Source organism: Streptomyces sp. URMC 129 (assembly GCF_051386415.1).
Lineage (GTDB): Bacteria > Actinomycetota > Actinomycetes > Streptomycetales > Streptomycetaceae > Streptomyces.
Map to the genome: position 1 here is coordinate 1 of NZ_JBPQTQ010000006.1, position 57671 is coordinate 57671.

The 57671-nt window shown below is 67.2% G+C and carries 40 protein-coding genes and 6 pseudogenes (1 of these 46 running past the window's edge); 17 read left to right on the plus strand and 29 right to left on the minus strand.

The window, feature by feature from the left end; genetic code table 11:
- The 7 genes and pseudogenes from ACSNOC_RS02520 to ACSNOC_RS02550 form a co-directional block, all read right to left on the minus strand.
- Window positions 1–1361: pseudogene (locus ACSNOC_RS02520) on the minus strand (hypothetical protein); the annotation flags it as partial.
- A complete protein-coding gene (locus tag ACSNOC_RS02525) occupies window positions 1358–5428 on the minus strand; it encodes a DUF6603 domain-containing protein (protein WP_436745535.1) in 4071 nt (1356 codons plus the stop codon). The pseudogene ACSNOC_RS02520 and the gene ACSNOC_RS02525, both read right to left, overlap by 4 nt.
- Window positions 5429–5874: 446 nt before the next feature.
- On the minus strand, window positions 5875–7179 hold the full coding sequence (locus tag ACSNOC_RS02530) for a hypothetical protein (protein ID WP_436745536.1): 1305 nt from the start codon (window positions 7177–7179) through the stop codon (window positions 5875–5877).
- Window positions 7180–8090: 911 nt separating this feature from the next.
- The gene (locus ACSNOC_RS02535) at window positions 8091–8372 is read right to left on the minus strand and encodes a hypothetical protein (protein WP_436745537.1); all 282 of its coding nucleotides are present in this window, start codon (window positions 8370–8372) and stop codon (window positions 8091–8093) included.
- A 202-nt stretch (window positions 8373–8574) separates the two neighbouring features.
- The gene (locus ACSNOC_RS02540; RefSeq protein WP_436745538.1) at window positions 8575–9576 is read right to left on the minus strand and encodes a DUF2637 domain-containing protein; all 1002 of its coding nucleotides are present in this window, start codon (window positions 9574–9576) and stop codon (window positions 8575–8577) included.
- 921 nt (window positions 9577–10497) lie between these two features.
- Window positions 10498–10950 carry a hypothetical protein gene (locus ACSNOC_RS02545; protein WP_436745539.1) on the minus strand — a complete coding sequence of 151 codons (453 nt, stop codon included), beginning with the start codon at window positions 10948–10950 and terminating at the stop codon, window positions 10498–10500.
- A 6-nt stretch (window positions 10951–10956) separates the two neighbouring features.
- A complete protein-coding gene (locus tag ACSNOC_RS02550) occupies window positions 10957–11646 on the minus strand; it encodes a DJ-1/PfpI family protein (protein ID WP_436745578.1) in 690 nt (229 codons plus the stop codon).
- An 870-nt stretch (window positions 11647–12516) separates the two neighbouring features.
- On the opposite strand from ACSNOC_RS02550, the pseudogene ACSNOC_RS02555 reads away from it, so the two are divergent.
- Window positions 12517–12774, plus strand: a pseudogene (locus tag ACSNOC_RS02555) (type II toxin-antitoxin system VapC family toxin); the annotation flags it as partial.
- A gap of 76 nt (window positions 12775–12850) precedes the next feature.
- Here ACSNOC_RS02555 and ACSNOC_RS02560 read toward each other — a convergent pair.
- Both ACSNOC_RS02560 and ACSNOC_RS02565 read right to left on the minus strand, forming a co-directional pair.
- On the minus strand, window positions 12851–14299 hold the full coding sequence (locus tag ACSNOC_RS02560) for an argonaute/piwi family protein (protein ID WP_436745540.1): 1449 nt from the start codon (window positions 14297–14299) through the stop codon (window positions 12851–12853).
- Window positions 14296–15621: a hypothetical protein gene (locus tag ACSNOC_RS02565; RefSeq protein WP_436745541.1), complete on the minus strand. Its 1326-nt coding sequence runs from the start codon at window positions 15619–15621 to the stop codon at window positions 14296–14298. Before ACSNOC_RS02565 ends, ACSNOC_RS02560 begins: the two co-directional genes overlap by 4 nt.
- A 1266-nt stretch (window positions 15622–16887) precedes the next feature.
- Between ACSNOC_RS02565 and ACSNOC_RS02570 the strand changes: the two genes are divergently transcribed.
- Window positions 16888–17406, plus strand: coding sequence for a hypothetical protein (locus tag ACSNOC_RS02570; protein WP_436745542.1), 519 nt, complete (start codon window positions 16888–16890; stop codon window positions 17404–17406).
- A gap of 279 nt (window positions 17407–17685) precedes the next feature.
- Here the strand turns inward: ACSNOC_RS02570 and ACSNOC_RS02575 are convergent, their stop codons facing one another.
- Complete coding sequence (locus tag ACSNOC_RS02575) at window positions 17686–18954, minus strand: IS256 family transposase (RefSeq protein ID WP_436745579.1); 1269 nt, start codon at window positions 18952–18954, stop codon at window positions 17686–17688.
- A gap of 240 nt (window positions 18955–19194) precedes the next feature.
- On the opposite strand from ACSNOC_RS02575, the gene ltrA reads away from it, so the two are divergent.
- From ltrA to ACSNOC_RS02595, 4 genes and pseudogenes are all read left to right on the plus strand, one after another.
- Window positions 19195–20718, plus strand: a complete 1524-nt coding sequence (ltrA, locus tag ACSNOC_RS02580) for a group II intron reverse transcriptase/maturase (RefSeq protein WP_436745543.1) — start codon at window positions 19195–19197, stop codon at window positions 20716–20718.
- A 96-nt stretch (window positions 20719–20814) separates the two neighbouring features.
- Window positions 20815–21038, plus strand: a pseudogene (locus ACSNOC_RS02585) (transposase); the annotation flags it as partial.
- A 225-nt stretch (window positions 21039–21263) separates the two neighbouring features.
- Window positions 21264–21968, plus strand: coding sequence for a Clp protease N-terminal domain-containing protein (locus ACSNOC_RS02590; protein WP_436745544.1), 705 nt, complete (start codon window positions 21264–21266; stop codon window positions 21966–21968).
- 180 nt (window positions 21969–22148) lie between these two features.
- Window positions 22149–22748, plus strand: coding sequence for a hypothetical protein (locus ACSNOC_RS02595; RefSeq protein ID WP_436745545.1), 600 nt, complete (start codon window positions 22149–22151; stop codon window positions 22746–22748).
- A 100-nt stretch (window positions 22749–22848) separates the two neighbouring features.
- Here the strand turns inward: ACSNOC_RS02595 and ACSNOC_RS02600 are convergent.
- Both ACSNOC_RS02600 and ACSNOC_RS02605 read right to left on the minus strand, forming a co-directional pair.
- Window positions 22849–23643, minus strand: a pseudogene (locus ACSNOC_RS02600) (IS5 family transposase).
- On the minus strand, window positions 23630–24091 hold the full coding sequence (locus tag ACSNOC_RS02605; RefSeq protein WP_436745581.1) for a hypothetical protein: 462 nt from the start codon (window positions 24089–24091) through the stop codon (window positions 23630–23632). The pseudogene ACSNOC_RS02600 and the gene ACSNOC_RS02605 overlap by 14 nt, the downstream one beginning before the upstream one ends.
- A 110-nt stretch (window positions 24092–24201) precedes the next feature.
- Here ACSNOC_RS02605 and ACSNOC_RS02610 point away from each other — a divergent pair, with 110 nt between their 5' ends.
- Entirely contained in the window at window positions 24202–24333 is a 132-nt protein-coding gene (locus ACSNOC_RS02610) for a hypothetical protein (protein ID WP_436745546.1), read from the plus strand.
- A gap of 489 nt (window positions 24334–24822) precedes the next feature.
- Here the strand turns inward: ACSNOC_RS02610 and ACSNOC_RS02615 are convergent.
- Window positions 24823–24957, minus strand: a pseudogene (locus ACSNOC_RS02615) (IS630 family transposase); the annotation flags it as partial.
- Between the two features lie 91 nt (window positions 24958–25048).
- On the opposite strand from ACSNOC_RS02615, the gene ACSNOC_RS02620 reads away from it, so the two are divergent.
- The 3 genes from ACSNOC_RS02620 to ACSNOC_RS02630 are packed head-to-tail and all read left to right on the plus strand — an operon-like array spanning window position 25049 to window position 29219.
- Window positions 25049–25513, plus strand: coding sequence for a MarR family winged helix-turn-helix transcriptional regulator (locus tag ACSNOC_RS02620; protein WP_436745547.1), 465 nt, complete (start codon window positions 25049–25051; stop codon window positions 25511–25513).
- Complete coding sequence (locus ACSNOC_RS02625; protein ID WP_436745548.1) at window positions 25510–27303, plus strand: ABC transporter ATP-binding protein; 1794 nt, start codon at window positions 25510–25512, stop codon at window positions 27301–27303. The genes ACSNOC_RS02620 and ACSNOC_RS02625 overlap by 4 nt, the downstream gene beginning before the upstream one ends.
- Complete coding sequence (locus ACSNOC_RS02630; RefSeq protein ID WP_436745549.1) at window positions 27300–29219, plus strand: ABC transporter ATP-binding protein; 1920 nt, start codon at window positions 27300–27302, stop codon at window positions 29217–29219. Before ACSNOC_RS02625 ends, ACSNOC_RS02630 begins: the two co-directional genes overlap by 4 nt.
- 87 nt (window positions 29220–29306) lie before the next feature.
- Here the strand turns inward: ACSNOC_RS02630 and fabV are convergent, their stop codons facing one another.
- Together fabV and ACSNOC_RS02640 are read right to left on the minus strand one after the other, a co-directional pair.
- On the minus strand, window positions 29307–30503 hold the full coding sequence (gene fabV / locus ACSNOC_RS02635) for an enoyl-[acyl-carrier-protein] reductase FabV (protein WP_436745550.1): 1197 nt from the start codon (window positions 30501–30503) through the stop codon (window positions 29307–29309).
- An 80-nt stretch (window positions 30504–30583) separates the two neighbouring features.
- On the minus strand, window positions 30584–38587 hold the full coding sequence (locus ACSNOC_RS02640) for a type I polyketide synthase (RefSeq protein ID WP_436745551.1): 8004 nt from the start codon (window positions 38585–38587) through the stop codon (window positions 30584–30586).
- A 216-nt stretch (window positions 38588–38803) separates the two neighbouring features.
- Here ACSNOC_RS02640 and ACSNOC_RS02645 point away from each other — a divergent pair, with 216 nt between their 5' ends.
- The gene (locus ACSNOC_RS02645; RefSeq protein WP_436745552.1) at window positions 38804–39598 is read left to right on the plus strand and encodes an AfsR/SARP family transcriptional regulator; all 795 of its coding nucleotides are present in this window, start codon (window positions 38804–38806) and stop codon (window positions 39596–39598) included.
- A gap of 68 nt (window positions 39599–39666) precedes the next feature.
- On the opposite strand, the gene ACSNOC_RS02650 is transcribed toward ACSNOC_RS02645, so the two are convergent.
- The 7 genes from ACSNOC_RS02650 to ACSNOC_RS02680 form a co-directional block, all read right to left on the minus strand.
- Window positions 39667–40416: an SDR family oxidoreductase gene (locus ACSNOC_RS02650; protein ID WP_436745553.1), complete on the minus strand. Its 750-nt coding sequence runs from the start codon at window positions 40414–40416 to the stop codon at window positions 39667–39669.
- Between the two features lie 39 nt (window positions 40417–40455).
- Window positions 40456–41181: a response regulator gene (locus tag ACSNOC_RS02655; protein ID WP_436745554.1), complete on the minus strand. Its 726-nt coding sequence runs from the start codon at window positions 41179–41181 to the stop codon at window positions 40456–40458.
- Between the two features lie 470 nt (window positions 41182–41651).
- Window positions 41652–41810 carry a hypothetical protein gene (locus ACSNOC_RS02660; RefSeq protein ID WP_436745555.1) on the minus strand — a complete coding sequence of 53 codons (159 nt, stop codon included), beginning with the start codon at window positions 41808–41810 and terminating at the stop codon, window positions 41652–41654.
- A gap of 140 nt (window positions 41811–41950) precedes the next feature.
- Window positions 41951–42277: a hypothetical protein gene (locus ACSNOC_RS02665; protein ID WP_436745556.1), complete on the minus strand. Its 327-nt coding sequence runs from the start codon at window positions 42275–42277 to the stop codon at window positions 41951–41953.
- 18 nt (window positions 42278–42295) lie between these two features.
- Complete coding sequence (locus ACSNOC_RS02670; RefSeq protein ID WP_436745557.1) at window positions 42296–42466, minus strand: hypothetical protein; 171 nt, start codon at window positions 42464–42466, stop codon at window positions 42296–42298.
- A 596-nt stretch (window positions 42467–43062) separates the two neighbouring features.
- Entirely contained in the window at window positions 43063–43872 is an 810-nt protein-coding gene (locus ACSNOC_RS02675; RefSeq protein ID WP_436745558.1) for a methyltransferase domain-containing protein, read from the minus strand.
- Window positions 43873–43939: 67 nt separating this feature from the next.
- The gene (locus ACSNOC_RS02680; protein ID WP_436745559.1) at window positions 43940–44203 is read right to left on the minus strand and encodes a phosphopantetheine-binding protein; all 264 of its coding nucleotides are present in this window, start codon (window positions 44201–44203) and stop codon (window positions 43940–43942) included.
- A gap of 175 nt (window positions 44204–44378) precedes the next feature.
- Between ACSNOC_RS02680 and ACSNOC_RS02685 the strand changes: the two genes are divergently transcribed.
- Window positions 44379–45386 (plus strand): ketoacyl-ACP synthase III family protein, encoded by a 1008-nt coding sequence (locus ACSNOC_RS02685; RefSeq protein WP_436745560.1) that lies wholly within the window; start codon window positions 44379–44381, stop codon window positions 45384–45386.
- A gap of 79 nt (window positions 45387–45465) precedes the next feature.
- Window positions 45466–45762, plus strand: coding sequence for a hypothetical protein (locus ACSNOC_RS02690; RefSeq protein ID WP_436745561.1), 297 nt, complete (start codon window positions 45466–45468; stop codon window positions 45760–45762).
- A gap of 226 nt (window positions 45763–45988) precedes the next feature.
- On the opposite strand, the gene ACSNOC_RS02695 is transcribed toward ACSNOC_RS02690, so the two are convergent.
- The 4 genes from ACSNOC_RS02695 to ACSNOC_RS02710 all read right to left on the minus strand — a co-directional run bounded on the left by ACSNOC_RS02695 (window position 45989) and on the right by ACSNOC_RS02710 (window position 50811).
- Complete coding sequence (locus tag ACSNOC_RS02695) at window positions 45989–47239, minus strand: ketosynthase chain-length factor (RefSeq protein WP_436745562.1); 1251 nt, start codon at window positions 47237–47239, stop codon at window positions 45989–45991.
- Window positions 47239–48498 carry a beta-ketoacyl-[acyl-carrier-protein] synthase family protein gene (locus tag ACSNOC_RS02700; protein WP_436745580.1) on the minus strand — a complete coding sequence of 420 codons (1260 nt, stop codon included), beginning with the start codon at window positions 48496–48498 and terminating at the stop codon, window positions 47239–47241. Before ACSNOC_RS02700 ends, ACSNOC_RS02695 begins: the two co-directional genes overlap by 1 nt.
- A 52-nt stretch (window positions 48499–48550) precedes the next feature.
- Window positions 48551–49768 (minus strand): cytochrome P450 family protein, encoded by a 1218-nt coding sequence (locus tag ACSNOC_RS02705; RefSeq protein WP_436745563.1) that lies wholly within the window; start codon window positions 49766–49768, stop codon window positions 48551–48553.
- Between the two features lie 206 nt (window positions 49769–49974).
- Window positions 49975–50811, minus strand: coding sequence for a helix-turn-helix domain-containing protein (locus tag ACSNOC_RS02710; RefSeq protein WP_436745564.1), 837 nt, complete (start codon window positions 50809–50811; stop codon window positions 49975–49977).
- 28 nt (window positions 50812–50839) lie between these two features.
- On the opposite strand from ACSNOC_RS02710, the pseudogene ACSNOC_RS02715 reads away from it, so the two are divergent.
- A pseudogene (locus ACSNOC_RS02715) lies at window positions 50840–51775 on the plus strand (helix-turn-helix domain-containing protein).
- On the opposite strand, the gene ACSNOC_RS02720 reads toward ACSNOC_RS02715, so the two are convergent.
- A complete protein-coding gene (locus ACSNOC_RS02720; protein ID WP_436745565.1) occupies window positions 51763–53217 on the minus strand; it encodes an FAD-dependent oxidoreductase in 1455 nt (484 codons plus the stop codon). The pseudogene ACSNOC_RS02715 and the gene ACSNOC_RS02720 sit on opposite strands and share 13 nt — an antisense overlap.
- 466 nt (window positions 53218–53683) lie before the next feature.
- Here ACSNOC_RS02720 and ACSNOC_RS02725 point away from each other — a divergent pair, with 466 nt between their 5' ends.
- Window positions 53684–54421, plus strand: coding sequence for a TetR/AcrR family transcriptional regulator (locus ACSNOC_RS02725; protein ID WP_436745566.1), 738 nt, complete (start codon window positions 53684–53686; stop codon window positions 54419–54421).
- A gap of 42 nt (window positions 54422–54463) precedes the next feature.
- Here the strand turns inward: ACSNOC_RS02725 and ACSNOC_RS02730 are convergent, their stop codons facing one another.
- Window positions 54464–55468: a methyltransferase gene (locus ACSNOC_RS02730; protein ID WP_436745567.1), complete on the minus strand. Its 1005-nt coding sequence runs from the start codon at window positions 55466–55468 to the stop codon at window positions 54464–54466.
- Window positions 55469–55516: 48 nt separating this feature from the next.
- A complete protein-coding gene (locus ACSNOC_RS02735) occupies window positions 55517–56458 on the minus strand; it encodes an aromatase/cyclase (protein WP_436745568.1) in 942 nt (313 codons plus the stop codon).
- A gap of 255 nt (window positions 56459–56713) precedes the next feature.
- Here ACSNOC_RS02735 and ACSNOC_RS02740 point away from each other — a divergent pair, with 255 nt between their 5' ends.
- Both ACSNOC_RS02740 and ACSNOC_RS02745 read left to right on the plus strand, forming a co-directional pair.
- The gene (locus ACSNOC_RS02740) at window positions 56714–57391 is read left to right on the plus strand and encodes a TcmI family type II polyketide cyclase (protein WP_436745569.1); all 678 of its coding nucleotides are present in this window, start codon (window positions 56714–56716) and stop codon (window positions 57389–57391) included.
- Window positions 57388–57671, plus strand: partial view of a cytochrome P450 gene (locus tag ACSNOC_RS02745; protein WP_436745570.1) — the 5' portion only. Its footprint extends 919 nt past the window's final position; the window shows 284 of its 1203 coding nt (coding positions 1–284); it begins with the start codon at window positions 57388–57390; its stop codon lies beyond the right edge, outside the window. The genes ACSNOC_RS02740 and ACSNOC_RS02745 overlap by 4 nt, the downstream gene beginning before the upstream one ends.

Below are 57671 nucleotides of genomic sequence, written 5' to 3' on the forward strand. Positions count from 1 at the left end.
CCGCCCGCCCGCCCCGTACCGGCTCCGGGGGCGGCCCGCAGCTCGCGGTCGATGGCCTCGCGGACCTTGCCGCGCAGCCGCAGCAGCGCGCCGCACATCTCCCGGTCGGCCATCGCCAGCTGCCGGCCGGCGGCGAACGCGCAGGCCAGGCTCACATCCGTGATCCCGAACTGGGGCAGGTGCAACACCCCCTGCGCGGCACAGCGCCAGGACGCACGCTCCCCCGCAGGGGAAGCCAGCGAGGGTGCGACGGGGATGAGCGGACCGCGGTACCAGGCGAACGTCGACCGCCCGGCCTCCGTGCGCATCGACACCGGCAGGTAGCCGGCGGCCAGCCGGGCAGCGACCTCGGTCTGCTCAGGCCCGGCCAGGCGCCGCGCGGCGGGCGGCACACGCAGCAGCAGACCGGCGCCGCCCTCACCTTGCTGGTCGACGAAGCGGCGGGTCAGCGAGGCGAAACCCGCAGACAGGCTCGGCAGGCACTCGAAAGTCCAGCAGTACAGCGACACCAGCCGCATCTTCGTGCTCTCGTCATCGCCGGAGGGCTGCGGTGGCGCGGTGTGGTCGGCATCAGGCAGATGGCCCATCCAGCCTTCGAGGGACACCAGATGTGCCACATAACGGCCGCCTGCCGCGGCAGGGATGCGGTTGCCCAGGACGACCGCGTAGTCCCCTACCTTGATCTCGTCCCGGCTCAGCGTCGCCTGCTGGAACTCCTCGTTGACCCGGCGCAGGTGTGTGAGGTACTCAAGTTCCGCTTTCGCTGGGGCGATGCGCCGGAAGCAGGCACGGGTGACGGCGATGGTGCGGCACACGCGCGCGGCCTCGTCGGCCGGGACGGGCTCGCCGGGGTCCAGGGCGGGAAGCAGCACCTCTTCGTCGTCGGGATGCCGCTGCTCGGGGTCCGACAGCTGGATCACGGTGCGCTGCTCGGTGTGCCCCATGCAGTCCGGGTCACCGACCACCTCTTTCTCGCCGAAGACCAGGACCGCCATCCACGGGGTCCGCGTGCCGCCGTCGGAGCGGAACTGCTTGCCTTCGCGCTCCCACGGCAGGGTCGGGCGGGTGAGGGTGATGTGCGGCAGCACATGCCCGTAGGCCCCTGTCTCCCCTGCGGGGGGGTAGGCGCCGTGCACCCACTCAGGCTCCACCGCGAAGCGGGGCGCCCGCACCTCGATCTCCTGCCGCACCTCACGGCCCGGCCCGGGGAGGTAGTCGTTGAGCGGGTCGACATCCGTGCCGGTGGCCGCCTGGCAGGCGGTGAGGGTGTAGGTCCCCGCCGCCAGCGTGGGCACCAGATCGTCGATGAACGCCACGTTCAGGTCCGGGGCCGGGGGCGCGGCGTACTCGGGGTGGATCATCCAAGGCTCCCGGACGTCAGGGCGGGAATCTGCTCATCGATCAAGGGCGACGGAGGCGGGGCGGCGAGAGCAAAGGCCACGGGGGCGCCCGTGAGCCGGACGGTGACAGGCAGCAGGACCGGCTGCGGTTCGGCGATATCCAGCACAGCCAGTTCTTTGGCCCCTTCCCGCGCCACGAACAGCCGCGTGCTGTCCGGCGAGACGGCCAGCACGGTCGGCCGCGGCCCGACCCACACCGGGTCGGCGGTTTCCGACACGTCCTTGTCGGTTACCTCGAACACCGACACGGTGCCCGGGACGGAATTGGCCACACACAGGCGTTTCCCATCCGGGGTGGCGGCGAGAGCTCGTGGCTCGGTGCCGGTCCGCACAGCGCGGAGGGACGCCAGCTGTTTTTTCAAGGGGACCGCGGTGACGGTGCTGCACCCGTCGTTGATCGCGTACAGCCACCGCCCGGCAGGGTCTGCGGCGAGCACGGTAGGGCCGGGCCCGGCGTCAAGGTACCTCTGGTCGCTGTGCACATTGTTGGCGTCGAATACCCTCACGTTGCCCCTCACAGTCTTGAAAGGCAGGCTGACGTACACATGCGAGCTCCGAGGCGACGCCGCCATCCCGCCCGGAGCAAAGCCAGCGAGGCCCACCGAACTGAGGGTGCATTGCTTCAGGTGAATGATGAAGAGCTGATCGGACTCCTCGAAGACCACTCCGGCCCGCATGCCGTCAGCGAAAAGTGCAGCTGCCAGCAGCGGCTTCTGGGTAAGGTAAAACCGCTTATCACCTTCGAGCAAGGCACGGACAGCTTTGGGTGGATTACCCGCGATGTCGAAGATCTGCAAGCGGTAATCCTTGCTGTGTTTATCCATTCTGCCCGCTGTGCAGGCTCGCGTCCCGTCCTTGCTGGCCACGAGGAACGGCCGCTCCTCACCGGTGTCCGAGGCTGCGTGGACGGTGAGGCTGTACGGGTCGATGGGGGTGATCCTGCTTCCGCTCACCGCATATAGGCGCGGGCCTGTGACGGTGGGCTGCTTCGGGCCGACGGTGCGGTGTGGGACCGTGGGGTCTCCGGCCACCAGCGGGTCGTGCGGGTGCAGCCGGTCGTTGGTGCGGGGGCTGACCTCCAGGTACTCCATCGCGGTGAACAGGCGGTCCCTGGCCCATACGACCGCGTCGCCGGTCAGGTCCGGGGCCGTGATGCCCGGCGCGTTCTCCTCCGCCGGCGCGCCACCGCTGCTCACGGACGGAGCGAAGGGCAGCGCTCCGTCCGGTTCGAGGTCGTCGTGCGACAGAGTCCCCGCCTTGATCTCGCCGGGGGAGCCGCCCTGCTGCGGCAGCGGGCGGCGCAGGTCGATGCCGACGAGCTGGTTGCCGACCCACTGGTCGCTGTCCGCGGTCAGCTTGCCCTCGTAGGGGGACCACAGCGCTGCCGGCAGGTACGTCTCCGTCAACGGCAGTCGGCCGGCGTCCTCGCTCACCCACCCGCTCAGGTCCTGCACGGCATCCTCGTCATCGAGCAGGGTGAGGACGAGTTCGCAGGACAGGTTCTTGCCCTTGCCCCGGCGGGGCCGCACATTGACCGTGCTGCCCTGGAAGGCGGTGTGGGTGCCGTCGGGCTTGCCCAGCTTCAGCTGTGTGAGGGGCACGGCAGTGCGCGCAGCGAAGGAGAAGGCGTCCGGTCCGACCACCCAAGGCTTCGCCCCACCCGGCCCCGCCGAAGGGACCAGGCCTTCCAGGGCCAGCAGGCGCACCGCGTTGGCCCGGTCGGGCAGCTGCCGCAGGACCTCCGCCCAGTCGGCCGCCTGGTCGGCCTGCGGGCGGCCCTGGCCGAAAGCGATCGTGAACCGGACGAACGACAGGTGCACGGTGACCGTGCCAGCCGTCGGCGGGCCCCACAGGCGCAGCGTGGCGCCCACCTCGACGCGGATCGTGGTGCGTACCAGCCACAGGTTGAGCACGTAGCGGATGCCGATGCTGATGCCGACATCGGCGTCGAACCGGAAGGGGGCCCACTCGATGAGCAGGTCGGCGTGCGCGGTCAGCCAGGCGTGCAGGCTGCCCGAGCGGTAGTTCACCGCCAGCGCCCCGCCGGCCATGACCGCCCCCGGGGTCAAGGCGAGATAGACCCCGCCCTCGATCGTCAACCCGGTGGTGACCGGCCAGACCAGGCCCAGCCGGGGCACCTGCGGATAGTTCCACGCGGGCGCGTACTTCGGGTGGTAGCCGCCCAGGGTGAGCACGAAGTCCCCGGCGTTGTCCCCCGTGGTCCACAGGTAGAACGCGAAGCCGCCGGTGAGCACGCAGTCCTCGTGCACCAGGTAAGAGCCGGTGCCCAGCTGCGCGGACACCTTCACCACGCCTTCGCCGGCCCGGTACCGCGCCGACAGCCCCAGCCGGACCCGCGCGTACGGCTTGACCCCCGGCACTGCGTTCTTGCGGGGGAAACTCGCCTCCGCGGTACCCAGCACCGCCAGCGCGAAGTCGCCGCCCACCTCCAGCACCACCAGCGCCTGGCACTGCAGGAACTCGAACAGCTCGAAACCGAGCCCTGCCGCGAACCACATCTGGCCCGCCGCCGGCCGCACCCACGAGCCCTTGCCGGGGCTCATCAGCTCCTTGAGCACCGCGAGCGGGTCGGAGTCCGGCGGGAAGTCGTCCGCGTCCTTCAGGAACGGGAAGTCCAGCACCTGATCACCTTCGGGCACGCGCACCGTGGTGTTGTAGCCGAACCCGGCCATGATCGCGCTGACGGCGAACGGCGGCGCCCCGAACTTGCCGCTGAGCTTGCCGAAGACGAACATCGACGGCTCGGGCAGATCCGTGCTCTTGGCATAGGCGCCGAGGGCGATCAGCCCGTAACGCTGCAGAGCGACGACGAGAGCACCCTTGATCAGTACCTCGTAGTCCTCGTCCGGCCGGTTGACCAGCGCCCCCGCGATGACCAGCGGCGGCCGGGAATACCCGGCGGCCAGCCCGTCCAGGCGGAACCGCACATCCGTCGGATCGCTCGGCGGCACCCCCACCCCCAGGCCATCCACCGCCAGCAGCAACCCCGCCATGCCCAGCGACGCCTCGAACAGCACCCACACCACACCCCCGGCGTAGGCCACCCCGATCCGGCTCAGCTGCAAAGGGCCGACCTGCCGCTCCACCGAGACCCACGCCACCAGCGGCGCCCCACCCCCGGAATCCGCCGTGTGCGGACCGGTGAGCCGCCGAGGCCTGCGCGCAGCGCGGACCGCCACCGTGGTCGCGGCCTGCTGCCCCGGCAGCAAAACATCGACGGAGAAACCCACACCGGCGGGCACCCCTTCGGCCGGCAGCAGGGCCAGCGAGGCGTCTGCCGCCGCCAGCGCCCGGTTCAGCACCGCCGTGCGCTCCGCGGTGAGCTCCTTGGAGCCGATCAGCACACTCAGACCCCGCGCACCCGCATCCAAACCGGCGGGGATCTTCCCCTTCAGCAACGGCACACCGGACAAGGACGCGTTCAGCCCAAGGCTGACCCGCACCGCCCAGTCACGCTCACGACTGCCGGGCCGACGGGCAGACACCACCACCAGTGACCCGGCGTCCTCCTTGCCGCCAGCGGCAAGCACGAACGACTTCCGCACCGAGGAATAGGCGATCGTGGCCGCATTGACAGTACCCAGGGCACCCAGGTCGGCCAAGACCTCATCTTCTACGCCGAGTAGCATCGCCAGATCCGCCAGCGTCACACCCGCAGAGTCGCTCCAAGTGGCGACGAACTCCGCATGCTCCGCCCTGCCGATGGTGAAGGCCAGTTCCCGGTCGGTCCCCGGGCCCTGGGGCAAACGGAGCGTCAATGTGCCTGTATATGTCTGGGTATACCCGGGAGGCGTGGACCGCTGGGCCATGCCGACACAGATACTCAACCGGGCTGTGGCGCCACCGCTCAGCGGGAGCGCTCCCGCCGCTTTCAGGTTGAATTCCTTGGTCTCGAAGGAGAAAGCAACCTGGAGACGCTCGACGATGACATCCCGAAGCACCGGCGGGCCATCGATCCCGAACGCGGTGAACAGAGCAACCGGATCATCATTCAGGGCATCGCTCATGGGCTCCTGCAAACCGTGCGGTGTCACGGCACTCAACGTCACACTCCCTGTGTTCAACGCGATCAGCGGCAACAAGGACGGCCACACAGGCCAGGGCCACATGCAACCAGGGCCGTCAGCCGCGCACCGAGCCCCGCACCGGTCGAGCCGATGACACAGGTTGATTCCACCCAGGCTTAGCCGGCCTGTCAATCGGATACCGCCATCTGTCGCACAAATTCACACCTGCGAGTATCCGCTGGGCCCCGGTCGCGGAATCCCGCGAAACCAAAGAATCCGGGCAGGGCAGCCCTGCGGTATCGCCGTAATCGCCCGGCACGGCCCGGAACGCGCATAGGTCACAGGAATTTCCGTCACTGCCATCTGAGGGGCGACGGCGTCCAGCATGCCCTGCTCAGGGTCTCGCACCTCCACAACCTTATGGTCACCGGCCGAGAGGAAGGCGGTCAGCGAGTCGGGCCCGCGCCAGTTCCGTCTCCTGTGAAGACTGGGAGTGCCTGCACGCCGCTGCCCTCGGTTCCCCACGACAAGGACAGGGACCACCGGCCCTGCATGGACTTCGAGAAGTGGCCGTCCAGCCACATCTCGGCCCCCTCCCCCCCGACGGGAAAGCCGACCAAAGCATTCAATGAAAAACCATAAATCGTCTCCTTCCCGCTCTTCAGTCTCGTGCAGGTGAACTGGAGAACCGACCGGACCTTTATTCCACTCAGATCGAGCACGGGAGCCACAATCAGCTTCACGTGCTGCCGGCCAGGGCTGGTCGTCACTTCAACGACCAGTTTGTCGATCTGTACGTCCGACAGATCGGCCGGGAAATCGCCGCCAAAGCCCTTCGTCCAGTCGACGACAGCATCGAGCGAAATTCCTTGCGCGGTCCCCCGCTCGCTGTATCTCCGTTCCTTGTCGGCGCGGTCAACGACGTCGAGGGAGATTTCCGTCCCGCCGATGACGATTCTCCTCATCGGCTGGTCGTCGTTGACCGCGGCTTCTCCCGCGCGGCCGACTTCCGATCCTGCCTGCCACACCATGGGCATCGCGAGCTGCGTGTCGATCTGAGCACCGGCCGGCGGCGGCGGAGCGGGGTAGTAGATCCACGCATTCGGCGTCCACGGCCAGCAGGCATGCCGCCCGGCGGCCGTCTGCTGCACTCTCAACATTCCGCGCACCGCGTCGGATACGGTCGGAGGTGCCGCAAGAGGTGCGTTGAACAGATCAATAATGACGAATGCCTGATGGCGGACATGGAATTCCCGTGCACTCAGCGGCGGAGCGATTACCGTCCACCGACTGCCGTACTCGAACCCATCTCCCGGGTCGTCCCTTCTTGCTTCGGGAACGGGTCCGAGGAAGATGTTGGCAGGTAGCCAGCAAAGAATTTCGACGAGACGGTCGAAATGAGGTGGTTCAGGCGCATTCGGGTTGGGGTCGTGCGTATAAGTAGGCCATGCAGTGGCAAGATTCCTGAAATTCTGTTCCTCCGCCGAGGTCCAGGTCAGATTCGGCAGGTACGCTTGCAGGTTGGCGCCGATGGTCTCCACTAGTTCGTCCGTGATACTTTTGCTGTTATCAATGACCCAATCCCAGAAGAATTTGAACTTGCTCCAGGGGATGACGTGGTGACGGCTCATCTGCGGCGGATTTTGTTGAGGTGGCCAGTTGGGGATACCTGCGGCCGGCGGGAGGGGGGGATTCGCCGGGGTGATGGCGTGGGGGCGATCCGTGGGAAGTGTGAGTTTGAACGGCGGCATGGCATTCTCATTCCTGTGCAATCTCGAGCCTATCCAGCCCGTACGGCAGGCGAAATCGATCTCCGGGGCAACGTCAAGGCCAGTACTGAGGCGGCATGACACCACTTCGTCAACACGCTATGTTCGCTGGCACCGCATGGCAGGGACTGCGCACTGCACGTCACCGGGCAGGTCCACCAAAAACCCCGGAAAGAGTGAGTCCTTACCACCAGTGGCACGCCATCGCTCGACCAGCTGGAAGGCGAGCCTCTCAGCCGGCCACGCGTGCGGGCGGCTGGAGTACGTCGGCTCCGCCCTGCTCGTGATGGATCGGGTGACCCGGGACAACAGTGGCGCGGCCACGGCCTGGATGCCGCCCTCGTGGTGGAGGCCGTTCACCGTCTCCTGCCCGGCTGCCGGGCGGTCGCATGTTCACCGGGCGTCACGCCGGGCACGCGCACGTCGACGATGCCGCCGGTGTCCGCGCCATTGGTGCGTTTCTCCTTCTTGGTCACCGTGCGATGGCCGACACGCAGGTGCGGGCCGGCCACGCCGACCAGCCGCGTGCGGACGACACCTTCCAGCAGCGTCGCGGTCAGGCGCTCCTCTTCACCGCGCCCAGGCGCACAACGGAGCCGTCCAGCGCCGACAGGGTGAGAGTGTCCCCCCGTTATCTTCTTCGCGGTCCTGCAAGAGGGCCGCTGGCCCCCGGGCCCGGCATGACTGTTGCCCCCTGTCGAAGGGAGTGCCGTCCGCCGTTCCACCGCTGGCACCAGTCGAAGGCGGTGGGATCTCGGCCAAATCGTGGAACGGAAGGGTGCCTTGCACGGTAGTCATCAGCCGCGAGGCCGTCGCCCTGGTAGCGTCGTCAGCCGAGCGGCAACACGCGGCAACCGTCCGCAGAACCTCCGTCTACCCGGGTGAGGGCGGCGTCAGACTCGATGCTCGCCACGTTCGGCCGCCGTGAGGGAAGCCGCTTCCGCAGTGCACACCTCCACGACCGGGCCGGTCAGCCGCCCGACGGCCCAGGAGACCCGCAGCCCGGCGTCCAGCAAGTCACCGCGGGTGGCCACCAGCCGGGCCTCGCCTCGCGGGCAGCGGACCGCCGCCTCGCCCGGCGTGACCACGGTCAGCCGCCCGGCGCGGGAAGTGATCAACCCGGAGCGCTCGCCCAGCGTGGTTAGCGCCCGCAGGTGCTCGGGCTTCACAACCACTGGCCGCCAAGCCTCCGCCGCGTTCGCGCGCTCTACAGTCACACTGTTCCCGTCCCAACGGTCCATCGCATCGAGTCAGTGCCCGTGGCGCGTACTCACCGACGCCCCCTCCGCCGACCCCCGATTCCGGCCCGGGAGGCACTACGACGATCGGCGGGGCACGGCGGCGGGTTCGAGGTGAATCCCGCCGACCGGACCCGGCCTATCCTCTCCCGGCCGACACCGAGTCACCGGCTCGCCGCTGGCCGACCTCCTGCCCGGGTCTCCCCATCTCGGCGTCATCGGCCTCCCGGCGTACGGCATCGACCAGCGCTCGGTACCTCTTCGCCCCGACACCGAGCCGCTTGCGCAGCGTCTCCGCGGAGATCGGCCGCTGATGCTCCCGCCGATGACGAGCGTCTTCCACCCGGGCCCGTTCCAGAAGATCACCGTTCAGAGACGGGAGCCGTCGCTGCCGAGCGCGAGGACCGCCCATCACCCTCCGCTGCTGACCAGCAGGCGACGCAGGCGGGCCGGCCGGTCCTTCGCTCGCAGCAGCTTTCGGACCTGCGCTCCTGAAGTCCGGCCCGCCACCGCGCAGGGGCTGAGGCGCCGCTGGCTCAGACAGCGACACCGGCCTCGTCGCCGAAGCGACAGGAGGTTCCGCTGGAGGCTGGTGAACCGGCCGCGGGTCGGTCTCCTGGAACTCCCCGACACCACGCCCCCGAAGTCGGTTTTCCTCGCGGGCATCGTCTCCGGCGGCCTGGTCAACTGCGCGGCGAGGAACGAGCAGTTCGACAGAGAGCAGGAGGGCGACCGGAGGCCAGCCAGCGACCAGGACGGAGCGCCAGTCGAGTGTCGGCGCGGCGGCGATGTTGGCGGCGAGCGAGACGGCGATGCCCAGCAGGAAGGCCAGCCACATCGCTCCCCGCGTCCGGCGGGCCGGATGTCGGCTCGGGCTGAGCAGCCCCATCGTGGCGAGCAGCAGCAGGCCATCCACCGACAGCGGCCACAACGTCGCGCTGGTCTCGTCCGCGCCACCCTGGAGAGCGAAGTCCCGCTGGTGCACATACGAGGCATACGCGGCCACCGCCGCCACCACCGCCGCGCAACCACGCCGCACCCATGCGTCCGCGCCCGATTCCGCGGCTGAACGGGGGACGGCACGGTACGCGGGCCCTTCCACAGGCTGTGAATCCCGCGCTCGGCGCTCCTCGGCGGACATACCGTCACGCATCGGGCCCCCCGGATCCCCTGCGGCGGCGCGGCAGGGTCATCGTCGCGGAAACGACCAGCTCACGGGGCGTTCCGATGTCGTGCATGCTGTCGGAATCCCGTTGGCGACTCCGACCCGCGAAGCGGGCCTCGCAGCCCACCAACTGGGCAGCGCAGGCCGACTTCTCCGGCCGTTCACCCACCAGCGTCCTGCGCTCGAACACGGACGGGATGCCCAGGTCGAGTACCGGCGCCCGCCCGACTGTCGGGCTCTGCTGCGGCGAAGAGGGAGCGGCCATCATCGCCCGCCTTTGGCGACAAAAGGCTCAAAGCGCCCCTCGATAACCAGGCGGCCCGCGAGAACGTGCTGGTCAGCGGTGCGACCATCTGTGTGGTGCCCTGCCGGGGGCACCATCCTGCGCAGCCTGGAGGTATCGGCACCTTCCGGGCACAGTGGTCCGATGTCGTTGGCCGGAACAGCCGTGCGTACCGCCGTCCTCTTGCCCCCTCCCCTCGTCAGCCTGAGTGCTTGCCTTTCGCGGATCTCACCCATCCCCCCCACAGCAAACCGTGTCTGCCTGCTCAGCGCGTGGGCGTAGTGGTCGTGTCGGTCCGCCGGAAGACTCCCCCGGCCCCGCCAGGGCCGCAGAGTCCCTCTCCGCGGAAGGGGCACTGGCAGCGTTGCGCGAAACGCTCCAGCCCCTGATCGCGCAGATCGCGGCCATCGGCGACCAGCTCACCCCCGGCAACCGCAGGACAACGCGAGACACGCCCGGCTTGAGATCCGCGGTCCGGATGCAGGGTGCGCGCCGCATGCGCGCACCGAGCACGATGAACCATGAACAGTCAGGCCCAGCAGGTGTGCCGCATTCCCATCACCTCCTGCAGCAGAGGCGACCCGGCCGCTAAGCGCGCCCGTCAGGCCGAGGTCTCAAGAGAGGGAACGCGACGGCCGAGGTCCGATGGCCAATACGGCCGCCAGGACATGCAGGGACACGAGGAGTTTCGTCATGGTCAGTGGTCCGCGGCCGCTGGGACGGCGCGGCGTTCGGCCGGTGACCTTCGAGGCCGGAAGACGTCCGGCCTTGGACGTGCCGGTCAGCGTGTCGCCGTCGAGCGTGACCGCGAAGGCCAGGTTGAGTCGTAGGGGCTTGGTGACGGCCTGCTTCCAGGCGAGCCGGTCACCCTCCAGGGTGATGTCGCTGAGCGCGACGCTCTCTGCAGCCCCGCGGGCTGTCCCGGCCAGGACACCGTCCTGCCGGGCGAATTCGACCACGGCTTCGATCGTGCCGATCGGGGTGGAGATGGACAGGTCCCAGACGCCTTCTGCGGCCACGGTGTTGTTCTTCCTTGCGAGTGTGGTGTGGTGGGTGGTGCGCGGCATGCGGGGTCACAGGCCGACGGGTGCGGGGCCCTGGTGGCACCAGACGGTGCCGCGGCGCTCATGGGCGAAGAGTTCTTCGACGGCGTGGGCGATCTGGGGGCCCACCATGCGCTCCAGCAGGTACAGGCCCAGGTCGAGGCCGGAGGTGACACCGGCCCCGGTGATGAGGTCACCGTCATCGACGATGCGAGCCTTGACCGCGTGGACGCCGGTGGCGTCGAGCATGTCCAGGCCCAGGTGGTGGGTGGTGGCGTAGCGGCCCTCCAGCAGGCCGGCCATGGCCAGGACGAGCGAGCCGCCGCACACCGCGCTGAGCGTCACCTCGGGGTTGTCCATCGCCGCCTTCAGCAGCGCGGGGAGCTCGGTCGTCAGGGTGCGGCCCAGCAGGACCGGGATGAGTTCGTCCTGTCGCCATTCCCCCGCCCCCGCGTTGTGGTCGGGGACCTCGCCCGGTTCTCCCACGCGGCCCGAGGCGCCGGGGACCAGGATCAAGCCCGCGCGTGCGGCATCCAGGGCGGCAGTGGCGCGCAGGACCAGGCCCCCGGTACCGCTGACCACCTCACGCGGCCCCTCGGCAGACACCAGTTCCACGCTCACGGCGCCGCCGGAAGCGGTGCCCCCGGCGTACAGCACTTCATAGGGGGCGATGACATCGAGCGGATCGAAGCCGTCGAACAGGATGATCTGGGCATGCATGGAGAAGTTCCTTCGCGGGTGGGTCGTCATCCGGCCCGTGCCGGGGGTCGCTCCCGACGCTAACCGGCCGCCGCCCCACCCCACAGTGGCATTAATGACACTCTCCAACGGGATAGCGCCACGAAGGTCGGCAAGGGCCCTGAACTGCCAGAACCACAGAAATGGCGGCACCGAGACCAGGAACGGAAGCCGACGCAGCGCGCCGGCGGGGCGTCCGGCGGTGGCGGCCCGGCAGGCGAGCCGGCCGAGGTTGTTGGCGATGATGGCGGTGTCGTCGCAGGCGCGGGCCGGGCGCAGGGCGAGGAGGTGGTAGCGCTGGGCGGAGCCGGGGAGATCGCCGTCGAAGGCGGCCCAGCCCGCGAGCTGGGCCAGGCTGGGTGAAGCCGAGGCCATCGCGCAGGCGTTTCCTGTAGGTGATGGCGAGGGAGCCAACCTCGCCGACGAGGCCGAGCAGGGGCACCACGACGGGATCCACTCCCTGGCGCGGGCTCCTGGAGGGTCTTGACCACGGCTGGTAGCGGCTGAGGTCCACACCGTTCGCCGACTACGAGGAACGCTTTCCCACGGCGGGGCCGCTGCTGACGAAGAACGCCAGCCTCGACTTGGCGGCGGCCCGTCCTGCGGCCGGAGACGTGGGGGTCCAAGCCTGCTGTAGCCAAGGGCTGGAGGGGCGCCGTCTCGAAATCGCCGTGCAGGCGCAGCAGTACATAGTTGTACCCGACCAGGCAGTCGGTGTACGGCAGGGCGTGGGACAGCAAGCGGGCGAAAACGTCGCAGGCCGCCCGGACGTCCACCTTGTCGAGGTCGAGCCAGCCGAAAGCCGTTTGCACCAGGCGACGGGATCGGCTCCCGTCTCCACGGCCGCCCTCGGTGGTCCCCCCTCGCATCGACCGACCGGACCTGGAGTGGACACTGTCCCGCCTGGTCGTCGAACCGGTCACCGATCCCATCGCCTGCCATGCCGCCGCTCTCCTGGCCGACGTCGGCCTGCGCGGCCACAAGTACGCCATCGACGCCATGCTCAGCGTCACCGCACTGGCTGCCCCGGCACCCTTCACCGTTCTCACCTCGGATCCCGAGGACCTCGCCGCGCTGTGCGGCGGACACGTCACCGTCATCAAGACCTGACGACCGCTATCACGGGGATGCACCTGGAGAAAGGGAAACACTGGAGCCCCCGGACCGCGCTGTATCCGGCATGGTTTCAGATGTAGAACTTGAATTGAGGCAGCGGGGTCCGATCTGGCGGGATCTCCCGCATGATCTCTCCGACCAGTCCTGAGAACTTGATCGTGATAGGCAGGAGTCCGCCCAAAGCTGCCGAGTTCCAGTTGAGCTTGGTGAGGGCCAGTACTTCCTTCAGCAGCACGTCACGGGACGAGTCCTGGCCGATGTGATCAGCCACCTGAAGGGGGGCCGGAACGTGCATACCATGGAACTCTCTCAGCGCGGATATGTAACCCGTGGTGTAGAGGTAATCCAGTTCTCCCAAGCTGAAGCGGGTTCCACGCAGAGGCGGATACTTGGAGGTCGTGATGAGTCGTACCCGGCTTTGCGCCTCAAGAGCCATCAGGTCGTAGCGTCGCACCCGGACCTCGATCGCAGAGCGGAATCCGTCGCGCTCGTCCGGCCAGTAGCGAGAAGTCTTGTGGACCACGATCCGGGCCGGGGTCTGCTTCATCACCGACTCGTACTGGTCAAGAACCAGAGCCATCAGCTTGTGGGCGCCTTCAGCCGTCAGGTGAGGTGAACGGCTTCCAGTCTTGTTCGGGTCCCACTCGAATTCGTGGCCGCGTAGAACCAGTCCTTCCCCGCGTTCGTCGAACGCTTGCACCAGGCTGGTCTGGATCGTGGCTTGCGCGGTGCCGAGCGGGCGGTAGAACCCGATTCCTACGTAACAGGTGCCAGGGGTAAGGCCGTACGGACTCCAGGGATAGCCGCCTGCTTTGCAGTACATCGCGGTGAAGAAGTTCCATGCTATGCGGGAGGACGGTGTCCTGTCCCGGCCGTCCAGTGTGGGTGCTCGGACGATCTGTGTGGGGAGGCGGAACTTCATGGCGCTCGCTTTGAGTGCGCGGCGCAGATCGCGGTGGATGGCTCCGGTCTCTTGGGTTGTGTAGTCGGCGGTTCCGCAGCGGGCGACGATCTCGTCGGAAAGCGCAATCACGACGTAGTCGGGGGTGCTGTCGCGTTCCGCGAGGTACCGCAGCTTCGTCTCGAACAGGGTCACGGCGGCGTGGAAGCGCTCCTGCTGTGATTTGATCTCCAGCACCTTGCGCAGCTCCGCCTGGCCGAGTTCCTCGTCCCACACATCGTCGAATTCCAGCGAGGAAAAGAATCCCCGGTCGGGCATCCAGCCGGGAAATTCAGGGTTGTTCTCATCTCCTGTCACACCCTCGGCCCGGCTGTTCATCCAGGCGCGTGCCGACTCGACGAGCTCTGGGGTACCGATGAGCCCGACTCGCAGCCGTGTGGGGTGGCGGCCCGAGGCTGTCCAGGATCGTGGGCCGTAGCGTGCGATGCCGGCCTTGGGGTCAATATGCAGGCCGTCGTCGGCGAAGCGGAGCAGGGGTTCCGGGAAATGGGTGCTCGTGATGAGGGAGGGCGGCCCGGCGAGTGATGTGCGGGGTGGGGACGGGCGTGGCTTCATCATACGATCACCCCTGCGTAGCCGACTTCTTCGTCCTGCTCGTGGTCCAGCTCATCGTCCTCGCTCAGGCTCTCTGCCTCGGCCCAGGTGAAGAGGTCGTCCACGTATTCGACGTTCTTGAAGGGCATGTCGTGCTCAGGAGGAATACCCGGCCAGTGCACCTGCCCGCTACTCAGGGATGTCGAGATGACCAGGCTCTGTCCGTCATCGAAAGGGAAGGCGATTCGCGGACTACTCTTTCCCAGGAAGTCCCGCCAGAACTGCACCTCACCGAGAAGGTCGTGGTTAAACAGCCTGGACTTTTTCCGGGTGACCTGTCGCCCGACGTACTTGGCGTCGATGGACTCGAAGCCATCGGAAGTTACTCGCAGTTCAGGTCTGATGCTCAGACACCACTGACTGTTGCCTATGAGAAAGAAGCGCAGGGAGACAGCACGATGGAGCCAGTAGTTGCGTGCTTCTCCGGTGGCCTTCTTCTTGGGCTGCCAGACCACGCTCCGCTTCGCCTTGCTGGCGTTCAACGGCCGGTACACCACCGTCCGCTCAACGCCCTCTTCCTCGGGTTCGAAGTAGTAGCGGTGATGGTCCCGATCGAGCCGCAGGCCGAGACGCCCCGTGAGCTTGTTCAGTGAGCGGTTGAGCAGCGCCACGTACCACCGAAGCTTGTCGGGATCACCCCACCACTCCTGGGAGTCGAACCGCTCGGCTGCGGAACGATCCACGAATGCAGCAAAAGGGCCGCTGTCGTCCCGCAGGTTCTGGAATGCCCACAGCCACCCTTCCCGCAGGATGAACGGCGTCATCACCCCGGTGGACATGCCCTCCGGTCTGACATCACTTTCCCGATCCACTAGGCAGGGCGCCCCGTAGATGTGGCGTGGCATCTGCGTGACCGGCAAGACATTGCTGTACACGGTGTTGCTGACCATGGGCGGCAGTTCCGCCTCGACGTTGGGGCGTCCGCCGAGTCTGCGCTCCACCCGCTTCTCGTGACCCTCTTTCATGGCGAGGAGTCGTTCCACCGTGTACTTGGCCACCGCTCCGTCGGAATCGATCAGCTGGTGATGCTGATTGCAGAGCAAGATCAGGTTCTCGTACCGGTTGCGCTGTTCGGCCGTCAACGGCGAGTCGCCTCGGGGACCGTTCGGGCTCTCCGCGACGATGTGCGCCATCTCGCCGAGCACCACGACGGGTTCTTCCGGCGTACCTTCCGCCGTGAGGAGCAGCCCGCACCCCGGAAACGCACAGATGTTGCCCGAACGCTGACTCAGCTTTCGCTGCTGCGAAACAGGTACCGCCATAAACGCCACCTCCAGGTTCAGCATCCTACGAGCAACCACCGACAAAGGGCCCCGTCCGCACGTCAGCCGCAGGCGCCTGCTGTGTGCCCTGAGCCCATCGCCCTGCTCGAGGCCGAGCACCGGGTTATTCCAGCGGCACCGTTCCCACCGGGGTGATCCCCCGCATGACTTGGCCGGTTCCGCACCATGGCTCACCATTTCGGCACCCTGTCAGCGATGGGCCCCAACCGAGCGCGCCGGAAGCACAGCACGGGCACATGCCCTCAGAGCATCCGAACGAGAGGCACCGGGACACGCCCGCCAGCCCCCGCTCGCCCTGACACACGCGGGAGCCCCCCCCCGGGGGGCACTATCCTGCGCAGCCCCGACGCTCGTTACCTTGCGTGCAGCCGTCGACATCTCACGGAGCAGTTGTCTGAACGCCTGCCTGCCCGACCCTTCCCATCGCGAGCCCGAGGTCTTACCCGCCTCCGTTCATCACCATTCACCCCACGGCGAACCGTGTCTGCCCGCTCATGGCGTGAGCGTTGTAGTGGCCGTGTCGGCCCTGCGATTGAAACGCGTATGCGGTGGCACCATGGGAAGGGAAGAACGGAGGTGCGGTTGATGCCGGGTTGGGCGGGAGCGCTCAGTCGAGTGTCCGGCCCGACAGAAACGACGGACTCCTTTACTCAGCCGAGTAGGCTTGACCGTAACCTCGAAGAACGGCCTGGAGCATGCCGCTCAGACACGCTTGTGCTGGGGGTCAAGGGGTCGTGGGTTCAAATCCCGCCGTCCCGACGGTGTTCTTGCAGGTCAGAGCCCGTCTCCACTTGTGGAGGCGGGTTTCTTGCGTCCGATATGCCGGTTTCTTAATGTGAGAACTTGTGAGAGACCCCAGAACGCATACAACACCGCAGGCTCACGGGGTTACCGGACACGTTTCACTTGATACGTGTGCAGAGAGAACCGGGTGATCACCGGATTGAGCGGCGCCCGCAGGCAGTGGTGTGCGCGCCAGGAACACAGCGGCTGGTCAGTCCAGCTCGGCGACCCGCGGCGCGCCGGAAGGGGTGGGACCGTGACAACCGCCGAGCAACGTCTGAACCGGACTCGAACGCGAGCGGCCGGCCCGGCAGTCATCAGCTTCGAGCCGTGACTACGCAGGCGAGAACGGTGTCAGGCACTCGTCAGTTCGAGAGCCACCTGGCCCGGCGTACCGGGGCGAAGGCGCGTGAGAGCTGGCGCCACTTGTCGATCACAAATCGGCTTGGGCTTCCGAGCAAGCCGCCACATCCGTGACTCCGTAGCGTGAGCCGCGCGGCTCCCGTGTGGCGGGTACGCACCGTCTTCGCATGGTCCTACCGCACCCTGCCGCCCCCGGCCGCCCGCCTGTTCCGCCGGCTCGGGCTGCGCCCCGGACCGGACTTCTCCGCACCGGCCGCCGCCGCCCTGGCCGGTGAGCCGCCCGCCCGGGTCCGCGGCCTGCTGGACCTGCTGGCCGGGGCCCACCTGATCGAGCAGACCGACCCGGAGCGCTACCAGTTCCACGACCTGCTGCGCGCGTACGCCACCGCCCAGGCCCACCAGGACGAAACCGGCGAGGACCGGCAGGCCGCCCTCACCCGGCTGACCCGGTCGTACCTGCGCACCGCCGACGCCACCCGCGCCGCCGCGTGGCAACTGCCCACCACCTTGCACGGCCTGCACATCGCACGCGGTTCCTTCGACGACCGGATCACCATAGCCCGCACCGGCCTTCACGCCACGACCCGCCTCGATGACCCGCGCGCCCAGGCCCTCATGCACGACACCCGCGCCACCGCGTAAGGAATGTTGCGACAAGCGTTAGAACCCAAGAACTGACTGGGGGGCATTCTTCAGAGACTGGGCGACACCGGCCTCTGATGGGAATCCGCGAAAATGGCTTTGACCGCAGTTGCGTGAATGTCATGGCTGGGTGAGGATCCGGGTCCGCAGAAGGCGGAATGAGGCCCGGCCATACATGGCTCTTTTGAGCGTTTTGACCCTATTGACGTGTCCTTCGACCACACCCGAAGTCCATCCACGGTGAGGCCAGCGGTGACGACTTCGAGGGGGTGTGTCAACTTAACGGCTGATTTTGGTTGTTGAGTGGTCAGTTGGTGTTCGGGTCAGACGGCCCTCGAAGGCGATCTGGAAGGCGTTCAGCGGCGCCTTCCAACGCATGGTCCACCGCTTGCGGCCCTTCCCGGTTGGGTCCAGGCTCATCAGCGCCATGTAGACGCTCTTGAGAGCCGCCGTCTCGTTCGGGAAGTGCCCGCGGGCCCGGACGGCCTTGCGTATGCGGGCGTTGACGCTCTCGATCGCATTCGTCGAGCAGATGACCTTGTGGATCTCCACATCGAAGGCCAGGAACGGCACGAACTCAGCCCGTGAGTCGGACCACAGCTTCACGATCGCGGGGTACTTCTTCCCCCAGGCCTCCCGGAACTCCGGGAAGCGCTCGGTGGCCGCGTCCTCGCCGGGTGCGGTGTAGACGGGCCTGAGCGCCTTGGCGACCTTGTCCCAGTCCTGGCGGGCCGCGTAACGGAAGCTGTTGCGCAGGAGGTGAACGACACAGGCCCGAACAACTGTACGGGGCCAGACGGTCTCCACCGCCTCGGGCAGGCCCTTCAGCCCGTCGCAGACCAGCATCAGCACATCGTCCAGGCCGCGGTTCTCCAGCTCGGTGAACACCTGCAGCCAGTACTTCGCGCCCTCGCCGCCGTCGCCGGCCCAGATGCCGAGGATGTCGCGGTGGCCCTCCACAGTCACCGCCATGACCACGTAGAGCGGCCGGTTGGCGACCTGCCCGTCCCTGATCTTGACGTTGACGGCGTCCACGAACAGGACCGGGCAGACGCGGTCCAGCGGCCGGTTCTGCCATTCGGCCATGCCGTCCATCACTTTGTCCGTGATCGTGGTGATGGTCTGCCTGGACACCTCCGCGCCGTACACCTCGGCCAGGTGCGCGGAGATCTCCCCGTGCGTGAGCCCTTTCGCGGACAGCGACAGCACCATCTCATCCACGCCCGTCAGGCGACGCTGCCGCTTCTTGACGATCTGCGGCTCGAAGCTGCCGGCGGTGTCACGGGGCACCTTCACCTCGACCGGCCCGACATCGGTCAGCACGGTCTTCACACGCGTGCCGTTGCGGCTGTTGCCGCTGCCCCGGCCCGTCACGTCGTGCTTCTCGTAACCGACATGGTCGGTGATCTCGCCCTCCAGGGCGGACTCCAGCACCCGCTTGGTCAGCATCTGCAACAGCCCGCCCTCACCGGTCAGCTGCAGACCCTCGCTCCAAGCCCGGTCCACCAGCATCGCGACGAGCTGCTCGTCCGAGGCAGCCGACGGCATCGCACCACCGGCCGGCTCCTCCACGGACTCGTGCCCGGTCGTCGTCTCGCTCACTTGACGTCTCTCCTTGATCAGCAGATCCGCCGTTGATTAGACACTCCCGACAGAGTCGCTCCGTGCCCGGTCTTCGCGGTCACTCCTCACCGAGAAGGATCAAGAAGTCATCGGCCAGATACCCCCATGCACCGGGCCGCAGCTGCATTGTGCTGGCAGCAGAGTTGCTGTCGGGGAGGAACGTTGTTGAATAACGACGCGCCGCCGATATCGTGGCCGGGCAGTATGACGGCCGAGCGGCGAGTACTTGATCATCAGCTCAAGCTGCACCGATGGGCTAGGAGCGAACCGGATCGCCGGTTCGCGGATGTGTTCAACTTGGTCTGTGACCGGGCCACGCTCGCGGTGGCCTGGGAGCGGGTTGCTGGCAATCGAGGTGCCAGGACAGCAGGGGTGGACGGGGTTACCCGGTATCACATCGAGGAACGTCACGGAGTGATTCCCTTCCTTGAGGAGCTTCGCTCTTCGCTGAAGGACGGGACGTTCACGGCGCTGCCGGTCAAGCAGGCGGTGATTCCCAAGAAGAACGGCAGGGTCCGTTATCTGGGTATCCCGACCCTGCACGACCGCGTCGCGCAGATGGCTCTCAAGCTGATCCTGGAGCCGATTTTCGAGGTCGATTTCTACCCATCCAGTTATGGGTACCGGCCTGGGCGTCGGGCTCAGGATGCCATTGCCGAGACCCACCATCTCACCAGCAAGCCGTCGAACTACGAGTGGGTCATCGAGGGCGACATCAAGGCTTGCTTCGACACCGTCGATCACCACGTCCTGATGGACCTGGTGGCCGAGCGCATCAAGGATCGTAAGGTTCTGCGGCTGGTCAGCGCGTTTCTGCGGGCCGGTATTGTCGAGCTGCATGGTGGATTCGCGGACTCCCTCACCGGGACTCCGCAAGGAGGAGTTGTCTCCCCGCAGCTGGCCAACATCTATCTCTCAGTCCTGGACCGGCACTTTTCGCGGATCTGGGACAGCAAGATGAGCCCGGCCTGGCGTCGGCAACATCGACGCCGGAAAGAGCTGCCGAACTTCCGATTCGTGCGTTATGCCGACGACTTCGTGGTGCTTGTGCGCGGCGCGAAGGAGGAAGCGGAGGTACTGAAGACGGAGATCGGAAAACTGTTGGCGAGCAGGCTGAGGATGACTCTCTCAGATGAGAAGACCCGCATCACACACATCGACGACGGGTTTATCTTCCTGGGTTTCCACATCCAGCGCAAGCACTGGGGAGGCGGCCGTCGGGTTGTGCTCACCATCCCATCCAAGCAGGCTCTGGCCTCGGTAATGCACAAGATCAAGAAACTGACGGAGCGAGGTATAACCTCACTCTCGTTGGAGGATGTGCTTCGGGCGGTCAACCCAGTCCTTCGGGGCTGGGCGGCCTACTTCCGCTACGGCGCCTCAAAGAGGACGTTCGCATGCCTTGGCTGGTACGCGTGGCGGAGGATGAATCTGTGGATTCGTCGGAAGCATCCTCGTATGACCTGGAAACAGATGCGACGCCGTTACTTCGCGGCAGACGGCATCGCAGAGGGCGGAATCGTCCTCTACAACCCGGCGAAGATGCGGGTCGAGCGTTATCGCTTCCGCGGAGCGCAGATCAGCACGCCATACAACATCGACGAGGTTGATCCACGCGGGGCACGTTTCCGGCGGACCAGCCATGACGATGTGGCCTTCATCGGTCAGGTCAGTGAATACCTCGCGTGACCCGTCGGATCGCGTGGAGAGCCGGATGCTCGGCCAACGGCACGTCCGGTTCGGCGAGCGGGGATGGAAAAACCGGCGCCGGAAACGGCGCACGGCGTCCCGTCCCCGACTCGACTCATCAAGGAAGGTACGACATCGGCCGGGGTGCAGCGGCAGTACTCCGGCACCGCGGGCCGCACGGAGAATCTCCCAGAGCGGGTACCCCCAGCCAGATCGGTGTCTTCGCCGCCTCCACCTCCCCCAAGGGCCGGACGCTGGTAGACCGGGAGCTGTACCTGCCGAAGTCCTGGACCCAGGACCAGAACCGCTGTGCCATGGCGAAGGCCGTGGTGATGCGGGCCCTGCCTCGCCCCTGCCGATCGCCTGAGTGACCGCGGATTCCACCTACGGCCAGGAGTGGCGCTTCCGCAGCATGCTGGAGGAAGCCGGCGTCGGCGGCCGGGCCAGTGACCGATGCGGACGGCGACCCACACGAACGAGGCCCTCCGAGACGGAGTGACAACCCAAGGTTGACAGCAGGGGGCTGACAACCTAAGGTTGACATCATGACGCAGATTACTCCGCCGGTCAGGCTCGACGAGCTGATCACGGCGATCACCGCAAACCACACCCACGCCCTCGACCAGCTGGCCGACGCGGTCCTGCTGGCCGACCACATCGGCGAGGTCGCCGACCATCTGATCGGTCACTTCGTCGACCAGGCCCGTCGTTCCGGCGCGTCCTGGACCGACATCGGCCGCAGCATGGGCGTCACCAGGCAGGCAGCTCAGAAGCGGTTCGTTGGCAAGCCCGAGGCCAAGCCGTCGAACGCTTTCGAGAAGTTCTCCCAGCCCGCACGCAGCGCCGTCATCGCCAGCATGAATGAGGCCAAGCAGGCCGGCAACGCCGAGATCGTCCCCGCGCATCTCGTCCTCGGCCTGCTCGGCACCGAGGGCACCGCAGCCGACGCCCTGCGAGCGCAGGGTGTCGACCTCGGCCGGGCTCGGGAGACGGTAGTGGCGGCCCTGCCGCCGCGCAGCGACAGCGATCCGCTGCTGATTCCGTACGACGCCCACGCGAAGAAGGCGCTCGAACTGGCGTCGCGGGTGGCCCTGCGGCTCGACGAGGACAGTGTCAGCACCGGCCATGTTCTGCTGGGATTGCTGGAGGAGGAGAACGGCGCCGCGGTGCTGTCCTCGCTGGGCGTCGACGCGGCGGCGGCCGAAAGCTTCGTCACGAACGCCGCCGAAGAATCACCCGCCAACGCGTAGCCGAACCGTCTGAATCCGCTCGCAGACGTCGGTGTGACCGCGGCGAGTTCCCGAAACGGAACGGGACCCCGGGGAGAGGCGGAGCCTGTCCAAGGTGACACCTCACCCGGAGGTCCTCGCGTCCCGCGTCTACACCCCTGACCTGCGTTCCGCGTCATTCACCGGCACAGAGTCACGAAGGTGCTGGTGTTCGTGCTGGTCAGCACAGGTGTGGCCGGCGCCACCAGCGAAGCCGAGTTCTTCACCCGCCTCACCGAACAGGGCATCCTCATCCGCCGACGCCACGCCCCGTTCGGTGATCTCCTCGGCTACACGGTCGCGCTGCCCGGCGACCGCAACCGTGACGGGCATCCGCTGTGGTTCTCCGGCGCCAAACTCGCCCCTGACCTATCCTGGCCCCGCGGCTGCCAACGACTCGGCACCCAATTGGACACCACCACAAGCGCCGCACCAGACGCACAAGGCACCGGCGGACCGGGAGCTGCGGTCATTGCCCGGCAGACCGCAGCCGAGTGGTCCCCGCGCGGGCGGGATGATCCGTCGACCATGCGGCGGGCAGTGGCCAGATCGTGCGGCGAGTTCGCGATGGGGGCGATACCTCCGGAGACGACGTCGATATCGATGTCGAGGCTCCGTTCCCGGCGCAGGACCCGTGGGCACAGCCGGTCCGTCTCTGCCGCACTCGCGCCGGACAAAGACCATTCCCTCGGGGATGCCGCCCTCGGGGATCGGGGCCTGTCTGCATGCAGTGGACCGGTGTCGGCGTCGCTTGAATCGTGACCCCTTCTGGGCGGTTGAAAGCTGACCCACCTTTGTCAGTTGATGTTGGTCATTCCCCGGTGTTGGCGGCGGGGACCCGTCCGAGGTCGCGGCCGCGCTCCTAACACAATGAGGCGATTTGCCACTGTGCGGTGAGGCAGCAGGCGAGTCTGAGGAAGGCTTCGTGGATGTCGGGCCAGCGTTCCCAGCGGATGCGCAGTCGTCGGAAGCCGTGCAGCCAGGCGAAGGTACGCTCTACTACCCATCGGTAACGGCCCAGGCGGAATCCGTGCGGAGTGCCACGGCGGGCGATGGCGGGCAGGAATGCGTCGGGCGCGGACCTGGTCGCGGTAGAGGTCGTGGTCGTAGCCGCGGTCGGCGAACAGCGACTCGGGCTTACGGCGGGGACGACCGACCCGGCCGCGGACCGGCGGAATGGCGTCGAGCAGCGGGATGAGCTGGGTGACGTCGTTGCGGTTGCCGCCGGTGAGGATGACGGCCAGAGGTGTGCCGTGCCCGTCGGTGATCAGGTGGTGCTTCGAGCCCGTCCGGCCCCGGTCGACCGACGACGGGCCCGTCTTCTCCCCCCTTTCAGCGCCCGCACGTGGCTGGCGTCGATCACACAGCGGGACCAGTCGAGCCTCGCGGCGGCGTTCAGCTCGGCCAGCAGGAGGTGGTGCAGGCGGTCCCACACGCCGGCCTCGTTCCAGTCCCGCAGCCGCCGCCAGCACGTCATGCCCGAGCCGAAGCCCAGTTCCTTGGGCAGGTACTCCCGCTGGATGCCCTGATGGAGCACGTAGAGGATGCCGCACAATACCTGCCGGTCAGGGACCGGCCTGCGGCCCGGGTAACGGAACCGCCGCTCCCGCCGCGGCAGCAACGGCTCGACCAGGTCCCACAACTCATCCGACACGATCCACGGCGCAGCACTCACACCAAGCGTTCGGAGGCCAGGGAATCCCAATCCGCGCGGCTGAGAGTGAGAGCTGGAGCGTCAACAGGCTGACCGCTTCTGCCGCCAGCCATCGGACGGCAATGGCTTCCTCCTCCTGGAGGCGTGGAGTCCACAGCTGGGTAATTCTGAGAAGTAGCTTGATCAGCTGCTTGGTCGCCAGAAACGGTTCGAGGAAGAAAACTTCTCCGCGCACGAACCAGAACGCGCGCTCAAAGTCGGGCTGCTGTCGGCAGACGGCTTTGACCCGTCGTTCCAACGTGATCGATTGCACGCCGTGAGAGCCAAGTTCGACGAGCGGCCCGACCGCGTCCGTCTCGCGACGTTCGAAGTCCGCGATGATCTGGGCGGAGATATCGAGACTTCGTCCCAGTGCTCGGATCCGGTCCGTTACTCCAGTGCGCGACTTCACGGCGGGCGGCACCCAGGCCACCGACGGCAGCGACTGCAGACCGGACAGGATGGGGCCGACGGCCGCCCGGACGAACCTCAGATGGCACCTCTGTGCCCCGTACCGGCGTGATGACCTGCACACCCGGCTGGATCAGCCGCCAGCACTACCGCACCGACACGGCCGGACCCGAAGGCGACCTGTTCGCCCGGGGAATCCTCGTCGCCTACGCCGCCACCGGCCGCCTGCCCTTCGGCACATGAGCCGCCGACGTGGTCGCGTACCGCGTCATGTCCGCCGACCCCGACCTCGACGGACTCCCCGAACCACTTCGTCGAAACGGAGTGGAACGTACCGACCGCGGACGACCGACCTGGCATTCGCCCACCCGCTCGGGCAGACGCGCCGTGGGCATCGTCCTGGCCTCAGGCGCCGTCATCGGCGGGTTGGTGGGCGGAGTATTCGCGCTCCAACCCGCCGAGACAGCAGCGTCGTCCCGCTCCGACCATCCGCATGCGGGCGTCACCGTTGTTACGAACTTTCGCCAGGCCACTGCCGTTCGTCGTCGGCCGGTGTCCGTACGGAGAGCCCGGAGCCAGCGTCCGTGGACGGTAACGAGGCGACGATCGCCACTTGGCGCGCGGCTCGTCGCGCCAAAGGCCGGGCAGAGTTCGAAACCGAGGCTGTACTTGGCCACGACTTCAGCCTGGAGTCGGCAAGGACCACGGCTGACGGGCAGTACGAGGTGAGCTTTGCTTCAACTCGCGCTCCGGCCTCGCGATTTGCGCGTCGCTGAGCCGGGGCCGCCCTGGGGAGCCCCTTGTCAGGACCCCGGCCTGCCCATGCTCACGGCATGCCCGGCGCCACCGTTCCGCCGATCGTTCGCTCTCGTTGATCTTCATCCGGCAACCGAGGCCCCTGCCGCTCACCACAGCCGCACTGCGGACACCGTACGATGTTTGATAGCCTAAATTTGTGATGCCCGAAACAGTCGAGCCAGGCGTTGTCGTGGCCGCCCTGGCGAAGATCGTCGAACAGGCCTTGCTGCGCGTGGAGTTGACGCTGTCTCAGTACCGGATGCTGTCCGTGCTGACGTCGGCTGATCCGCCGACGGCATCGCGAGTGGCGTGGACGTTGTCCGTGACGCCGGCGACCGTCACCGCGGTCGTGGACGGCCTGGTGGCCGGCAAGTACGTGCGACGTGAGCCGGATCCGGACGACCGGCGCAAGACCGCGCTCGTGGTCACCAGCTCCGGCCGGCATCTGCTGACCACGGCCAACCAGGAGATCAGCCGGAAGCTCGCCGAGGTGGCCTCGTTCCTCGACGAGGAGCAGGCCGAGCGGGCGATGAGCGCGCTGTCGCTGTGGCACGAGGCGATGAAGAGCGAAAAGCACGGCGAGTGGATCGCCCACGAGGGCGCAGAAAGGGGGAAAACCAGGTGAGCGAGACGTATCCGCCGCCGAGCGCGGCCATCGACCCCGATGCGAGCCGTTCCTGGCTGCGGAGAGCGTGGCCGCTGGTCCGGGCGCATCGGTGGATGTTCGGCACGGCCCTGGTGTCGTCCGGGATCAGCCTGCTGGTGGCCGTCCAGGTACCGACACTGATCCAGGACGCGGTGGACAACTCGATCGTGTCGGACAGGGTGCCGCTGTCGCACTACCTGTGGTGGCTGGCCGAGCTGACGGTGGTCATGCTGGTCGTCGGCTTCCTGTCCCGGCAGTTACTGTTCCGCACCGCGGCCAAGATCGAGTACGACCTGCGCAACATCACGTACGAGCACCTGACCACCATGTCGTTCGGGTTCTACGACCGGGTGCAGACAGGACAGCTGCTCTCCCGCGCCAACTCCGACATCCGCGCGGTGCAGATGTATCTGGCGTTCGCGCCGTACCTGCTGGTGCAGTGCAGCATCTCGGTGGTGGCGTTCGCGTACATGCTGGCGATCAACGTGCCGCTGGCCATCCTGGCCATGCTGCCGATGCCGCTGTTGTACGTGACCAGCCGGCGCATGCAGCGCTCCTTGTTTCCGGTGTCGTGGCTGATCCAGGCCCGACTGGCCGAAGTCGCGACCGTGGTGGACGAGAACGTCAACGGTGTGCGCGTGGTCAAGTCGTTCGCGGCCGAACGGAGCCAGCTGTCCCAGCTTCAGAAGGCCGCGGCGAACGTCCGCTGGGCCAATGTGAAGGACGCGGATCTGCGCGCACGGTTCACGCCCGCGGTACAGAACCTGCCCCGCGTCGGCATGGCGATCGTGCTGCTGTACGGCGGACACCTCGTCATTCAGGGGAGTATGGGCGTCGGCGCGATCCTGGCCTTCAACGCGTATCTGCTGATGCTCCAGGTGCCGTTCGAGGTGATCGGCAACCTGATCACGTTGGGACAGCGGTCGTCGGCCGCGGCCAAACGACTGTACGCGATTCTGGACGAGAAGCCGGAGATCGTTGACGCCCCGCGGGCACGGGAGATCACCGGGGCACGCGGTGACGTCCAGTTCGATGACGTCACCTTCGGCTACGGCGACGGCCCTGACGTGCTGCGCGGGTTCTCGCTGAGGTTGCGCAGCGGCGAGACGGTGGCGCTGGTCGGCCGGACCGGTAGCGGGAAGTCCACCGTGGCCAGACTTCTGTCGCGGTTCTACGACGTGCGCGACGGTTCCGTCACCGTGGACGGGCACGACGTGCGGGATCTGACCCTGCGCAGCCTGCGCGACACCGTCGGCATCGTGCTGGACGAGCCGTTCCTGTTCTCGACGTCGGTCCGCGGCAACATCGCCTACGGGCGGCCGGACGCGGACATCACCGACATCGAGCGCGTGGCCCGGCTGGCCGGGGCGCACGAGTTCATCACCGAGTTGTCCGACGGTTACGACACCGTCATCGGCGAACGAGGTTACACACTGTCCGGCGGGCAGCGGCAGCGCATCGCGATCGCCCGGACGCTGTTGGCCAATCCGGCCGTGCTGGTCCTCGACGACGCCACCAGCGCCATCGACGTCCAGGTGGAGCAGGAGATCCACGCGGGTCTGCGGACCCTGTTCGCCGGCCGGACGACGTTGGTCATCGCGCACCGTCCGTCCACGATCAGCCTGGCCGACCGCGTGGTGCTGCTGGACGGTGGGCGGATCGTCGCCGACGGTACACACACGGAACTGTTGGCAAGCACGCCGCTGTACGCGGAAGTGCTCGCCCAAGCGGACGAGCACAGCAAGGAACTGGGAGGTGTGGCGCGATGACGGTTCCCGGAGGTGGTGGCGGCGCGGCGTTCAATGGCGGCGGCCGGGCAACCGCGTCGGCTCACCCGTTCGCCGGCGTTCCGCCGGAGATGCGGGCGAGCGTCGACAAGTTGCTCGAGGCCGAGCCGGAACATGCCGAGTCCGAGATCGTCTTCGAGCACTCCCGGCCCGATCCCGACGGCGCCAAGCTGAATCTGCGGCGGCTGGTCCGCCCGTACTGGCCGATGGTGCTGGTGACCAGCGTGCTCGTGGGCGTCGAGGCGTTGATGTTGCAGGCCGGTCCGAAGCTGACCCAGATCGGCATCGACGACGGCATCATGGGGAAAGACTACGGCGCGTTGGAGCTGGTCGCGGGCCTGTACCTGATCAGTCTGGTGGTCACGGGTCTCACACAGGCCGCGCGGGTCAGGACGACCGGGCGGATCGCCGCTTCGGTGATGAACGACCTGCGGATCCGGGTCTTCACCCAATTGCAGCGGCTGTCGCTGAACTTCTACACCCGCGAGAAGGCCGGCGTGATCATGACCCGGATGACCAGTGACATCGAGAACCTTCAGGCACTGCTGCAGGAGGGCCTGGTGCAGTTCGCCATCCAGGGCCTGACCATGGTCACGGTCACGGTGATTCTGTTCACCTACAACGTGCATCTGGCGTTCATCACCATCGTGCTGGTGGTGCCCCTCCTGACCGCGCTGTCCCTGTGGTTCCGCCGGGCATCCGGCAAGGGTTACCTGCGGGTCCGGGACACCATCGCCGACGTGGTCGCCGACCTCTCCGAGAGCCTGCAGGGTGTTCGCATCGTCACCGCGCACAACCGGCAGCGGCGCAACACCGAACACCACCGGCAGGTCACCGGGAGGTACTACGACGCCAACGTGCAGACCGGACGGATCAACTCGATCTACACGCCCAGCACCCAGGTCGTCGGCGTCGCCGGGCAGGTCGCGCTGCTGGCCATCGGCGCCGGTATGGTCGTCGACGAGGACCTGACGATCGGCGAGCTGGTGGCGTTCCTGCTCTACCTGGGCGCCTTCTTCCAGCCCATCCAGCAGCTTGTGCAGCTGTACAACACGTACCAGCAGGGGCAGTCGTCGGTCGTGAAGCTGAAGGAGCTGCTGGGTACCCGGCCAGAGGTCGAGGAAGCCCCCGGAGCCGTCGACCTGCCTCGGGTCGAGGGTGAAATCACCTTCGACGACGTGACGTTCGGCTATCTTCCCGACCGGCCGGTGATCTCCGAGGTGACGCTGAACATTCAGGCAGGCGAGACGGTGGCGTTCGTCGGTCCGACCGGTGCCGGCAAGTCCACCCTCGCCAAGCTGGTCACCCGGTTCTACGACCCGGTCTCCGGACGGATCCTCATCGACGGGCGCGACCTGCGGGACGTGCGGATCGAGTCCCTTCGCAGGCAGATCGGCGTCGTGCCGCAGGAGCCCTTCCTGTTTGCCGGGCCGCTTCGGGACAACATCCGCTTCGCCGCCCCGGACGTCTCCGACGACCAGGTCTGGGAGGCGCTGCGGGCGGTCGGTCTGGTGGACGTGGTCGAGCGGCTGCCCGACGGTCTCGACACCGTCGTCCAGGAACGAGGCCAGTCCCTGTCCTCCGGCGAACGGCAGCTCGTCGCCCTGGCCAGGGCTTTCCTGGCCCAGCCCCGGGTACTGGTCCTCGACGAGGCCACGTCCAATCTGGACCTCCAGTCGGAGGCCAAGATCGAGGATGCCCTGGACGTGCTGCTGGAGAGCCGCACCGCGATCCTGATCGCGCACCGGCTCTCCACCGCCATGAAGGCTGACCGCATCGTCGTCGTCGACGAGGGCCGGATCGTCGAGGTCGGATCCCACGACCAGCTCGTCGCCGCCGACGGCAAGTACAGCCAGATGTACGCCACCTGGACCAGCCAAGCCGCCGGGGTCCACTGACGAACCTCGCGAGCCCCGCTCCCGGACGTGGAGCGGGGCTCGCGAGCCTCTTGGCCGGTACCCTGCGGTCAGGAATGTCCGAGGGGATCAACTCGGGTTCGGCCAGGGCAGATCGGTCTCGACCGGGATGTCGTACCCGACGCCGGGAACGTCGAAGCCGTACAGGGCACGGAACTGGCCGCGGAACCACGGGAGGTCGGCCAGCTCGGTGAGCGTCTCGGGGGTAATCGACCGCCAGCGTTCGGTCACGGCGGCCTGGACCGGCTGGGACAGCTCCCAACGGTCGAGGCGGATGCGGCCGGACTCGTCCAGGTCGGGCCGGTCCGCGGTGAGCTGATCCCACAGCTGGACCGACTGCTCGACGGGGGACGGGAAGCGGTCGCCCAGGACGCCGCGGAGCAGGCTGGCATAGAGCGGGATGCCGGGGGTGCCGGTCAACGCCTGGCTGACCGCAGCCCCGTTCACCGAGGCGTAAGCGCGGCCGCCCACCGCGGCCAACTGCTTGCTCAGGGCGTTCGCGGTGGCCTCCAGGTGCATCTTGGCCGCACCGATCGTGCCCTTGCGATAGATCGCCGAAGTCAACGGCGAGCCGATGTAGGTGAGGGCGACCGTGCGGAAACCGTCGCGCAGCAAGCCGCGATTGGCCAGCGCGGTGATCCAGCGGGACCAGTCCTCGCCGCCCATGACGCGCACTGTCGCGGCAGTCTCGGCCCTGGTTGCCGGAGCCAGGACGGCCTCGCGCAGCGACGCGGCGCCATCGTCGGCGAACTCCAGGTTCCAGGTGGTGTACGGCGCGCCGAGCGGCTTGATCACCGACCGGTGGGTGATGCCGCTCCGGGGATCGGTGCGCCGGGGCGCGGCCACGCTGTAGATCAGGTAGTCCACGCCGCCGAACCGTTTGGCCAGCAGGTCCATTGTCTCGGTCTTGGTGGTGTCCGCGAACGCGTCGGCGTTGCGGAACGAGAAGTCCGATCCGCACTCGCGGGCGATCGCCTCGGTGGCGATGGTGCGGTACCACCCGGCCGTCGCACTGCGGTGCCCGGCCGACCTCTCGAAGCTGATGCCCACGCCGTCGATGCCGTACCGCACCAGCCCGGCGATCGTGATCGCCAGGCCGTAGCCGCCGCTCGAGCCGATCACCAGCGCCGTCGGCCGCCGCTGCGGACGCTTCTCGGACGCCCACACTTCGGCCCGCATCAGCGCAACGCTGCGAAAGCATCCGGCCGGATGCGATTCGAGCAGCAGATAACCATGTCCCGTCGGGCTAACAACTCGTTCGGACACCGGCACCTCCGATCAGACGTCCACCACGACCTGTCAGGCGTCTCATTCGCATCTCCTCGGGTGTCGAGGCTCCTGCCGCATCAGGTTTCGAGCAGTGTCTGTTTGAGGTGCCGGGCCAGGTCGCTCGGTGTCGAGTGGTGAGACACCGACGAAGAATCCAGGTGCAGACCAGTCGCCGAATTCAGGCGGTTTCGCAGGGTCAGCATGGAAAGCGAGTCGAACCCGAGCTCGCTGAAGACCTGGCTCGGCTGCACGACCTCCGCCGACTCGAGCCCGAGTACCGCCGAAATATGTGTGCGGACCAGATCGGACAGCATTTCGTCCTGGTCGGCTTCCACCATCGCCGCAAACCGCTGACGTAGCGATGTCGTCGAGACAGCACCTCGGCTCACGGCGCGTTTGCCGGTGGTCCTGACCAGTGATCGGAACACCGGCGGTAGCGCCTTACCGGTTCTGGCCTGCCTGGCCAGCTCGGGCAGATCCAGTCTGGCCGGGATCAGCACGGGTTCGGTTGCGAGACAGGCGGCATCGAACAGCGCGACGGCCTCTGACGTCCCCAGAACGCCGACTCCCGCGATCCGGGTGCCGGACGGTTCGTCGCCCAGAGCCCAGGGCCCCCAGGCCAGCGACACGGTCGGAGCGCCGTTTGCCCGGCGTCGTCGGGCGAGCGCATCCAGTGCGGCCGCCGACGCGGCATCGACGGCGGTTCCGTCGCCGCCCACGGTTCCCGCGAACGACGAGCACAGGACGAGGGTGGTGGCCCCGGCCTCCCGTTCGAGAATCTCCGCGGCCGTGACCCTCGCGCGCACCGCCTCGGCGAGCGAATCCGGTGTCAGCGAGGCCGTCTGGTCGTTCGGCAGCGCCTCCGGTATGTGGACGATCATGCTCAGCGGATGCTCCGCGGAGAGACCGTCGATCAGCTCGCGCAGCGCCGCGGGGTCTGCCGGGTCGCATACCGTGGTGGTGACGGTGGCGTCCAGTGAGGGAACCTCGGCGCCGGTGAGCACGACATGGTGCGCGCCAGGTCCGGAGGCCAGGTGCCGCGCCAGTCGTTCACCGATCGCCGTGGTTCCGCCCGTAATCAGTACCGTGCCGGCGGAATTGTCGTGCTGCTCCGGGGCACTGGCCGGCTTGACCGGTGCGAGCCGCGGCACCCTGATCTTTCCCCTGCGCAGAGCCAGGTGCGGCTCGCCGAGCGTCACGGCCCTCGGCAGTACCCGCCACGACTCCTGGTCTGCGTCCACGTCGACGAGCACGAACCTGCCGGGGTTCTCCGCCTGTGCGGACCGGAGCAGGCCGGAGACTGCGGCGCCTGCGAGTTCGATGGCGGCATCACTGAACGCCGAGACCGCCGATGAGGTCAGGAACACCGCGGTCACGGAGGCGAGCGCCTCGGTCGCCAGGAGGGCCTGCACCTGGTGCCACGTCTCCCGCGCGGTGGCGGCAACCTCCCCGCCCTCAGCCACGGTGAAAACCAGATAGTCCGGCACCGCCTCGCCGGCTTCGGCCAAGGCGCCGAGTTCCGGGTACGCCTGGGTGTGCACACCCGCGGCCGTCAACCCCGCCCCGGCGAGTAGCGTGTCCGCGCCTACAACTGCCCAGTTCGCCTTGCGTGGCAAGGACTTCGCGTCGTGGTGGTCGACCCACGCCACTCGATACAGCGCGTGAAGTTGCGCAGCTTTCGCAGCCTGCAACTGCCCCGAGGTGATCGGGGTAATGCTGACTCCACCGACCTCGGCGACCGGGTCGCCCACACCGTCCGCCAGCAAGATCGACACCGACCCGGCGCGGTTCGGGCTGACCCGCCCCCGCAGGACGGCCGCGCCGATACCGTGCACGGCGACGCCGCGCCAGGTCGTCGCCAGCCCGGGGCCGTCGCCGCAAGCGGCGTGGAGTGTGGCGTCGAGCAGTGCGGGGTGGAGGTGGAAGGTGTCGGGGTCGGTGGGGAGTGTGATTTCGGCGTAGATGTGGTCGTTGTGGTGCCACATTTTCTGCAGCCCTTGGAATGTGGGGCCGTAGTGGTATCCGTGGGTGTCGAGGGTGTCGTAGGAGATGTCCAGGGGTTCCGCGCCGGGGGGAGGCCAGGTGGTCAGGTCCCAGTCGGCGGATGGTGTGCCGGTGTCGAGGATGCCGGTGGCGTGACACGTCCAGGACGTGCCGGTCCCGGTGTCAGGGCGTGCGTCGACGCGGATCGGCCGCGCGCCGTCAGCATCGGTGGGCTCACCGACCTCCACCCTCAGCCGCAAGGCACCGTGTTCGGGGATCAGGAGCGGTGTTTGCACGGTCAGCTCGCGGATGGTTCCGTAGCCGACCTGGTCGGCCGCGTAGAGGGCAAGTTCGATGAAGGCGGCGCCGGGCAGCACGGTGGTCCCGGCCACTTTGTGGTCGGCGAGCCAGGGGTGGGTGTCGGGGGAGATCCGGCCGGTGAGAACCGTGCTGGTCGCACCCTCGGTGACGGCGCCGAGCAGCGGATGGTCGGCGGTGGTCAGCCCCGCGTTGCTCACGTTGTGACTGGTGCCGGGTTTGAGCCAGTAGCGGTCTCGCTGGAAGGGATAGCCGGGCAGCTTGACGTGATGGCCGTCGTGATGGTGCGCGGCGGCGGCACCGGCTGTGAAGGCGTGCGCGGTGGCATGCAGGAAGCTGATCAGGTCACCGCTGTCGCGGCGCAACGTCCCGAAGGTCCTGGCGGAGGTGTCGGTGTCGGTGTCGTCGATCGTTTCCTGTATGCCGGTGACCAGGACGGGATGGGGGCTGGATTCGATGAAGGTGTTGTAGCCGTCTTCCAGCAGCAGCCGGGTGGTGGCCTCGAACTCGACGGGGCTGCGAAGGTTGCGGAACCAATAACCGGCATCCAGTTCGGTGGTGTCGATGCGTTCCGCGGTAACGGTCGAATAGAAAGGAATGCGACTGGATTGAGGACGGATCGGTGCAAGCAGATCCAGAATCCGGTCGCGAATCTGCTCGATGTGCGGGGAGTGCGATGCGTAATCAACGGGGATCCGCCGGGTGCGGATGCCCTCGGTGTCGAAAACGGCCTGAAGTCCGTCGAGAGCCTGGGCACTGCCAGAGACCACGGTGGACGCGGGCCCGTTGATCGCGGCGATATCGATATCGCCGTCCCACTGTTCCAGCCGGGGTCGTATCTGGTCGGCCGGCAGCGCGACGGAGACCATGCCGCCCTGTCCGGCCAGGACGCGAAGGGCCCGACTCCGTAATGTCACGACCCGGGCGGCATCCTCCAGTGACAATGCCCCGGCGACACACGCCGCGGCGATCTCTCCCTGCGAGTGCCCGACCACCGCGGCCGGACGAAGACCGTGCGACTCCCACAACGCGGCCAGCGACACCATCACCGCGAACAACGCCGGCTGCACCACATCCACCCGCACCAGCAAACCCGCACCCTCATCGGTCAGCAGAACCTGATGCAGGTCCCAGTCGACATGGGCGGAGATGGCGCGTGCGCATTCATCCAGACGCTCCCGGAATACCGGGGTCGTCGCATACAGGTCACGAGCCATCGCATCCCACTGCGATCCCTGCCCCGGAAACACCAGCACCGCCTTGCCGGTCCCGGCAACACCGGTCACCACATCATCCGAAGCATGGCCCTGGGCGAGGGAGGTCAGCCCGGCACGCAACTGCTCGCGGGTGGCACCGACCACGACCGCGCGATGCTCGAACGCCGTACGCGCCGCCAACGTCGCCGCAACATCCACCACCGACAGATCAGAATCAGCAGCCGCGGCGATCCGCTGCGCATACGCCCGCAACGCCTCCTCGCTCCGCGCCGACAACACCCACCCCACCGGAGCGTCCGCAGAAGACACCGGTGAGGACGACTGCGACGTTTCGGCCTGCTCCGTCTGTGGTGCCTGCTCCAGGATCACATGAGCGTTGGTGCCGCTGATCCCGAACGACGACACCCCCGCCCGACGCGGCCGCCCCGTAGAAGGCCACTCACGCACCTCGGTGAGCAGCCGGACCCCACCACCACTCCAGTCCACGTGCGGTGTCGGCTCATCAACATGCAGAGTCGGCGGCAGCACACCGCGTTGCAGCGCCTCCACCATCTTGATGACACCACCGACCCCGGCCGCCGCCATGGTGTGACCGATATTCGACTTCACCGACCCCAGCCACAACGGCCGCTCCCGCGAATGCTCCCTCCCGTACGTGGCCAGCAACGCCTGAGCCTCGATCGGATCCCCGAGCCTGGTACCCGTACCATGCCCCTCGACCACATCAACATCCGCACCAGTGAGCCCAGCGTTGGACAGCGCCTCACGAATCACCCGCTGCTGCGACGGACCGTTCGGGGCGGTCAGCCCATTCGACGCACCATCCTGATTCACCGCCGAGCCCCGCACCAACGCCAGCACCCGATGCCCACGCGCACGGGCCTCGGACAGGCGCTCCAGCACCACCAGCCCCGCTCCCTCACCCCAGCCGGTGCCATCCGCCGACGCGCCGAACGCCTTGCACCGCCCGTCAACAGACAATCCGCGCTGCCGGGAGAATTCCACCAATATCCCCGGCGAGGACATCACCGTCACGCCACCCACCAGCGCCAGACCACACTCACCACTGCGCACCGCATGAGCGGCCTGATGCAACGCGACCAACGACGACGAACACGCCGTGTCCACCGTCACCGCCGGCCCCTCCAGACCAAGGAAATACGCCACCCGACCGGAAAGGACACTCCCGCTGGAACCGGTGAGCACGTATCCGTCGACCCCGCCGTGCGGACTGTCCAGCCGCGGGCCGTAGTCACCCGCCATGGCCCCAATGAACACGCCTGCCTTACTACCGCGCAGCGAACCCGGCTCGATCCCCGCGTCCTCCAACGTCTCCCACACCGTCTCCAGCAACAACCGCTGCTGCGGATCCATCGCCAGCGCCTCCCGCGGCGAAATCCCGAAAAACCCAGCGTCGAAACCGGCGATGTCGTCGAGGAAACCGCCATGCCGAACGTAGGTCCGCCCAGAGGTCGACGGGTCCGGGTCGAACAGGTTGTCCAGATCCCAGCCGCGATCGCGCGGCAGCCCGGAAACAGCGTCCCGACCCGACCGCACAAGCTCCCACAAATCGTCCGGCGACGATGCGCCACCGGGAAACCGGCAGCCCATCCCGACGATGGCAATCGGATCGTCGGCGACGCTGTCGCCAGGTGCCCGGATGCTCACCGCGTCACCCGCATCGACATGTCCGGTGAGCTCCGCATGCAGATACGCCGCGAACCGGTCAGGGGTGGGATGGTCGAACACCAGCGATCCGGACAGGACCAGCCCCAGTTCACGGGAAAGCCCGTCGGTCAGCTCGACCGCGGTCAATGAGGTCAGCCCGAGGTCCTTGAACGACGTCGTGATGTCGACCGCGTCGTACCCCAGGACAACTGTGAGATGCCTGCGCACCAAGTCGAGCACGCCATCGCGATCGCGGGCGTGTGCCGACTCCGCAGTGCGTCCGGCTTCGGGCGCTTCACCGATCCAGTGCCGGCGGCGCTGAAAGGCATACGTCGGCAACGCGGCCCTTCGGCCGCCGTTCAGCAACGGCGTCCAGTCCACGACCGCCCCCGTGACGTGCATGATTCCGAGCGCCCTCAGCAGCGTACGGATCTCGGCCTGCCCGGTCCGCAGCGTGGACACCGCCGCCGAGGTGTGCTCGGCGAGGGTTTCCCGGGCCATGCCGGCGAGTACGGGGTCGGGACCGAGTTCGAGGTATCGGGAAACGCCCGCGTCGCGCAGGGTGCGGATGCCGTCGGCGAAGCGGACGGCACCGCGGATGTGGGCTCTCCAATAGCCAGGGTCGGTCAGCTCGCCCGGGTCGGCAAGCTGCCCGGTGAGGTTCGAGACGATCGGAATCCGAGGGGTGTGAAAGGCCAGACCGCCGATGGCGTCCGCGAACTCGTCGAGGATTGGGGCGAGTTGGTGGGAATGGAAGGCATGGCTGACGTTCAGGCGCTTGGTCTTCACGCCCCTGGCGCGGAAGGATTCCGCCAGCGCGAGCACCTCGTCGGCCTCGCCGGAGATCACGATCGAACGGGGGCCGTTGACGGCCGCGATGCTCACCCCGGAATCGGGTAGCAGCGCCCGCACGTCGCCCTCGTCCGCGTTGATCGCTACCATCGCCCCACCGGATGGCGCCGCCTGCATCAGCCGCCCGCGGGCCGCGACGAGCGTGCAGGCGTCCGGCAGAGACAAGACCCCTGCGACATGCGCCGCGGTGACCTCACCGATCGAATGACCGATCAGGTAGTCCGGACGCGCTCCCAACGACTCCACCAGCCTGAACAACGCCGTCTCCAGTGCGAACAACGACGCCTGCGTGTACCGGGTCTGGCCGAGCCGGTCCGGATCGGCCCACGTGATCTCCCGCAACCCGCCGCCCAGCAACGGATCCAGTTCCGCGAGCACCGCATCGAAGGCCTTGGCGAACACCGGGAACTCGGCGTACAGCTCCCGGCCCATTCCCGTTCGCTGCGCGCCCTGCCCGGTGAACATGAACGCCGTACCGCCCTCGGTGGCCACACCGGAGACGACGTTCGACGCGGGCCGGTTCGCCGCGAGCGCAGTCAGGCCATCGAGCAACTCGGCCGTATCGGCGCCGATCACGACGGCGCGGTGCGCGAACGTGGTGCGGGTGGTTGCCAGCGAGAATCCGATGTCGAGCGCACCCGGGTGGTCCCCTGCGGCGACATGACCGGCCAGCCGGTCGGCCTGGGCACGCAGTGCCGCCGCGGTGCCGCCGGACACCTGCCAGGGGATCATGCCCGTGTGCTCGGGACGGCTTTCCTCGACCGGCCGCGGATCCGGGGCCTGCGCAAGCACCAGGTGGCAGTTCGTCCCGCCCATCCCGAACGACGACACGCCGGCCACCCGCGGCCCGTCGCCCGGCCACTCGCGCAGCTCGGTGACGACCTCGATGCCCAGCTCGGTCAGGGGAATGTCCTCCGGCGGAGCGGCGAAGTTCACACTCGCGGGCACCTGACCACGATGGACCGCCAGCGCCGCCTTGATGAAACCGGCGACCCCCGCCGCCCCCTCCAAATGCCCCAGGTTGGTCTTCACCGACCCCACCAGGAGCGGCCGGTCCCGGTCGGCGAAGACCGCGCCCAGTGCCGCCGACTCCACCCGGTCTCCCACCGGTGTGCCGGTGCCGTGCAGCTCCACATAGCTCACCTCGCCGGAATCCAACCCGGCGTCGGACAGGGCCAGCCGCAGTACCTGCTCCTGCCCCGACTGGCTCGGCCGGGTCAGCTGCTCGCCTCCGCCGTCGTTGTTCACGGCGCCGCCGCGGATCACACACACCACGTCGTGGCCATGGGCTCTGGCGTCCGCCAGCCGCATGAGGACCGCCATGCCGGCGCCCTCGCCGCGCACGTACCCGTTGGCGCGTGCGTCGAACGTGTAGCACCGGCCGTCCGGCGACAAGGCACCGAACTCGTTCGCGGTCGCCGTTGACTCCGGCGAAAGGATCAGGTTCACCCCACCCGCCAACGCCCACGCCGACTCACCGCGACGTACGCTCTCGTACGCCTGGTACAACGCGACCAGAGCGGAGGACTGCGCCGAGTCCACCACCACACTCGGGCCGGTCAGCCCCAGAAAAAACGAGATCCGATTCGCGAGGATGCCGCGCTGGAGCGCGGACAGGGTGAAACTGTCGACCGCTCCCTCACCTTGGTCGTGTACCAGCGTGGCGTAGTCGTCCCCCATCGCGCCGACGAAGACTCCGACCCTCTCGCCACGTACCGCTGACGGCTCGATCCCCGCGCGTTCGAGGGCTTCCCACGCCAGTTCCAGCACCAGTCGCTGTCGCGGATCCATCGCCGCGGCCTCGCGTGGCGACACCCCGAAGAAGCCCGCGTCGAAGTCCGCGACCCCGTCGATCAGCCCGGCCCGGCCAACGTGCGGGCCGACGCTCGCGGCACGGTCGGCAGGGACCGCGCCGACGGCCTCCTGACCGGCCGAGAGCAGGTCCCAGTACTCCTCGGGCGAGTTCGCGCTCGGAAGGCGGCACGACAGACTGACCACCGCGACGTCGCCGTCATCACTCGATATCACGGAGTTCTTCGACATGGAGCGGGTCCTCACTCTGCTCTCAGAAGGAACGGGCCGGCACCGCCGGACGCAAACTTCGGCCACGGGCTATGAGACGAAGGTTGTAGTTGCGGCGCGCCGACATAATCACCGGCGTTGGACCTTCGCCCCGCAGCATTGCAAGCCGGGCAAGGGGACCGGCAGAGTCTCGATCGAGGGCCCGGTCCAACGATCATGAGGGGGAGGGATTCACTCGTGTTGCGATTCCAGGTACTCGGCCGTCTCAGCGTCACCAACGATTTCGGTGACTGCACGCCGACCGCGCCGATGGTGCGGCGGGTGCTGGGGCAGCTTCTCCTGTGCACCAACAGCATCGTGACGCTCGACGCGATCATCGACGAACTGTGGGGGGACAACCCGCCGAAGAGCGCCGTCCCCACGGCGCAGACCTACATCTACCAGTTGCGGCGTCAGTTCGAACCGTGGGTGCCCACCGACACTGTGGAGCAGATGATCGCTACCTGTGGCACCGGCTACATACTCCGGGTGAACCCGAACCAGCTCGACCTGGAAGCGTTTCACCAGCTCGCCAGACAGGGGCGCACCGCGCTCGCCGCCGGTGATCCGGCTGCGGCGGCGCGACTGCTCCGTCAGGCACTCGCCCTCTGGTCGGGACCGGCGCTCGCCGATGTGACGGCCGGCCCGGCCATCGAAGCACACGTCGTCCATCTCCAGGAGCAGCGTGCACACACCTTGGAACTGCGGATACAGGCCGACGCGATGCTCGGCAGACACCGGGAGCTCGTCGGAGAGCTGAAGGCCATGCTGCTGACCAACCCGTTCAACGAGTGGTACCACGCGCAACTCATCAAGGCGCTGGCCAGCATCGGCCGACGGCACGAATCGCTGCTCACCTATCAGAAGCTGCGCAAGACGCTGTCGACCGAACTCGGGCTCGAACCGTCCGAAGTGCTGCAAGAGTTGCACCAGGAGGTCCTTGCCGGGCGCGATTGCTGGTCGGATTGGCTCGCTCCGGGCACAGGGAGCTGAAGCAGTTTCGCAGCCAACAGTTGGGGCGAGGCGGCCGAATCCGTAGGTAGGGTTCGGCCGCCCGGACGCTATCGGCTGTGAAGTAGCCGGCCGCCGTCCACGACGAGGGTGTGCCCGGTGATCCAGGACGCTTCATCCGAGAGCAGGAACGCGACGGCGGCACCGACATCAGCGGGTTCACCGAGCCGCTTCAGCGGAATGGAGCCGATCACCTTGTCTTCTCTGCCCTCGATGTTCGCCTTGGTGAAATCGGTGAGCACGGTACCGGACGCAACACCGTTCACCCGGACCGCGGGCGCGAGCTCCATAGCCAGTTGCCGGGTGAAATGGTTGAGCGCAGCCTTGGCTGTCCCATAAGCGCTGCCGTCGGGAACAGCGAGCTTACTGCCGATCGAGGAGATGTTGACGATGGCGCCGCCATGCTCGCCAAGCCAGCCGCGCCAGGCCGCCTGGACCCAGGTCAGCGCGGACACCAGGTTGAGCTCAATGGTGCGCCGGTACGCCGCCAAGTCGGTCTCGACCAAACGGCGCCCCGCCCTCACCGCACCGCCGACGTTGTTCACCAGCAGATCGAGCGACCCGAACCGGTCTACCGCTGCCGCCACCGCGGCCTGCTGATGCTCGGGGTCAGTGGCGTCACCGGCGACGGCGAGGACCCGATCTTCGCCGAGTTCGGCGGCCGCCTCGCGCAGCTTGTCCTCGCTGCGCGCGGTGATCACCACCTTCGCGCCCCGCTCGACCAGCACACTGGCGATGCCGAAGCCGATGCCGGTCCGGCCGCCGGTCACGAGCGCCGTCTTGCCTACTAAGCTTGCCATGGTTATGAGTCCCTTTGTGGTTTCGTCATGTGTCGGTGTCTAGCGGGCAGAACGGTCTGTCCGATGTGGCCGAAGGCTCGCTGGCCGGCAGGGACCCAGGGAGGTCTTACCTACGGGGCGAATGAGGCCGCTGGCGGTGGCCTTGCTGACCGCGTCCAGCCTTGTGCGGGCGCCCAGCTTGCTAAAGATGGTGCCCAGATGGCGTTTCACCGTGCCCTCGGCGATAGCCAGTCGCCGGGAGATCTGCCGATTGCTCATCGCCATGCTCACCAACGTCAGAATTTCCAGCTCGCGTTTGGTGAGCGTGTCCGGAGAGTCCGCGGCCGAGGTGATACGGGTCAACGCCTCGGCGGACACGTGCAGCACGATGCGGCTGTCGTCGGCGCATACCGCACGGATGCTGGACACCACGTCGGTCCTGCTCACCGACTTGATCAGGTAGCCGCGGACGCCGCAGTCGAGCAATTGGCGTAACAGCACCGGATCTTCGACCATGCTGACGATCAGGATTCTGGCCCGCGGCGATACAACGCGGATGGCTTGCACTGTCGCTGTGACCGACTCGCCGCGAATATCCGAGTCGAGCAGCACGACATCGGGTTGTTCGGACTGGCAAGGCTCAATGCCGGATGCACCGCTGGCGGCGTCGCCGACCACAGTCATGTCCGGTTCCACTTCAAGCGCCTCGCGCATCACTTCGCGCAACAGCGTGTGGTCGTCGATCAGTACTATGCGCAGCTGACCGTTGTGGCCCTTTGACGTCATCCGTTCCACGGTGGACGACGATTCCTACAACGGTGCAATACTCGCAGAACCGTCCACGGGTGACTCTCTGTTGAGCAGTCGGATCAGCGCCGGACCAGACGCGAACTCGTTGCCATTCGCTATCACAGAGGCTGGGCAACCTCCCGCAGTACCGCCGGTGGTGTCGTGCCGGAAGTCGCGCACGCTCCGGCGACGCTCACGGAACCCGTCCTTGCGGACGATATCCGCCAGCCGAAGTATTTCTGGTAATTCCCGAACTGCAGAACCTTCCACTTTGCCCCCACCCCCAAGAAACCCCGCTGAACACTCACCTGCGGTATTGTCGCCAGGATTCTGCACTGTACGCGAAATGGATCAAGCTACTGCTTTGCTAAGTATACAGCAACCCAGAGGCGCGAGCAAACACGCAAATCACCCCATCCCCTGGTTCATCAGGCAGGTGTGATGTGTGCTCATACTGTGAGACCGAGTCAGGGCGTCGGCCGGGTGGTTGCGGTAGTGATCACGGGCGGCGGCGTCGTTGGTCCATCCGGCGAGGTGGTGAGGCTCATCGCTTGGCTGCGGAAGGTGGCCAGGGCCCGGGGCAGGCTGCCGGTGCAGGCCCGGCAGGCGTCCTCGCCGTAGGTCATGTCTCGAACCAAATGCCGGGCCTCGATGGCCCATTGGCCACGGACGCAGCGGGCGAGGGCGGCCGGATCGGCGATGGCGACGGGGCGGTGGTGACGCCGAGTTCGGCATCCGCCAGGGCCTGGGGTGGCGTGGGGGAAGCTCACCTGCCCCGGGGCCAGGGGCTGGACGCGCACGATACGGATCTCGTGGCAGCCTGAGTTGATCTCCTCGGTGCGGACTGTGGTGACCTGCGGGTTGTGGTCCCGTCCCAGTCGAGCGCGTCCAGTTGGGTGAACAGGGCGGCACGGTTCTGCTTGACGGGGAAGAGGCCGAAGGCGCCGCGGGAGTGCAGGTAGGGGGTGTGGTCGGCCACGGTGTGCAGAGCGTCCGCGGTGATCGCGCCGGTGATGTCGGCGATCAGGTCCAGGGCGGCGGTGAAGTGGAGAGTCTCGTGCGCCTCGTGGCGCATCTTCCGCTGGGCGAGCATCACCCCGGGGTCGACCTGCTAGACGCCGAGCAGGTGCAACTGCGGGCCCTCACTGTCGCGGGCGCCGCGGCGTCTTGCCGTCCACCACCAGCTCAGCACCGGCGCAGTGCCGGTGATGCCGGCGAGCGGGTCGGCCGTGTGGGCCTGCACGAGGGCGCCGGCGGCGGCGTCGAGCGAGTCGGGGCCCACCCGGGCGAGTGTGCGGGTACAGCATGGCGCCGGACGACCAGGCCGACCAGCCTCGGCCAGGCGTGCGTGGCCAGGTGAGAGGTGCGCGGGTCGAGCACGGTGCGGACCGCGTCCAGCAGCGACGGCAGGCGTTCCGGTGTACAACTCATTAGTCTGAAGCCAAGTTGGTCGACGAGTTGGCCTGTGCCGGGCAGTGTCGGGCAGGATGACATACGGGCGCGGCCTTCATGATCATGTCGAGTGGAATCAACGTGATCATGGACGGTCGCGCCCTTCGACGTCCATCCGACCCCCTGTCCAAGATCCGAGCACGCATCACGCCTGGCTCCTCAGGCGACCCTATTCGGGTAATTCGGGCGACCCCGATGCCAATTCCAGGCCCTCACCAAAGGAAAGTAAAGTTCCGACCAAAATCACCAGTGTCGGCCTGATGCCGCGAGATCGAAGACCTGCTGGAGCGGACGGCCGAGTCCGGGAGTTCGCAGACGAGGACCTATCGCTCCCACAAAGGCGCAGGCCACGGCATGCGCATCCCCGGTGAACACGGCCTGTCCCGCTTGTCACCAGCGCGGCATGAAGTCCGCTTTCCGGTCAACTCACCTCGGTATCCGAACGACGGTCGTGTACAGGTGGTTGGTGTCCATCTCGAATTCCGGATCGAGAAGCGTCTCCCGGATGGCAGCGAGGTCTGTCTCGGTCAGGTTGGTTTGATTCAAGAGGAACGGCTCCAGCATGAAGGTATGCAGCCGAGCGAGCGTCGCGGTTGGCGCTCCGCCCTGCCCCGGTGCCTGATAGTCCCGCATGGTGATGTCCCGATAGCCGGCGGCGGACAGCACGTCCGGGATACGCGACGCCCAGGCCAGATCCATACCCGTCTGCTCGCCCAGCTTGTGTACGCCGCGATGGTACTCCGCGAAGATGCGCGCCGTGTACTCGTCCACCGGCGACTTGATCAAGCTCTCGGAAGTGCAGGCACAGGACCAGTCTGCGATCACCAGCGAGCCACCCGGACGCAGGTGTGCGGCCAGCTTCACCGCGATGGCGTCCCTGTCGACCAGGTGCATCAACAACAACCGGGCGTGAATCAGGTCGAACTTCGGCTCCGGCCATGGGTCACTGGTGAGGTCATGGCGGATCGCCTCGATCCGTGGGTGGTCGGGCACGTGATGCGGCTTGAGGTCACTGGCCACCACCTGCCCGGTCACTCCTCCCCGGGCGGCCAGCCAGCGAGCGACCGAGCCGTCCCCGGTACCCACGTCCCAGCAGCGCCAGCCGTGACCGACACCCACCTGCTCGCCCAGGGTGCTGAACGTCTCCCGGTTGAGGATCTGGGCGAGCAGGCTCAGTTGCTCGGCCGCCGCCGGCGCTTCATTGTCGAAGCGTTGCTTGTGGCCTGTGTTGTACATGGGCGTCTCCTGTCGTTCGCGCGCGCCGAATTTCCCGCATTACTCGACTACCGAACCTGGGTCGGACCTACGGTTGGATCGACGCGGGCAACAACTCGTTGACCAATTCGACGAACTCCTTCGGTGTCGAGTCCTTGCCCGTTCCCTCCCCCGGCAGCTTGATCCCGAGTTCCCGCTCGACCAGGACCACTACCTCCACCATCGCGATCGAGTCGTAGCCGAGATTGACGAACGTGGTCTCGCCGATATCACCGTCGAGGTCGAACTCATCGTCCTCGCCCGCCGCACGCCGGACATAATCCACCAGGTCCGCCAGAGTAAAAGTTGCCATTGGTTGGCACGCCCTTTCCGCTCGTCCTGAAACCCAACATCGCCGGGGCCGCTAAACATTCGTTCGAGCCCCGATCGACGGCGACAATGCCTGGCCCAAGCCTCGAACGGGCCTCCATCAGACATGGCGACGCTGGCCAGATGCGAGCCCCTGAGTCAACCCATGGGAGAAGCCGATGAACCGCGAACTCTACGTCGCCGGCGCGAGTTCATGGCTGCCCGAGCGCATGACACTCGACGAGGCGGAACGAGCCGGCCTCGCAGACCGGGCGCGAGTCTGGAACACCGGGATCGAGTCGGTCTGTGTCTCGGCGGAGAAGTCGGCGCCAGAAATGGCGGTGCTGGCCGCATGCTCCGCGCTCGAACGCGCCAAGACCAAACCGGAGGACCTCCACCTGCTGCTGCATGCCTGCGCGTATCACCAAGGTCACGACATCTGGCCGTCGGCGTCGTACATCCAACGGTTCTCCGGCGCCGGCGCGTGTCCGGCCATCGAGGTCCGCCAGATGTCCAACGGCGGCATGGTGGCTTTGGAACTCGCGTCAGGCTACTTGATCGCACATGACCGGCCGACCGCGTTGGTCACCACGGCCGACAGGTTCTGCCTGCCCGGCTTCGATCGGTGGCGTAGCGACCCCAGTTCCCCCTTCGGCGACGGCGCCACCGCCGTGGTGTTGTCCACCCGCACCGGATTCGCCAGGGTCCGCGGTCTTGCCACGGTGTCCGCCCCGGAATTGGAGCGCGGTAGCCGGGGTGACAGGTTCAGCGAAGCACCGCTGGCCGAGGGATCGCCGATCGACTTGAACCTGAACGCCGACTTCCTGCGCGACCTGGGCCTGGAGACCTTGCTCCGCCGCATCGAAGCCGGGCAACGGGAGGCGTTCGACCGGGCTTGCGCCCAAGCGGACGTGAAACTCAGCGACATCGACTGGTACGTGTTGCCGAATCTGGGCCGTACCCGGATGCGAGCCCAGTTCTTCGACCCGTTCGGCATCGACCCACAGCGATCCACCTGGTCGTGGGGCAGGCAGGTCGGGCACCTCGGCGCAGGCGACCAGTTCGGCGGGCTGGCCCACCTCGTCTCCGAAGGCGCCCTGGAGCCCGGTCAAACGTGCGTACTGGCCGGCGTCGGCGCCGGATTCACCTGGACGGTCGGCGTCTTGGAGATCATCGGCACGCCATGAGCGCACCGCCAGGTGCCCGTACCGCCCACGCGGTACGGGCACCTGGCGGTGAGAAGGGGTCGCCCGGAAGGTCGCCGAGGTGGCCGAGTTCCTGGGCATCAGCGAGCAGACCATCCATGTCATGCGCCGCCTGCACCTGACCGACACCGGGCGGATGCCCGGTGTCCGCACCCACGGACAGGCCGAACTCGCCGCGGCCCGCAACCGGATCGCTGAACTGGAAGTCGAGCCAGCCAGGTGCTGCATGTCACGGAGTCCGGCTATCACGTCTGGCGAGAGCGGTCGCCCGCCGGCACCCACGGCTTCCGTCGCATGCACGCCGAACTCGCCCTCGGGTCAGGCGTCCACGGCCGTCACGGCGCGGTGGAACTGCTGATGCAGCGGGCCGCCTGTCCGGGAGCCGCGCCCGTCGGTCCAGGCCGGAAACATCGTCGGTCACCGACCTGGTCAACCGCGACTTCACCCGATATGACCGCGACCAGCCGTGGGTCGCCGATATCGCCGAACACCCCACGTTCGCGGGCAAGGCGTACAGCGCCGTCGTCTTGCGCTCCAGAGCACGCGCCGACCCCCGCACGAGCAGCCCGGCGGATCGCCGCCCGTTAGATCGCCGTCAACACCATCGCGGAGTTGACGCCTTGACCGCGAGCCAGCATCAACGCGGTGGACACGGTTGTTTCCCTCGGCTCACCGCGTACCAGGTCAAGCTGATCGGACCGGACCGGGTCGGTCACGTTGATGGTGGGCGGGATGACGCCGTGCCGCATGCTCAAGGACACGGTGGCCACGTCGAGCGCTGGGCCACCGGCATAAAGCCGGCCGGTCATCGTTTTGGGCGCGGTCACCGGAACTGCCCGCGGGCCGAACACGTGGGTGATGGCAGCGGCTTCGGCGCGGTCGAGCTCGGCGATGCCGGCCGCGTCCGCGAACACCACGTCCACTTCGCCCGGCGTCACGCCGGCATCCGAAAGAGCGGACTCAATCGCTCGGCGCAACCCGGGCTCCCGTGTCGAACCGGGCCGCGGGTCGAAGGTCGTGGCGTACCCGGCGATCTCGGCGTACGGCCGAACCCCTCGATCGCGTGCGTGTTCGGCGTCCTCGACAGTGAGCATCGCGCCGCCCTCACCGAGCAGGTAGCCGGACGCGGCGGTATCGAACGGCAGGTAAGCCCGCGTCCGGTCGGCCACGGTGCTCATCCGACCGGCGGCCAACTCGATCACCCATCCGAGCGGGCACATCGCGCTGTCCACAGCACCGCACATCACCACCGGCAGACCCTCGGACACGAACCTGCGGGCGTGCGCGATCGCGTCCAGCCCGCTCGTCTGTCCGGTCAGGACCCCGCCGGGACCGCACACCCCGTGCCGGATCGAGATCTGCCCCGTGTTGACCGCGTAGAACCAGGAGAACGACAGGTATGCACTCACATGATCGCTGCCGAAGCGCCAGAGTTTCTCCAACTCGCGCTGGCTGTACTCGAGCCCGCCGACAGACATGCCGGTGACGACACCAACCTGGTCGCTTGGTATGGCGGCCAGTTCGAGTTCGGAGTCGCTGACCGCGGCGTCCATCGCGATCAGCGCCAGCCGGGTGGCCTGATCGGTCTGCGGCACGAGCCGGCCGGAGATGTGCCTGCGGACGTCGTAGTCGGGCACCTCACCCGCCAGCTTGACCGGGTACTGTTCCGGATCGAACCGGGTGATCCGGTCGATGCCACCTCGCCCGTGCAGGACGGCGTCCCAATACTCGTCGGCGTCGAACCCGTTCGGCGCGACCACGCCGATGCCGGTGATCACCGCCCGGCGCAGTTTCGACGCCGTACGGTGATCATGGCCTGCGACTGCAGTGCCCATCAGTGTTCCCCTTTGGTCAGCACTATGGCGCTCTGGAAACCACCGAACCCGCTGCCGACTTTGAGCACCGTGCGCAGATCCGCGGGCCGCGCTGTCAGCGGCACGTAGTCGAGGTCCAGCTCTGGGTCGGGTTCATGCAGGTTGGCCGTCGGCGGAATCACCCCCGATTCGATGGCCAGCGCGCACGCAGCGATCTCAACCGAGCCGACCGAGCCCAACGAGTGGCCGATCATGGACTTGATCGAACTCACCGGCGTCCGGTACGCGTGCTCGCCGAGACTCCGCTTGAACGCGTCGGTCTCGTGCCGGTCGTTCTGGTCAGTGCCCGAGCCATGCGCGTTCACGTAGTCCACCTGCTCGGGTATGCGCTCGGCCATCCGTAGCGCCACCGCGATGGCCTTCGCCAATTCGGGACCCTCGGCCCGGAGCCCGGTCATGTGGAACGCGTTCGCGCGCACGTCCCACCCGCCGATCTCCGCATAGACGTACGCGCCACGCTTCCTGGCGTGGTTCAGTTCCTCCAGCACCAGCATCGCACTGCCTTCGGCAAGCACGAACCCGTTCCGGGTGCGGTCGAACGGGCGGGACGCGCCGGCCGGCTGGTCGTTGCGAGGCGTCGTCGCCTTGACCGCGTCGAAGGACGCGACGCAGATCGGTGATATGGGCGCGTCCGAGGCGCCAGCCAGCATGACGTCGGCGGAGCCTTCGCGAATGAGCTGTGCCGCATGGGACACCGATTCGATGCCCGCGGTGCACCCTGTGGACACCAGTGCCACGGGACCTTCCGCACCGACCTCCCAGGCCACCTCGGCAGCCAAGGACGTCGGGATGAGGTAGTTGTACATGTGCGGCACCGCGTACTCGTGGTCGAGGAGCCACTTGCTGCCGTTGTCGGAAAGAACCCCGTACTCCTGGGCCACGCTCATCGTGCCACCGATGGCGCTGCCGACGCTGGTCCCGGTGCGATGTGGGTCGATCTTGTCCACGTCGAGGTTGGCGTCCGCGATCGCTTCTCTGGTCGCCGCGACGGCGAGTTGCGCACCCCGGTCCAACCGCCGGATCTCCTGCGCGGAGAGGCCCTCCGCCACCGGGTCGAAGTCGCACTCGCCCGCGATCCGGGAGCGGAACCCCGATGGGTCGAACAGCGTGATGGTGCGGATGGCCGAGGTGCCGGACGAGATCAGCTCCCAGAACTCCTTGGCGTTCCTGCTGCCCGGGGCGCGCACGCCGATGCCGGTGATGACCACCCGGCGTTTCATCGTGTTCTCACCCGTTGGCGCCATGAACACAGCGTTTGGCATGTGATTTCCTTCATTGATGTCGAGGGCACGCATCGAACGTGACCGGCAGCGCTTCCAAGCCGCGGATCGTGAGGCTGCGCATCCATCGCAACTGCTCAATCGGTACGGCCAGGGCGAGACCGGGCAACCTGCGCAGCAGCGCTTCGAACGCGATCCGGGTCTCCAGCCTGGCCAGGGGAGCACCGAGGCAGAAGTGCGCACCACGTCCGAACCCCACGTGTCCGTTCTCGGCGCGGGTGACATCGAATTGGTCCGGTGCCATGAACCTCGCCGGATCCCGGTTGGCCGACGCCAGCGACAGGAGCACCGGATACCCCTTCTCGATGCGGGTACCGGCAATCTCGATGGGTTCCAGCGGGAAACGCCACGTCGCCGTCTCGAAGGATCCGTCGTACCGGATCATCTCCTCCAGAGCCGAATCCAGCAGATCCGGTCGCTCCCGCAGCAGCGCAAGTTGGTCGGGGTGGCGTAGCAGAGTGAGGATGCCGTTCCCGATGAGATTCACTGTCGTCTCGAAGCCCCCGACCAACAACAGGGACAGCATGGACAGCAGTTCTGTTTCATTCAGCCTGTCGTCGGCATCCCGGGCCGCGATCAGGGCGTCGACCAGACCGTCGGCCGGCTCGCGTCGGCGCCTCGCGACCAGCTCGGTCAAATAGCCGAGGAGGTCGCGGAGTCCGACCGGCCGCGCGTCCTCTTCCCCGGTGGGGTCGGCAGCAGTCTTGTTCGTCCACCGCCGGAAATCCTTTGTCCAGCGGCGAAACACCTCCTGGTCCGCCGTCGTCACTCCCAGCAGCTCGCAGATCACCGTGATCGCCAACGGGAACGCGAACTCGGTGACCAGGTCGACACGGCCCCTCGGTACGATCTCGTCCAGAAGCCCGTCCGTGATGTGCTGTACCTGGCCACGGAGGCCCTCGATCCGGCGGGCGGTGAAGGCGGTCGAGACCAGCCGACGCAGCCGTGCGTGTTCGGGCCCGTCAGTGGTCAGAAGGTGCGTCCCGAGTCCGGTCCGATCCTCCAGCGGCCGTCCCTTGCCCGCTTCCCGCCAGTCGGCCGGTGCGGTGCGTGGGTCCTTGCTCATCCTGGGATCGGACAGCAACATCCGCACGTCCTCGTACCGGGTCACCAGCACTCCGTAAAGGCCTTCGCCCTCCAGGACATGCCGAACCGGCTCCTCCGCACGCAGCCATGCGTACTTGGGATAGGGATCGTCGCCGAAGTCCACCGTTCGCCTCCTCTGCTTTGGTAAGCATCTCGACACCCGCCGCTACGACGACGTGCGTTCTGACCGCGGGTATAGGGCAAAAGACGCTGCGCCGATCTTCGCGGCACCGGTTCGAGGCGAATTCGTGTCCGGTTCGACCGAGGGGCTAACGAACTCGTGCATGGTTGGCTGTGGCGCGTCGTCCGGCTGGTCGGGGGCTGATGTGATCACGCGGCGCGGCCCGTTGGCTGGGCTGCGGTTTGTTGGTGGGAGAGCAGGGCGGCGACGGCTTGGATGGTGTCGGCGAGGTGTTCATGTCGGCCGTGATGGCGGGCCAGAGAGCGCCAGTTCTTCAGGTGGGCGATGCCGTGCTCGACTCGGATGCGCCGCGAGGAGTGCGCATGGCGCTGCGCTGCCAGCGTCGCCGAGGATCTCGACGGGGGGCCGCTGAGGAGAAGGTCGGCCAGACCGGACTGACGGGCCTGCGTGATGTCGGGACAGAACTGTCGGGCCGGGCATGACCGCAGAACAACCGCCGCCCGGCGGAGTCGGTGACGACCATCGCCTTGACCGCATTCTGCTTGCTCTTGCCGGAGGTGAACCGGTCCCGCTCCGGGCGCCCGACCGCCGGCCTGCGGACCCGGACCTCGGTGGCGTCCAGGATCGCGGCCTGGCCACCGGCCCCGAGGTGCGCGACGACATCGGCCAGAGAGCAGCCGCAGGCAAGGGGCGACAGTGCAGCCGCGCATCGCCGGCAAGGGCCGCACCTCACCGATCGCCCGCGTGATGGTGGAGCGGTCCACGGCGAACCAGCAGGCCAGTAGGTCATGGGTGGTGCCGTGCCGCAGGTGGACCAGGGTGGCCAGCAGCCGGTCAACGAAGACCAGCCGGTGCTTCGCTCCGGCGCCGACAGCCCGCCGCCGGGGCCGCGCGGCAAGCCTGGACCGGTGACGTTCCTCCCACAACGGGCCCACCTCGACGATGAGTTCAGCGATCACTTCCGTGGACAGCCCCGTGATCCGCCGAGTCCCGACGATCACCGCCCGCGCTACGTTCCCCACCACGCACAGCTCAACGACCAGCCCGAAGCCGTTGCCGCTGGAACTGTCCGACCAGGAATACCGGGTGCTGCGGGGCTGGTCGCGGCAACGGACGGCGGCCCAGTCACTGGTGTTGCGCTCGAAGATCGTGCTGGCGTGTGCGGAGGGCGGGACCAACTCGCACGTCGCGGACATGCTGGGCGTCTCGCGGGAGACGGTGCGCAAGTGGCGGTCCCGGTTCCTCACGGACCGGCTGGAAGGGCTGATGGACCAGCCGCGCCCGGGAGCGCCACGGAAGATCACCGACGAGCAGGTCGAGGCGGTGAGCGCCACGACCCTCGACCAGGCCCCCCGAAGGGCGACACGCACTGGTCTGAAGCCCCACATCGTGCAGACCTGGAAGCTGTCCACCGACCCGCAGTTCGTGAGCAAGGTGCGCGACGTGGTGGGCGTCTACCTCTCCCCACCCGAGAACGCCCTGGTCCTGGCGGTCGATGAGAAGTCGCAGATACAGGCCCTGGACCGCACGCAACCCGTGCTGCCGCTGGCGCCCACCACGCCGGCGCGTATGGCGCACGACTACGTCCGCCACGGCACCACCAGCCTGTTCGCCGCCTTTGGACATCGCATCCGGTTCGGTCATCGCCCAGCACTACCGCCGGCACCGGCATACCGAGTTCCTGCGTTTCCACCTGCACTTCACACCCACTTCGGCCTCCTGGCTCAGCCTCATCGAGCGCTGGTTCGCCGAACTGACAACCCGCAAGCTGCGCCGCTCCGCCCACCGCAGCGTCGTCGAGCTCGAGCGCGACATCCGCGGCTGGATCAACGAATGGAACAAGGATCCCAAGCCCTTCGTGTGGACAAGACCGCGGACGAGATTCTGGAATCCCTCACCGCCTACTGCAAACGAGTTAGCGACTCAGGACACTCGCGGCGACCGCTTTCGCTGTCCGGCGATAGCCGCCGACTCTGCTACCGGTGGTGACGGCGGCACAGGATCTGGTCGAGAGCGTCCCGCAGCCGCCTTTTGCTGGTCTCCGCGGCATCTTGCGCGGAGATCACACGGAAGCCGACGAAGCCGTCGGGACGGACGAGCACGGCGCCGTCCTCCCTGATGGTGGCGGCCTCGGCCCACCCCTCGACCGCGTGAGCCGTGATCCCCAGCTCCCGCGCGGCATTGAGCCAGTGGTCGGCCGCGGTCCCGGTGATCAGCGTGAACCCGTCCACAAGGTCCATGGTGGACCGTCCATCCGGAAGCCATCGATGGGGCAGACGGCTGCCCGGTGCGCCGTCCAGCCTGAGATTTTCCATGTCCGACAACGGTTCCGGGTCGATCACCGCGCGCGATGCGTATCGGTACCCGATCACGGGGATCATGATGCCCGCCATGCCGACGGCCGCGCGCTCGGCGGCCCGGCTCGGATCGTGGTCCCAGTGCAGGTCACGGTTATGCGTGCGGATCATGACCTGTTCCATGGTGAACAGTGCGACCGCCCGGCGCTCAACTTCGTAGGTGTCGAGCAGGGCGTCACCACCTGCGGCCAGTTTCCACGCCAGGTTGTGGGCGTCAGCAATACCCATGTTCAGGCCTTGACCGCCGACCGGAGGCACCACGTGTGCCGCGTCGCCGACGAGGAAGACATTCCCCCGCCTGAACCTGTCGGCCACCTGTGCCCTCGCCGTCCAGGGCAACAGGCTGATGATCTCCGGCTCGATGTCGGTGACCCCGGTGGCGTCCCTGATCGTCTGCTGGATCTGCTCGGTGGGTGCGTTCGGATCGCCGTTCGGTATGTGGAAAACCCAGCGGTCCGCGTCGACCTTCATCAGGGTTCCGGACGCCCGATCGTTGCGCAGGGACGTCATGGAGAACGGCGGGGTCGGCAGTTCGGCGCGGAACAACACGTTGAGCATGTGATCGGTGCCAATTCGTCCCGGGCCGGTCACGCCAATGCCCAGCAAATCCCGGGTCCTGCTGCGGCCGCCGTCGGCGGCGATCACGTAATCCCCCGTGACGGTCCTACCATCCGCTGTCGTGACGCTGCCATCGGCTACGGCGACCACCTCGCTGTCGAAGTCCACCTTGCCGCCCAGTTCCCGCAGCCGTGCCAGCGCGGCCCGGTCGACCCGGTCCTGCGGGCAGCTTCCCAGCTTGGCCGGACCGATCTCCGGTGGCTCGAACCTGGAGGTGACGGTGGTCAGTTCGGCCAAACTCGACCCCGTCATCAAACCCCTGACGCGGTCTTCCGTCTCGACCTCGATGCCGGCTTCGCGCAGGATCTCCGCTGACCTGTCGGTGATGCCGAACGCCCTCGGGTGGTCGTTAACCTGCGCCCTGCGTTCCAGCACCTGGACCGAAACCCCCTGGCGCGCAAGCAAGACGGCAGTGCACAGCCCGACGGTGCCGCCCCCGACGATCACCACCCGCATGTTTGTCCCTCCGAAACCGGGAACAGCAGTCCCGTCGCGCTTACACCGTGGCCGTTCGGGTCCGGTACTTGTGCGACTTCGTCCAGCATCGATGGTCCGTCCATCGTCGTCCTCTCCTGTGCGATCCGATCGACAGTCCGGCACGGGCGAACTGGCGCGCCGATAGCAGCTCGAAGACCGCCAGCAGCACGCCGGCCCACAGCAGGGTCGCGGTCACCGGTGGGTCAGCGGCCACGGGGCGCCCGTCCCGGGGGCCGGGATTGCTGACAACACGACGAACACTGCCGGAGTCATCAGCAGTGTGAGCAAGGCGCCGGGTTCGTGGCGCAACTGGAGAAGCTTTCGCCGAGTCGGGGTCCAGCCGTCAGCCAAGACACCCACCAGCCGAGTACAGTGAAACGCGATTTTCGCCAACTGCGGACGACGTACGCAACTAGCAGCTCTACGCGCGCGTACGATGGATGTCGTGTCGAACCCGGAACCCATCATCTGGATGCGAGCGGAGAAATCCACGCGAGGTCCGGCTCCGCAGCACAGTCGCGAGCAGATCGCCGAGGTGGCGATCGAGATTGCGGACGCCGAAGGTATCGAAGCGGCGTCGGTGCGGAACATCGCTAAAAGACTGGGCACCGGCACGATGACCCTGTACCGATATCTACCCACCAAAGAAGACCTGTACGCGGTGATGATCGACCAGGCGACCGGTTTCGACCAGCATGTGCCGACCGGCGATGTCCGCGCCGACCTGACGACCTTGGCACGCCGCCGCAGGCGGGTCTTCCTGCGGCACCCCTGGCTTGCTCCGCTGCTCAGCACCCGTCCAGTCATGGGCCCCAACTTCCTGCGCGGCATGGAACGCGATCTCGCCCTTCTTGCCGGCTGTGGTCTCGACATGGAGCAGGCGGTGGACGTACTCGACCTGATTCACTCCTGGGTCAGCGGTACCGTGCAGGCCCAGCTGGCCGAGCGGGCGGTCACTCAGCGGTCCGGCGTCGATCGGGATACCTGGCGACGGCAAATGCAGCCGTATTTGATGTCCATGCTGGCGACCGGCGAGTTTCCGTATCTGAAAAAGATGATCCAGGCGTCCGAGATCAGCGAGGGTGACGAACGGTTCGAGAACGGCCTGACGACCATCCTGGATGGAATCGAGGCCCGGTACCTGGCGAAAGCCAAGAACGACGGTTCGCTACCCGCCGAGTAACCGCACCGACATCGGATGGCCTTCGACCTCAATGCCTTTCCCTCAGTGGGATGCGCGCAGTTCGACGACGGAGAGACGACCGGCTGGCGTGACCGAGGTGATCTCGAAGCCGGTGGATCCGGCCAGTTGGCCCAGCTGCTCGAGGGTGTGCTGCCTGCCTCCGAAGTAACAGAGCATGCGGAGGTCACCTTCGGTCATGACGCTCTGGTCCGTGAAGTAGTCGACGACGAGCACACGTCCCGTCGTCGACGCCGCGTCAGCGCAGCGCCGCATGATGCGAGCGGCCGACGCGTCGTCCCAGTTGTGCAGGATGCTCGACAGCAGATAGGCGTCCGCTCCGGCCGGAAGCTCGTCGAAGAAGCTGCCGACCACGGCGCTGGCCCGGTGGTCGAGGCCGGCCGCGGCAATGGCTTTCCCGGCACGACGCACAGGGCCGGGCAGGTCGACGACCGTCCCCCGCACAGAGCCATGAGCCTGGAGGATGGTGATCAGCATGCTGCCGTCGCCACCACCAGCATCGACAATGTGACGCAGTTCTCCCCAGGGGTATGCCGCGGCCACGGCTGGTGCGTGCGCCTTCAGCCGAGCACCCATCAACGTGTCGAACGACTCGGCACGCTCGTCGTTGGCAGACAGGTCGTCCCAGAACGACAGGCCGTACTGCTGCGGGAACGCCGGCTCGCCGGTGCGAACCGTGTGCAACAGATGGACGAGGCTCAGCTCGGCGTGCCCGATGGCACCCTCGATGTCGAGCACCGCTCGCATTCCTTCGGGCTCCCCATCACACAGGTAGCGCCCCATGGCCGTCAGGTCGTAGGCAGCGGCCCCCGTGCTCGACAACACACCGGCGACCACCAAATGGTCCATCAGCCGGCCCAGTACATCCCGGTCGGCGTGCACGGCTTCGGCCAGCGCTTCGGCCGTCCGGGTTCCAGCGGCGATGTGGTCGGCCAAACGCAGGGTCGCCGCCACGCGAATGGCCATCGGCGTCAGCAGATCGGCAGCTGCCCATATTCCCCCGCCCCTGGCGGTCTTCACCTCGGCCATAGCTCCTCCTGACTCAACGGTTTTCTGTTCGCCCGACGATGCGTGCCCTCAGAAGCCGGCGCGCTCCTCCGCGTAAGTCTTGGCAAGGCGAAGGTTGATCATGCTGTGACCACTCAAGAGACGCCGCAGAAACCGGCGCGCCTCATCGATCGTCGTCGCGCCGCCGAACAGTGACAGCGCCGAGCGCTTGATCGTGCTGGTGTGCCGGGCCTCGGCGATGACGCCTTCCCGCGTCTCGGTGAACCGCCAGTGGCCGGTGTGCGCGTCCAGCATCGGGGGCAACGAGATCTGCTTGTAGACAATCAGATTGGGCGGCAGGCAGATTCGCACCGAACGGACGGAGTGCGTACTGCCGTCCGGGCCTTGGGTGTCCATATCGAAGAACTGGATGTTCGGCACGTCCTCGGTCAGGGCGAGCCCCACCACGTGCGGGATGCGTTCGGGCCACAGGTCCGCCCGGTAGAGATAGTCGTAGGCGTCCTCGATGGAACCCGCGACGAACAACGAGTCGGTGAAGGACACGAAGACGTCGTCCAGTTCGGCATGCCGTTCCGCCGTGTCGCGCAGCGTGTCGAGCTGTTCCTTGCTTTCCTGGTCGATCCTGTCCAGCAGCGGGCCGAGGTCGGCGTCACTCGGCGCCTCGATGACGTTGCTCAGCTCGATCCGGATCCGGTTCGGTGCCAGTTCGGTGAACACCCATTCGGCGCGGATCTTGGTGGCCGGCGCATCGACGTCCATGTCCGTCAACGTGATGCGGTGTCCCGGTCGGTCGGTGCGGCGCATGGTCCGCCAAGTGCGGACGGCAGAGTCACCGACCAGCGACCAGTGCTGGACCAGGTCGCCTTTTTCGGTGCTGTGCAGAACTTCTGCGTGCACAGCGGACAAGTGGAACTGTGGCCAGCGCGCGACATCCGCAACCAGGTCGAACACCGTCTCGTAGTCGGCGTCGACGTCTACGCTGTGATCAATTTTCTGCTGCGTACTCGACACAACCAGACACCTCACAAGCGTCGTAGTGTTCTGAACCATCGAAGTCGACCATGTCCGTCCTCGTTCGACCTCGATTCGAGAACCCGTCGAGTCGCCACATGTGGGTCGCCCGCGGCGTCGGCCGGTCATTTATTCGTCGTCGATTCGGCGTCGAAGGGGAGAGCGCAGCCTCGGGATGTGCCCCCAGCCAAACCCCCGCGAGAGTCCGTCCGTGGCGCGGCACAATTCTCGACGGCCAACTGCAAGGAGAGGCATATGCCGAGCACCGTCACCGTCGGCACGTTCGACAGTGATGACATCGCGGACGTCACGAAGATCCTTCAGGAGTTCGACGGCGAGGTTGCGTCCGAGCTGCCCCAGCTGCGCCGCAGGCAGGTCTTCCACTACAGCGATCTCTACGTGCACATGCAGGACTGGGACGTCGCGGACGCGGCCGAGGCTTACCGGATGACGACCACTGACCCCCGGTGCACGAGTCTGAACGAACGCCTCGCGGCCTACTTCGGCGAGTACACCGCAGTGGAGGACTGGGACGGCCCGATCGACCGTCCGGCGGCCGAGCGCTTCTACGTGTGGCCGGCCGAGCATCTGGAGAACCTGGAGCAGACGTACAGCGCGGTGATCGTGAACACCCAGCGGCAGGAGCACATCCCCGAGACGTCGCGGCTGTTCGCGGAATCGGATGCGACCGATATCCCGCAGAGCATGGGTACGCTGCGCCGCCAGATCTATCTCTGGCGTGGGATCTACCTGCACATCCAGGACTTCGCCGACGCCGACCCCAGCAAGGCGATCAGCAAGGTGTGGGCGGACGGCGATCCCCGCTTCCTCCAGCTTGTCGACGACCTGACGCAAATCATTCCGCCGTACGACCCGAACGGCCATTCGTTGGCCACCCGTTTTTACCACTGGGCTGCAGAGGTGTCAGCATGACCGAGCTACCGACCTTCCCTATTCGGCGACAGCAGCCCGGCGTGCTGCCGGCCGAGTACGAAACGCTGCGGGAGCGCGGCATTGGCCGAGTAACACTACCCACCGGCAAGTTGGCATGGATGGTGGTGCGGCCCGAGTACGCCCGGTTCGTACTCTCCGACCCGCGGTTCAGCTCGGACAAGACGAACGCCGCATTTCCCAGGCTGACGCCGACCGGGATGGACAAACTGAAGTACTGCGCCCCGTTCATGATCAATCTGGACGGCGCGGAACACACGGC

Bases quoted from the DNA above. Each gene is read 5' to 3' on its own strand.
- ACSNOC_RS02525 (WP_436745535.1), bottom strand. From the start codon at position 5,428: ATGAGCGATGCCCTGAATGATGATCCGGTTGCTCTGTTCACCGCGTTC.
- ACSNOC_RS02530 (WP_436745536.1), bottom strand. From the start codon at position 7,179: ATGCCGCCGTTCAAACTCACACTTCCCACGGATCGCCCCCACGCCATC.
- ACSNOC_RS02540 (WP_436745538.1), bottom strand. From the start codon at position 9,576: ATGTCCGCCGAGGAGCGCCGAGCGCGGGATTCACAGCCTGTGGAAGGG.
- ACSNOC_RS02545 (WP_436745539.1), bottom strand. From the start codon at position 10,950: ATGCCGCGCACCACCCACCACACCACACTCGCAAGGAAGAACAACACC.
- ACSNOC_RS02550 (WP_436745578.1), bottom strand. From the start codon at position 11,646: ATGCATGCCCAGATCATCCTGTTCGACGGCTTCGATCCGCTCGATGTC.
- ACSNOC_RS02560 (WP_436745540.1), bottom strand. From the start codon at position 14,299: ATGATGAAGCCACGCCCGTCCCCACCCCGCACATCACTCGCCGGGCCG.
- ACSNOC_RS02565 (WP_436745541.1), bottom strand. From the start codon at position 15,621: ATGCTGAACCTGGAGGTGGCGTTTATGGCGGTACCTGTTTCGCAGCAG.
- ACSNOC_RS02575 (WP_436745579.1), bottom strand. From the start codon at position 18,954: ATGCCGTCGGCTGCCTCGGACGAGCAGCTCGTCGCGATGCTGGTGGAC.
- ACSNOC_RS02590 (WP_436745544.1), top strand. From the start codon at position 21,264: ATGACGCAGATTACTCCGCCGGTCAGGCTCGACGAGCTGATCACGGCG.
- ACSNOC_RS02610 (WP_436745546.1), top strand. From the start codon at position 24,202: ATGACCTGCACACCCGGCTGGATCAGCCGCCAGCACTACCGCACCGAC.
- ACSNOC_RS02620 (WP_436745547.1), top strand. From the start codon at position 25,049: ATGCCCGAAACAGTCGAGCCAGGCGTTGTCGTGGCCGCCCTGGCGAAG.
- ACSNOC_RS02630 (WP_436745549.1), top strand. From the start codon at position 27,300: ATGACGGTTCCCGGAGGTGGTGGCGGCGCGGCGTTCAATGGCGGCGGC.
- ACSNOC_RS02640 (WP_436745551.1), bottom strand. From the start codon at position 38,587: ATGTCGAAGAACTCCGTGATATCGAGTGATGACGGCGACGTCGCGGTG.
- ACSNOC_RS02650 (WP_436745553.1), bottom strand. From the start codon at position 40,416: ATGGCAAGCTTAGTAGGCAAGACGGCGCTCGTGACCGGCGGCCGGACC.
- ACSNOC_RS02655 (WP_436745554.1), bottom strand. From the start codon at position 41,181: ATGACGTCAAAGGGCCACAACGGTCAGCTGCGCATAGTACTGATCGAC.
- ACSNOC_RS02660 (WP_436745555.1), bottom strand. From the start codon at position 41,810: ATGACCTACGGCGAGGACGCCTGCCGGGCCTGCACCGGCAGCCTGCCC.
- ACSNOC_RS02665 (WP_436745556.1), bottom strand. From the start codon at position 42,277: ATGCTCGCCCAGCGGAAGATGCGCCACGAGGCGCACGAGACTCTCCAC.
- ACSNOC_RS02675 (WP_436745558.1), bottom strand. From the start codon at position 43,872: ATGTACAACACAGGCCACAAGCAACGCTTCGACAATGAAGCGCCGGCG.
- ACSNOC_RS02680 (WP_436745559.1), bottom strand. From the start codon at position 44,203: ATGGCAACTTTTACTCTGGCGGACCTGGTGGATTATGTCCGGCGTGCG.
- ACSNOC_RS02685 (WP_436745560.1), top strand. From the start codon at position 44,379: ATGAACCGCGAACTCTACGTCGCCGGCGCGAGTTCATGGCTGCCCGAG.
- ACSNOC_RS02695 (WP_436745562.1), bottom strand. From the start codon at position 47,239: ATGGGCACTGCAGTCGCAGGCCATGATCACCGTACGGCGTCGAAACTG.
- ACSNOC_RS02700 (WP_436745580.1), bottom strand. From the start codon at position 48,498: ATGAAACGCCGGGTGGTCATCACCGGCATCGGCGTGCGCGCCCCGGGC.
- ACSNOC_RS02720 (WP_436745565.1), bottom strand. From the start codon at position 53,217: ATGCGGGTGGTGATCGTCGGGGGCGGCACCGTCGGGCTGTGCACTGCC.
- ACSNOC_RS02730 (WP_436745567.1), bottom strand. From the start codon at position 55,468: ATGGCCGAGGTGAAGACCGCCAGGGGCGGGGGAATATGGGCAGCTGCC.
- ACSNOC_RS02740 (WP_436745569.1), top strand. From the start codon at position 56,714: ATGCCGAGCACCGTCACCGTCGGCACGTTCGACAGTGATGACATCGCG.